The 57,671-nt window shown below is 29.1% G+C and carries 57 protein-coding genes, 1 tRNA gene and 1 other annotated feature; of the genes, 13 read left to right on the forward strand and 45 right to left on the reverse strand.

Annotated features, from left to right (window positions below; genetic code table 11):
• The 13 genes from CHL78_RS10910 to CHL78_RS20990 all read right to left on the reverse strand — a co-directional run.
• The coding region (locus tag CHL78_RS10910; RefSeq protein ID WP_147295815.1) for a phosphatidate cytidylyltransferase at nucleotides 1-551 on the reverse strand (551 nt) is incomplete at its 3' end.
• 11 nt (nucleotides 552-562) lie between these two features.
• Complete coding sequence (locus tag CHL78_RS10915; RefSeq protein ID WP_094366960.1) at nucleotides 563-1,297, reverse strand: isoprenyl transferase; 735 nt, start codon at nucleotides 1,295-1,297, stop codon at nucleotides 563-565.
• A gap of 235 nt (nucleotides 1,298-1,532) precedes the next feature.
• The gene (frr, locus tag CHL78_RS10925; protein ID WP_094366958.1) at nucleotides 1,533-2,087 is read right to left on the reverse strand and encodes a ribosome recycling factor; all 555 of its coding nucleotides are present in this window, start codon (nucleotides 2,085-2,087) and stop codon (nucleotides 1,533-1,535) included.
• A gap of 35 nt (nucleotides 2,088-2,122) precedes the next feature.
• Nucleotides 2,123-2,827, reverse strand: a complete 705-nt coding sequence (gene pyrH / locus CHL78_RS10930; RefSeq protein ID WP_094366957.1) for a UMP kinase — start codon at nucleotides 2,825-2,827, stop codon at nucleotides 2,123-2,125.
• A 69-nt stretch (nucleotides 2,828-2,896) separates the two neighbouring features.
• The gene (gene tsf, locus CHL78_RS10935) at nucleotides 2,897-3,808 is read right to left on the reverse strand and encodes a translation elongation factor Ts (RefSeq protein WP_094366956.1); all 912 of its coding nucleotides are present in this window, start codon (nucleotides 3,806-3,808) and stop codon (nucleotides 2,897-2,899) included.
• A 62-nt stretch (nucleotides 3,809-3,870) separates the two neighbouring features.
• Nucleotides 3,871-4,584 (reverse strand): 30S ribosomal protein S2, encoded by a 714-nt coding sequence (gene rpsB, locus CHL78_RS10940; protein ID WP_094366955.1) that lies wholly within the window; start codon nucleotides 4,582-4,584, stop codon nucleotides 3,871-3,873.
• A gap of 184 nt (nucleotides 4,585-4,768) precedes the next feature.
• Nucleotides 4,769-5,956, reverse strand: coding sequence for a D-alanyl-D-alanine carboxypeptidase family protein (locus tag CHL78_RS10945; protein WP_199534035.1), 1,188 nt, complete (start codon nucleotides 5,954-5,956; stop codon nucleotides 4,769-4,771).
• Between the two features lie 81 nt (nucleotides 5,957-6,037).
• On the reverse strand, nucleotides 6,038-7,096 hold the full coding sequence (locus CHL78_RS10950; RefSeq protein WP_094366953.1) for a potassium channel family protein: 1,059 nt from the start codon (nucleotides 7,094-7,096) through the stop codon (nucleotides 6,038-6,040).
• 149 nt (nucleotides 7,097-7,245) lie between these two features.
• Entirely contained in the window at nucleotides 7,246-8,409 is a 1,164-nt protein-coding gene (locus tag CHL78_RS10955) for an AI-2E family transporter (protein ID WP_094366952.1), read from the reverse strand.
• A 374-nt stretch (nucleotides 8,410-8,783) separates the two neighbouring features.
• Nucleotides 8,784-9,722 (reverse strand): serine/threonine-protein kinase, encoded by a 939-nt coding sequence (locus CHL78_RS10960; protein ID WP_094366951.1) that lies wholly within the window; start codon nucleotides 9,720-9,722, stop codon nucleotides 8,784-8,786.
• Nucleotides 9,723-9,885: 163 nt separating this feature from the next.
• Nucleotides 9,886-11,187 carry a VanW family protein gene (locus tag CHL78_RS10965; protein WP_094366950.1) on the reverse strand — a complete coding sequence of 434 codons (1,302 nt, stop codon included), beginning with the start codon at nucleotides 11,185-11,187 and terminating at the stop codon, nucleotides 9,886-9,888.
• Nucleotides 11,188-11,292: 105 nt separating this feature from the next.
• On the reverse strand, nucleotides 11,293-11,925 hold the full coding sequence (locus CHL78_RS10970) for an endonuclease/exonuclease/phosphatase family protein (RefSeq protein WP_094366949.1): 633 nt from the start codon (nucleotides 11,923-11,925) through the stop codon (nucleotides 11,293-11,295).
• A gap of 92 nt (nucleotides 11,926-12,017) precedes the next feature.
• Entirely contained in the window at nucleotides 12,018-12,179 is a 162-nt protein-coding gene (locus tag CHL78_RS20990; RefSeq protein ID WP_094366948.1) for a hypothetical protein, read from the reverse strand.
• Between the two features lie 368 nt (nucleotides 12,180-12,547).
• On the opposite strand from CHL78_RS20990, the gene CHL78_RS10975 reads away from it, so the two are divergent.
• Nucleotides 12,548-13,273 carry a hypothetical protein gene (locus CHL78_RS10975; RefSeq protein WP_094366947.1) on the forward strand — a complete coding sequence of 242 codons (726 nt, stop codon included), beginning with the start codon at nucleotides 12,548-12,550 and terminating at the stop codon, nucleotides 13,271-13,273.
• 69 nt (nucleotides 13,274-13,342) lie between these two features.
• On the opposite strand, the gene CHL78_RS10980 is transcribed toward CHL78_RS10975, so the two are convergent.
• From CHL78_RS10980 to CHL78_RS11005, 6 genes are all read right to left on the reverse strand, one after another.
• A complete protein-coding gene (locus tag CHL78_RS10980; protein ID WP_094366946.1) occupies nucleotides 13,343-14,278 on the reverse strand; it encodes a hypothetical protein in 936 nt (311 codons plus the stop codon).
• A 264-nt stretch (nucleotides 14,279-14,542) separates the two neighbouring features.
• On the reverse strand, nucleotides 14,543-14,764 hold the full coding sequence (locus tag CHL78_RS10985) for a hypothetical protein (RefSeq protein WP_243446416.1): 222 nt from the start codon (nucleotides 14,762-14,764) through the stop codon (nucleotides 14,543-14,545).
• 105 nt (nucleotides 14,765-14,869) lie between these two features.
• Nucleotides 14,870-15,667, reverse strand: coding sequence for a putative ABC transporter permease (locus CHL78_RS10990; RefSeq protein ID WP_094366945.1), 798 nt, complete (start codon nucleotides 15,665-15,667; stop codon nucleotides 14,870-14,872).
• Between the two features lie 113 nt (nucleotides 15,668-15,780).
• Complete coding sequence (locus tag CHL78_RS10995) at nucleotides 15,781-15,984, reverse strand: hypothetical protein (RefSeq protein ID WP_094366944.1); 204 nt, start codon at nucleotides 15,982-15,984, stop codon at nucleotides 15,781-15,783.
• Nucleotides 15,985-16,066: 82 nt separating this feature from the next.
• On the reverse strand, nucleotides 16,067-17,236 hold the full coding sequence (locus CHL78_RS11000) for an MFS transporter (RefSeq protein WP_094366943.1): 1,170 nt from the start codon (nucleotides 17,234-17,236) through the stop codon (nucleotides 16,067-16,069).
• 25 nt (nucleotides 17,237-17,261) lie between these two features.
• Complete coding sequence (locus CHL78_RS11005; RefSeq protein ID WP_094366942.1) at nucleotides 17,262-18,470, reverse strand: MFS transporter; 1,209 nt, start codon at nucleotides 18,468-18,470, stop codon at nucleotides 17,262-17,264.
• A gap of 379 nt (nucleotides 18,471-18,849) precedes the next feature.
• Between CHL78_RS11005 and CHL78_RS11010 the strand changes: the two genes are divergently transcribed.
• From CHL78_RS11010 to CHL78_RS11025, 4 genes are all read left to right on the forward strand, one after another.
• Entirely contained in the window at nucleotides 18,850-19,128 is a 279-nt protein-coding gene (locus CHL78_RS11010) for a hypothetical protein (RefSeq protein ID WP_094366941.1), read from the forward strand.
• Nucleotides 19,129-19,254: 126 nt separating this feature from the next.
• A complete protein-coding gene (locus tag CHL78_RS11015; protein ID WP_330408618.1) occupies nucleotides 19,255-20,574 on the forward strand; it encodes an FAD-dependent oxidoreductase in 1,320 nt (439 codons plus the stop codon).
• Nucleotides 20,575-20,683: 109 nt separating this feature from the next.
• Nucleotides 20,684-22,564 carry a PAS domain-containing sensor histidine kinase gene (locus CHL78_RS11020; protein WP_158540683.1) on the forward strand — a complete coding sequence of 627 codons (1,881 nt, stop codon included), beginning with the start codon at nucleotides 20,684-20,686 and terminating at the stop codon, nucleotides 22,562-22,564.
• A gap of 105 nt (nucleotides 22,565-22,669) precedes the next feature.
• A complete protein-coding gene (locus CHL78_RS11025; protein WP_094366939.1) occupies nucleotides 22,670-22,861 on the forward strand; it encodes a hypothetical protein in 192 nt (63 codons plus the stop codon).
• Between the two features lie 92 nt (nucleotides 22,862-22,953).
• On the opposite strand, the gene CHL78_RS11030 is transcribed toward CHL78_RS11025, so the two are convergent.
• From CHL78_RS11030 to CHL78_RS11040, 3 genes are all read right to left on the reverse strand, one after another.
• Nucleotides 22,954-23,856, reverse strand: coding sequence for a glycyl-radical enzyme activating protein (locus CHL78_RS11030; protein ID WP_094366938.1), 903 nt, complete (start codon nucleotides 23,854-23,856; stop codon nucleotides 22,954-22,956).
• 15 nt (nucleotides 23,857-23,871) lie between these two features.
• Nucleotides 23,872-26,244 (reverse strand): glycyl radical protein, encoded by a 2,373-nt coding sequence (locus CHL78_RS11035; RefSeq protein ID WP_094366937.1) that lies wholly within the window; start codon nucleotides 26,242-26,244, stop codon nucleotides 23,872-23,874.
• Between the two features lie 177 nt (nucleotides 26,245-26,421).
• Nucleotides 26,422-26,904, reverse strand: a complete 483-nt coding sequence (locus tag CHL78_RS11040; RefSeq protein ID WP_094366936.1) for an LURP-one-related/scramblase family protein — start codon at nucleotides 26,902-26,904, stop codon at nucleotides 26,422-26,424.
• A gap of 132 nt (nucleotides 26,905-27,036) precedes the next feature.
• On the opposite strand from CHL78_RS11040, the gene CHL78_RS11045 reads away from it, so the two are divergent.
• Nucleotides 27,037-27,474 (forward strand): DUF2871 domain-containing protein, encoded by a 438-nt coding sequence (locus tag CHL78_RS11045; protein WP_094366935.1) that lies wholly within the window; start codon nucleotides 27,037-27,039, stop codon nucleotides 27,472-27,474.
• 10 nt (nucleotides 27,475-27,484) lie between these two features.
• Here the strand turns inward: CHL78_RS11045 and CHL78_RS11050 are convergent, their stop codons facing one another.
• The 5 genes from CHL78_RS11050 to CHL78_RS11065 all read right to left on the reverse strand — a co-directional run bounded on the left by CHL78_RS11050 (nucleotide 27,485) and on the right by CHL78_RS11065 (nucleotide 32,037).
• Nucleotides 27,485-28,306: a metalloprotease family protein gene (locus CHL78_RS11050; protein WP_094366934.1), complete on the reverse strand. Its 822-nt coding sequence runs from the start codon at nucleotides 28,304-28,306 to the stop codon at nucleotides 27,485-27,487.
• Between the two features lie 112 nt (nucleotides 28,307-28,418).
• The gene (locus CHL78_RS20765; protein ID WP_158540684.1) at nucleotides 28,419-28,598 is read right to left on the reverse strand and encodes a hypothetical protein; all 180 of its coding nucleotides are present in this window, start codon (nucleotides 28,596-28,598) and stop codon (nucleotides 28,419-28,421) included.
• A gap of 91 nt (nucleotides 28,599-28,689) precedes the next feature.
• Nucleotides 28,690-29,052 carry an HIT family protein gene (locus CHL78_RS11055; protein ID WP_094366933.1) on the reverse strand — a complete coding sequence of 121 codons (363 nt, stop codon included), beginning with the start codon at nucleotides 29,050-29,052 and terminating at the stop codon, nucleotides 28,690-28,692.
• Between the two features lie 143 nt (nucleotides 29,053-29,195).
• Nucleotides 29,196-30,857 carry an NPCBM/NEW2 domain-containing protein gene (locus tag CHL78_RS11060; RefSeq protein WP_116041473.1) on the reverse strand — a complete coding sequence of 554 codons (1,662 nt, stop codon included), beginning with the start codon at nucleotides 30,855-30,857 and terminating at the stop codon, nucleotides 29,196-29,198.
• A 247-nt stretch (nucleotides 30,858-31,104) separates the two neighbouring features.
• Entirely contained in the window at nucleotides 31,105-32,037 is a 933-nt protein-coding gene (locus tag CHL78_RS11065) for a hypothetical protein (protein ID WP_094366932.1), read from the reverse strand.
• Between the two features lie 623 nt (nucleotides 32,038-32,660).
• On the opposite strand from CHL78_RS11065, the gene CHL78_RS11070 reads away from it, so the two are divergent.
• The 3 genes from CHL78_RS11070 to CHL78_RS11080 all read left to right on the forward strand — a co-directional run bounded on the left by CHL78_RS11070 (nucleotide 32,661) and on the right by CHL78_RS11080 (nucleotide 34,395).
• Nucleotides 32,661-32,861, forward strand: coding sequence for a helix-turn-helix domain-containing protein (locus tag CHL78_RS11070; protein ID WP_243446417.1), 201 nt, complete (start codon nucleotides 32,661-32,663; stop codon nucleotides 32,859-32,861).
• A gap of 102 nt (nucleotides 32,862-32,963) precedes the next feature.
• Nucleotides 32,964-34,004 carry an HNH endonuclease gene (locus CHL78_RS11075; RefSeq protein WP_094366930.1) on the forward strand — a complete coding sequence of 347 codons (1,041 nt, stop codon included), beginning with the start codon at nucleotides 32,964-32,966 and terminating at the stop codon, nucleotides 34,002-34,004.
• 82 nt (nucleotides 34,005-34,086) lie between these two features.
• Nucleotides 34,087-34,395 carry a nucleoside triphosphate pyrophosphohydrolase gene (locus CHL78_RS11080; RefSeq protein ID WP_094366929.1) on the forward strand — a complete coding sequence of 103 codons (309 nt, stop codon included), beginning with the start codon at nucleotides 34,087-34,089 and terminating at the stop codon, nucleotides 34,393-34,395.
• A 38-nt stretch (nucleotides 34,396-34,433) separates the two neighbouring features.
• On the opposite strand, the gene CHL78_RS11085 is transcribed toward CHL78_RS11080, so the two are convergent.
• Complete coding sequence (locus CHL78_RS11085; RefSeq protein ID WP_094366928.1) at nucleotides 34,434-35,063, reverse strand: DUF4352 domain-containing protein; 630 nt, start codon at nucleotides 35,061-35,063, stop codon at nucleotides 34,434-34,436.
• Nucleotides 35,064-35,354: 291 nt separating this feature from the next.
• On the opposite strand from CHL78_RS11085, the gene CHL78_RS11090 reads away from it, so the two are divergent.
• Entirely contained in the window at nucleotides 35,355-36,230 is an 876-nt protein-coding gene (locus tag CHL78_RS11090; protein WP_116041475.1) for a DNA-3-methyladenine glycosylase family protein, read from the forward strand.
• A gap of 222 nt (nucleotides 36,231-36,452) precedes the next feature.
• Here CHL78_RS11090 and CHL78_RS11095 read toward each other — a convergent pair whose 3' ends face one another.
• Nucleotides 36,453-37,133, reverse strand: coding sequence for a hypothetical protein (locus CHL78_RS11095; protein ID WP_094365960.1), 681 nt, complete (start codon nucleotides 37,131-37,133; stop codon nucleotides 36,453-36,455).
• 238 nt (nucleotides 37,134-37,371) lie between these two features.
• Between CHL78_RS11095 and CHL78_RS11100 the strand changes: the two genes are divergently transcribed.
• A complete protein-coding gene (locus CHL78_RS11100) occupies nucleotides 37,372-38,058 on the forward strand; it encodes an MBL fold metallo-hydrolase (RefSeq protein WP_094365961.1) in 687 nt (228 codons plus the stop codon).
• Between the two features lie 83 nt (nucleotides 38,059-38,141).
• On the opposite strand, the gene CHL78_RS11105 is transcribed toward CHL78_RS11100, so the two are convergent.
• Together CHL78_RS11105 and CHL78_RS11110 are read right to left on the reverse strand one after the other, a co-directional pair.
• Nucleotides 38,142-39,626, reverse strand: a complete 1,485-nt coding sequence (locus tag CHL78_RS11105) for an ABC transporter permease/substrate-binding protein (RefSeq protein ID WP_094365984.1) — start codon at nucleotides 39,624-39,626, stop codon at nucleotides 38,142-38,144.
• A gap of 25 nt (nucleotides 39,627-39,651) precedes the next feature.
• A complete protein-coding gene (locus CHL78_RS11110) occupies nucleotides 39,652-40,788 on the reverse strand; it encodes a betaine/proline/choline family ABC transporter ATP-binding protein (protein WP_094365962.1) in 1,137 nt (378 codons plus the stop codon).
• Nucleotides 40,789-40,992: 204 nt separating this feature from the next.
• On the opposite strand from CHL78_RS11110, the gene CHL78_RS11115 reads away from it, so the two are divergent.
• Complete coding sequence (locus tag CHL78_RS11115) at nucleotides 40,993-41,466, forward strand: fascin domain-containing protein (RefSeq protein WP_158540685.1); 474 nt, start codon at nucleotides 40,993-40,995, stop codon at nucleotides 41,464-41,466.
• 57 nt (nucleotides 41,467-41,523) lie between these two features.
• Here the strand turns inward: CHL78_RS11115 and CHL78_RS11120 are convergent, their stop codons facing one another.
• The 3 genes from CHL78_RS11120 to CHL78_RS11130 all read right to left on the reverse strand — a co-directional run bounded on the left by CHL78_RS11120 (nucleotide 41,524) and on the right by CHL78_RS11130 (nucleotide 42,671).
• A complete protein-coding gene (locus CHL78_RS11120) occupies nucleotides 41,524-42,015 on the reverse strand; it encodes a GNAT family N-acetyltransferase (RefSeq protein ID WP_094365964.1) in 492 nt (163 codons plus the stop codon).
• A gap of 178 nt (nucleotides 42,016-42,193) precedes the next feature.
• A complete protein-coding gene (locus tag CHL78_RS11125) occupies nucleotides 42,194-42,454 on the reverse strand; it encodes a hypothetical protein (protein WP_094365965.1) in 261 nt (86 codons plus the stop codon).
• A 141-nt stretch (nucleotides 42,455-42,595) separates the two neighbouring features.
• A tRNA-Lys gene (locus tag CHL78_RS11130) sits at nucleotides 42,596-42,671 on the reverse strand.
• Between the two features lie 445 nt (nucleotides 42,672-43,116).
• On the opposite strand from CHL78_RS11130, the gene CHL78_RS11135 reads away from it, so the two are divergent.
• Entirely contained in the window at nucleotides 43,117-43,536 is a 420-nt protein-coding gene (locus tag CHL78_RS11135) for an ImmA/IrrE family metallo-endopeptidase (RefSeq protein ID WP_116041477.1), read from the forward strand.
• 44 nt (nucleotides 43,537-43,580) lie between these two features.
• Here the strand turns inward: CHL78_RS11135 and CHL78_RS11140 are convergent, their stop codons facing one another.
• The 11 genes from CHL78_RS11140 to CHL78_RS11190 all read right to left on the reverse strand — a co-directional run bounded on the left by CHL78_RS11140 (nucleotide 43,581) and on the right by CHL78_RS11190 (nucleotide 57,583).
• Nucleotides 43,581-44,282, reverse strand: a complete 702-nt coding sequence (locus CHL78_RS11140) for a TraX family protein (protein ID WP_094365966.1) — start codon at nucleotides 44,280-44,282, stop codon at nucleotides 43,581-43,583.
• Between the two features lie 158 nt (nucleotides 44,283-44,440).
• Nucleotides 44,441-46,081 carry an ABC transporter substrate-binding protein gene (locus CHL78_RS11145; RefSeq protein ID WP_094365967.1) on the reverse strand — a complete coding sequence of 547 codons (1,641 nt, stop codon included), beginning with the start codon at nucleotides 46,079-46,081 and terminating at the stop codon, nucleotides 44,441-44,443.
• Nucleotides 46,082-46,276: 195 nt separating this feature from the next.
• Nucleotides 46,277-46,996, reverse strand: coding sequence for a gamma-glutamyl-gamma-aminobutyrate hydrolase family protein (locus CHL78_RS11150; protein ID WP_094365968.1), 720 nt, complete (start codon nucleotides 46,994-46,996; stop codon nucleotides 46,277-46,279).
• The gene (locus CHL78_RS11155) at nucleotides 46,993-48,090 is read right to left on the reverse strand and encodes a DmpA family aminopeptidase (RefSeq protein ID WP_094365969.1); all 1,098 of its coding nucleotides are present in this window, start codon (nucleotides 48,088-48,090) and stop codon (nucleotides 46,993-46,995) included. Before CHL78_RS11155 ends, CHL78_RS11150 begins: the two co-directional genes overlap by 4 nt.
• A gap of 22 nt (nucleotides 48,091-48,112) precedes the next feature.
• Complete coding sequence (locus tag CHL78_RS11160) at nucleotides 48,113-49,135, reverse strand: asparaginase (protein ID WP_199534036.1); 1,023 nt, start codon at nucleotides 49,133-49,135, stop codon at nucleotides 48,113-48,115.
• A 212-nt stretch (nucleotides 49,136-49,347) separates the two neighbouring features.
• On the reverse strand, nucleotides 49,348-51,027 hold the full coding sequence (locus tag CHL78_RS11165) for an ABC transporter ATP-binding protein (RefSeq protein ID WP_094365971.1): 1,680 nt from the start codon (nucleotides 51,025-51,027) through the stop codon (nucleotides 49,348-49,350).
• A 170-nt stretch (nucleotides 51,028-51,197) separates the two neighbouring features.
• Nucleotides 51,198-52,229, reverse strand: coding sequence for an ArsR/SmtB family transcription factor (locus CHL78_RS11170; RefSeq protein ID WP_094365972.1), 1,032 nt, complete (start codon nucleotides 52,227-52,229; stop codon nucleotides 51,198-51,200).
• A 122-nt stretch (nucleotides 52,230-52,351) separates the two neighbouring features.
• On the reverse strand, nucleotides 52,352-53,599 hold the full coding sequence (locus tag CHL78_RS11175; protein WP_330408620.1) for a YibE/F family protein: 1,248 nt from the start codon (nucleotides 53,597-53,599) through the stop codon (nucleotides 52,352-52,354).
• Nucleotides 53,600-53,625: 26 nt separating this feature from the next.
• Nucleotides 53,626-55,158: an alkaline phosphatase gene (locus CHL78_RS11180; RefSeq protein WP_094365973.1), complete on the reverse strand. Its 1,533-nt coding sequence runs from the start codon at nucleotides 55,156-55,158 to the stop codon at nucleotides 53,626-53,628.
• Nucleotides 55,159-55,302: 144 nt separating this feature from the next.
• Nucleotides 55,303-56,592, reverse strand: coding sequence for an aspartate--tRNA(Asn) ligase (gene aspS, locus CHL78_RS11185; protein ID WP_094365974.1), 1,290 nt, complete (start codon nucleotides 56,590-56,592; stop codon nucleotides 55,303-55,305).
• A 186-nt stretch (nucleotides 56,593-56,778) separates the two neighbouring features.
• Nucleotides 56,779-57,007: a binding site (T-box leader), on the reverse strand.
• Nucleotides 57,008-57,166: 159 nt separating this feature from the next.
• Nucleotides 57,167-57,583: a flavodoxin gene (locus CHL78_RS11190; protein WP_094365975.1), complete on the reverse strand. Its 417-nt coding sequence runs from the start codon at nucleotides 57,581-57,583 to the stop codon at nucleotides 57,167-57,169.
• Between the last annotated feature and the right edge of the window lie 88 nt (nucleotides 57,584-57,671).

Below are 57,671 nucleotides of genomic sequence, written 5' to 3' on the forward strand. Positions count from 1 at the left end.
AAAATACAACAACATGTACTCCCTAATATCCCGCCAATACTACCCTCTATAGTTTTCTTAGGACTAACTTTTGGTATTAATTTATGTCTGCCAAATAAATATCCACTAAAGTATGCAAATGTATCTGTTGCAAAAGATATTATAAAGATTAACCATACATAGGTATTTCCTAAGTCAAAATCTTTAATAGTAAGAACTACATAGTCAAAAAACATAGCTACATAGAATATTCCTATAAATGTAACTGCAATATCTAAAATATTACTTTTACATCTTAACAATGATGTTATTCCTATTATAAACAGCAGGAAAAATACTAAATATGTATAATCTAAAGGTATATCTAAAATATTCTTTGCAACTATATAAATTACAAATATATATCCTAAACTAAATAATGGTTTTATTTCTTTTGCATTAAAAGCTTTATAAAATTCAGTTAGAGCAATTGAAATTAGTACTAATTCTGCTATATATAGAGGTAGTCCTCCAATTATTAAAAACAATAATAACGGAGCTAGTGCCAATCCAGCAATAATTCTTGTAAGCATAAATAATCTCCTTACTTAAGTCCTCCAAACCTTCTATCTCTATTTTGATATACGTATATCGCCTTTTGTAAGCTATCTGCTTTAAAAGCCGGCCAGTGTATATCAGTGAAGTAAAACTCAGAGTATGCAACTTCCCATAATAAGAAATTGCTTAATCTTTCTTCTCCACTAGTCCTTATGATTAAATCAGGGTCTGGAATAGACTTTGTGCTTAAATAGTTTTTTATAGTATCTTCATCTATGTCTTCTATATCTATTTTACCACTTTTGCAGTCTTTTACTATATCTATTACCGCATTTTTTATATCTTGTCTGCTTCCATAATTAAGGGCTAAATTTAAATTAACACCATCATTATTTTTAGTTAACTCCATAGCAGCATTTAACTCGTCTATACACGATTTTGGTAATTCTTTTATTGAGCCTATAGTGTTAATTTTTACATTATTTCTATGTAATTCTGCTACTTCATTTTTTAGATAAGTAACTAAGAGATTCATAAGTGCATCTACTTCAAGCTTAGGTCTTTTCCAGTTTTCTGTTGAAAAAGCGTATAAAGTCAAGTACTCTACATTTAATCTAGAGCATTCTTTTACTACACCTCTTATAGCTTCAACTCCCGCTTTATGCCCTGCAACTCTTGGTAAAAACTTACTTTTTGCCCATCTTCCATTTCCATCCATTATAATAGCTATATGCTTAGGTATATTGTCTAAATCTATGTCATATGTCAATCTATTCTCCATATTTCGCCTCCAATAATATTTCTGACCCCTTAATTTAAGGAGTCAGAAAAATAAGTCATTATTAATTCAACATTATTGTCTATCTCAGATATTTTGATAACCTTTGGAACAGTAAGTCTGTCCTGGTCTTTTCTATCTTGGATAGTTTTTATACTATAATGAATATTTTTATTATCAAAAAATTCTTTTACATCATTTATATGAAGGCCTAGAAGGTTATAATATTTTTTCAATATTATACCGCCATTATATCTTGCTCTTTAGCAACTAATAATACATCTATTTCTTTTACATATTTATCAGTAGCTTTTTGAACATCATCTTGAGCCTTCTTTAATTCGTCAGCAGTTATTTCGCCTTCTTTTTCCATCTTCTTGAATTTATCGTTAGCGTCTCTTCTTTCGTTTCTTATTCTAACTTTAAATTCTTCAGATACTTTATGAGCTTTTTTAGCTAATTCTTTTCTTCTTTCTTCTGTTAATGCTGGTACAGATATTCTTATAACATTACCATCATTAGTAGGGTTTAATCCTAAATCAGAGTTTCTTATAGCTTTTTCTATTTCAGCCATAGCAGACTTATCCCAAGGAGTTATCATTAAAGTTCTTGGCTCTGGTACAGATATAGCACCTACTTGGTTTACTGGAGTTGGAGTTCCATAGTAGTCTACTCTTACTTTATCTAGCATTTGAGCATTAGCTCTACCTGCTCTTATTGTAGTAAATTCGTATTTTAAGGCTTCTATTGTCTTGTCCATTCTTGCTTTTAATTCATTGTGTACAGTTTTCATGTGTTTTTCCTCCTTTAATTACCCTTGTATTTAATTTATTTTACAGTTGTACCTATTTTTTCACCCATTACAGCTCTTATTATATTCTCTGTAGTAAGTTCAAATACCTTTATCGGTATTCCATTGTCCATACATAAAGATGTAGCTGTTGAGTCCATTACCTTTAGTTCTTTTTGAAGAACTTCCATGTAGCTTAATTCCTCAAATTTCACAGCATCAGCATGTACTTTTGGATCTTTATCATATACAGCATCTACATTTTTAGCTAATAATATTACTTCAGCTTCCATTTCAGCCGCACGAAGCGCTGCTGCAGTATCAGTAGAGAAGTATGGATTTCCTGTTCCCGAACCAAATATTACAACTCTTTCTTTTTCTAAATGTCTAACAGCTTTTCTTCTTATGTAAGGCTCTGCAACTTGTCTCATTTCTATAGCAGTTTGAACTCTAGTTGCAACATCTATATTTTCAAGGGCATCTTGTAAAGCCATTGCATTCATTACAGTAGCTAACATTCCTATATAATCAGCAGTAGTTCTATCCATTCCTTCTGATGTTCTTCCTCTCCAGAAGTTACCACCACCTACTACTACAGCTACTTCAACACCTATTTCTTGTATTCTTTGTATAGCTGTTGCTATTTCATTAACTACATCATTGTTTATACCAAAACCTTTTTCTCCAGCTAAAGCTTCTCCACTAAGTTTTAATAACACTCTTTTATACATTGGCTTATTCATCAAAATCCTCCTACTTGAAATATATCATTTTTTTAAAAAAGAGAACACTTGCGTGTTCTCTTTTGGCTATTACTTAAGTTGCTTTGCAACTTCTTCTGCAAAGTTTTCTTCTGCTTTTTCTATACCTTCACCAACTTCGAATCTTACAACTCTAGCTACTTGTATATCTGATCCAACTTTTTTAGCCATATCTGCAACTAATTGCTTAACAGTTACGTCTGGGTTCTTAACGAAAGGTTGCTCTAATAAACAAACTTCTTTTAATTGTTTTTCTAGTCTACCTTTTATCATTTTTTCAACTATGTTAGCTGGCTTTCCTTCGTTTAATGCTTGTTGAGTTAATATTTCAGTTTCGTGAGCTATGTATTCAGCATCAACTTCGTTTCTTGAAACGTATTTAGGATTCATAGCAGCTACTTGCATTGCTATGTCTTTACCCATAGCTAAAACTTCAGCATCTCTAGCGTCAGTTATCATTTCAACAAGAACTCCTATTCTTCCTCCACCGTGTATGTATCCTGCAACTTGTCCTTCAGTAGTTAACTTTTCGAATCTTCTTACGTCTAACTTCTCTCCTATAGTTGCTATTCTATTGTTTAATACTTCGCTTAAAGCTATTCCTTCTCTGTGGTTTTCAGCTAAGAAAGCTTCTATGTCAGCAGCATCTGTAGCTAAAGCCATTTCAGCAGCATCTTTAACGAAAGTTTTGAAATCTTCGTTTTTAGCAACGAAATCTGTTTCTGAGTTTACTTCTACTAATGAAGCAACAGTGTTGTCAGCGTTCATTTCTATAGCAACTAAACCTTCAGCAGCAACTCTGTCTGCTTTCTTAGCAGCTTTAGATAATCCTTTTTCTCTTAATATATCAACGGCTCTTTCCATGTTTCCTTCAGCTTCAACTAAAGCTTTTTTACAGTCCATCATTCCAGCGCCAGTACCTTCTCTTAATTCTTTTACCATTTGAGCAGTTATGTTAGCCATTTTAAAGTTTCCTCCTATATATTGTTAATGGTAAGGGAGACCCTTACCATTAAGTTTTTTTATTATTCTTGGTCTTCAGCTACTTCTTCTTCAGCACCTTGTCTACCTTCGATTACAGCAGTTGCCATAGCAGCAGTTATTAATTTTACAGCTCTTATAGCATCATCGTTTCCTGGTATAGCTAAATCTAATTGTTCTGGGTCACAGTTAGTATCAACTATCCCTACTACTGGGATTCCTAATCTGTGAGCTTCTTGTATAGCTATGTTTTCTTTTCTTGGGTCTACAACGAATATAGCACCTGGTAATTCAGGCATGTCTTTTATTCCGTTTAAGTATTTTTCTAATTTTTCTTTTTCAGCTCTTAACTTTATAACTTCTTTTTTAGGAAGAACGTTGAATACACCTTCGTTTTCCATTTTTTCTAATTCTCTTAATTTCTTTATTCTAGTTTGGATAGTCTTGTGGTTTGTTAACATTCCACCTAACCATCTTTCGTTTACGTAGTACATTCCACATCTTTCAGCTTCTTCTTTTATAGCATCTTGAGCTTGCTTCTTAGTACCAACGAATAATATTGGCTTTCCAGTTTCAGCTATTTCTTTAGTGAATCTGTAAGCTTCTTCAACTTTCTTAACAGTCTTTTGTAAATCTATGATGTATATTCCGTTTCTCTCAGTGAATATATACTGAGCCATCTTAGGGTTCCATCTTCTTGTTTGATGTCCGAAATGAACACCAGCTTCTAATAATTGTTTCATTGAAATTACTGACATTTTTACCTCCTGGTTTTATACCTCCGGAGTGATCTTCTCTCTAAAAAACCTTTTAGGCACCTTTTAAAGATCCCACTTCCGTGTGTGATTATAGTTTATTTTTTCACCTCTAGTAGTATAACATAGAGATTTATAAAATACAACATTTTTATTTTATTATTAATCTTTCCACTTTTTCCATTATTTAATCTGAAAATATCATTTTTAATCTGTTTTTTAGGGATGCGTTGTCAACATCATTATCGCTTATTATATCTACACTTCCTAATATTTCGCCACTATCAGTGTAATATTTTATAACACCTAACACATCACCTTTTTTTACTGGATAGCTTATTTCTTTTAAAGTCATTTGTGAGTTTAGATGCTCGTCATTTCCTATTACAGTGTATAGTTCATCATTTGTTTTTAAAACTACCTCTAATTCTTCAATACCTTTAATATATTTCTTTCCTATTAAATCATCCTTTTCCATGACCTTTTTAGTATAGAAGTTATTTTTTCCGTAGTTAAGCATAGCTACTGAAGCTGATAATCTTTTATTTTTATGATTAGCTCCTAAGGTTACGCCTATTACCCTACGCTCTCTTTCATTTTTTTCATCTTCCTTTACTGTCATAGAAAAAGCTAAGCAGTACCCAGCATTACCTGTATAACCAGTTTTTATACCATCAACTTCAGGCATCATGCTAAGTAGTGCTGAGTTAGTATTATTTTTGCAAAATCCTCTTTCTGGATAAGAGTAAATTGACATGTCTGTAATTGCTGTTACTTGTTTTTCATAATTATCAAACATGTATTTACCTAATGTTGCTATATCCCTTGCACTAGATATGTTTTCTTTTGGTGGTTTTTTTGCATCACTTAAATCATAGATAGGAAGTCCATTTGGATTTACAAAGCTTGTGTTTGACATCCCTATTTCCTTTGCTTTTTGATTCATAAGTTTTACAAAGTTATCTACATCACCACCAATATGTTTTGCTATTGCTACTGCAGCATCATTTCCTGATACTATCATTAGCCCTTTCATAAGTTCAATCAAAGGTATTTTTTCACCTTCTTTAAGATGGTAGCTTGACCCTCTTACTGAAGCAATAGATTTGTCTATGGTTATTATGTCCTGTGCTTTAACCTTGTTGTTTTCTATAGCTTCTATTGCTAGTAAAAATGTCATCATCTTACTTAAGCTAGCAAGTGGTCGTTTTGTATCTGGGTCTTTCTCAAACAATACTCTATTAGTATCTTGGTCGATAAGTATTGATGATTTTGAAAACTTATCTACATCTTTAGATTTAGCATACGCTGCATTTGGAGTTATTACAGCTAAGATGATAGTTAGTATTAGTATTTTCTTTGCTCCATTTTTCAAAATTGTCACCTTCTTAGATTAATAAGTTTATATTAATTTTTTCCTTTTTAGACAATTTTATATCTAGTAATTATTTACTAACTACCGAATCATACGTTTTATAATTACAGATGCCCATGTTGCAGCCAATGTAACTCCAAAAAAAACTTCTATACATACTAAAATCTTTCCCATTGTATTTATCACTATCATGTCACCATATCCTACCGTTGCAAAAGTAATCATGCTAAAGTACCATAAATTCACATATATATTTATAATTTCACTAATTGAATACTTACTAATATTACTTAAGTTAATTCCAATATAATCACCACTTGAAGTCATTAATCCTGTAAGCATATATAATAAGGCGAAAATACTTATTATAAGAATCGTTATAATCAAAATATTCCAAGGCTTCTCTCCGTATCCTATTGCATATCTTGATAAACTATCATAAAATTTTGCTGATAAATACTCTCTTTTATTCGGGTAATCTGTAATTTTCATTATTTTACTTCCGTAGTTTCTTTCATTATAATAATAGTAACCTATCCTATCGTGATCTCCTATTTTTTGAGCTTGTATTCTTGCAATTTTAAAATTGATTTTACCATATAAATAGTCTTCTTTTTCGTAATGTATATTTGTTAAAATAAATTTACTGTAATTTCTAAAAACTATCCCATCCATCCTAGGTAGATTTTCAACATTATTAACTACTAAATTTTGTCCTTTAAATTTTACTTTTTCAAATATTTTTTTGCCTATATTCTCTTTTACAAATTTAGTTTCTTTAAAACTACAGTTTCTATAAAAGGTCACCCTTTTAAAGGAAACCTTCTCTTCAAATAATGTATAATTAAAATCTGTATCATATTTAAATTCATAATCATTAAATATTGCTTCCTTTATAAATTGCGCCTCAGTAAAACTTAGCCTTTTGTATTTATAATCAATTACATCTTTAGTTACAAATTTCTCATTAAATATAAATCCCCTAAAATCACTTATTTTTTGATTTTTTATTTCATTAATAAATATCTCACTTTCTTCTATATTTTTATTCTCTTTATGGAAAATACAGTATCCCGATTCATCTGCACACCGATTGCACGCTACATTATCGTCAATACTAGATACCCACTTACAAGTCATAATATCCTCCTTGCTTAACAAATCTCTAGGTATTTAGTATTAGTTTTTTATGACCCTTTTATTTATATATATATAGCTTTTAATCTCACAATAGTTATAGTCTATGTACATAAAAAAGCACCTAAACATAAAGTTTAAGTGCTCTTATATTATTTATAATCATCAGTTTCTATTGGCAGTCCTTTTTTTCTAAGCTTATTCTCAACTATTTCTTTTATTATTGAGTAAATTATTGCAAATACAGGAACACCTACTATCATTCCTATAAGACCAAAGAATTTACCTGCTACTAGAAGTGAGAACAGTATCCAAAATGCTGATATACCAATTGAGTCTCCTAATATTTTAGGTCCAATGATATTTCCATCTATCTGTTGTATTACTAATATTATTACTAGGAACCATAAAGCTTGCATTGGCGAAACAAATAGTATTATTATAACCGATGGTATAGCTCCAAAGAATGGTCCAAAGAATGGAATAATATTAGTTATACCTATTATTACAGAAATTAGTAATACATATGGCATCTTAAATATTGTAAGTACAAAGAATGTAAGTACACCTATTATTAGAGAATCTATTATTTTCCCAACTATAAACTTACCAAATGTATCATTACTTCTGTAAGTTAATTCTAACACTTTATCTGCAATTGCTTCAGGTAATGTTGCTCGTGTTATCTTTTTACCTAAAGCATGGAAGTTTTCTTTATCTATTAATAAGTAAATAGATACTATTAATCCTATTACTATATTCCAAACACTAGAAGCTACTACCTTTACTGTGCTACCTAGTATAGGTAATAAATCTGTAGCTATTTTAATAACATAGTTTACAAATTCATTCCATTTATCAATAGCTAAAGCCATATATTGATCATCTACTTTTAATTTATTCATTAAATCATCTAAAAATACAGTTGCATTATTTACATAAGCTGGTATATCATTAGCCAGTCCTGATATACTATCTACAACTTGCGGAAGTACAAACTGTATAAATAGGTATAGTGTTAAAAACACTGTTGCATATGTAAGTAATAATCCTAAACCTCTTTTTTGCTTATGAGAAATTTTCTTAAAGAACTCACCTCTAAATAATTTTTCTTCATAAAATGTCAAAATAAAATTAAAAAGATATGCTAGTACACATCCTATTATTATAGGCTGTAATATTGCTATTACATTGCTTATTTTACTTGTAAATATATCTAAATCCGATGAGATAAGATAAAATATAATACTACAACACACTACTAAAAAAGCATATACCGATATGGTAGTGTACTTTTTATTCCATTCAACTTTCATTTGTTCCTCCTTAAATTCCCTTATATCAAATTATTTTCTATTATTATCTAAATTATGTCCTTACTAAGTTTTTTCTTACATATTTATGTATATTTTTATATGTCACTCAACCTCCCTATATTTGTTAGATTCTAGTATAGCCTATTTTAAGTTAGCTGTAAATAATGTCTATTAATTAATTTGTTATACAATAAAATTGTTTCTTTATGTACTATTTCGATTTCAAACATTTAATATTTTAATATAAATTTCATGCTAATCTTATCCTTTGATTCTAAGATTTTCACATTTTTTATTAAAATATTAAAATTGGTATAGATTATACATAAAAAGCATACTAAATTAATTTAGTATGCTTAAAATTATTTACATATTTATAAATAAGCTGCTGCCATAAAACTAATTAAAGCTATTACAGCGGTTCCTAATAAAAACTTCTTCGGCGATATTATCTTGCCATTTCTTGATTTTTCTTCTATATCATCTATGATTTCTTCTTCTATATCTGCTTTATCATACATTATTTTACTTATATCTATGATAATGTCGGATATATTAGTATATTTATTGGTTCTACTTAAAAGTTTCTTTATAATATTTATAAGTTCTTCGTTTCCGTTTACAGCTTTTACTTCATTCCAATTTACACCCTTATCTATAAACTTTAACATTTCCTTTTCTGTTGCTCCTTTTTCAAATGGAAGCTTTTTAAATATACATTCATATAGTATAATTCCTAATGCAAAAAAATCACTTTCTATATCTGTATAGTTTATATTTAATTGGTGTGGGCATAAATATCTTATATTATTATCTAATCTAAGATTTACTCCATTGTTAGCTTTTGTAACTCCAAAATCAGAAATTTTTATATTGTACCACTTATCTACTATAATATTACTAGGTTTTAAGTCTCCATGATAGAGATTATGAGCATGCGCAACCTCCAACGATCTTAGTATTTGCGTCGCTATACCTATTATTGCCTCTAGGTGAAGGTAATTTCCTGAGATTATTTTATCAAGCCCTATTCCCCCACAGTATTCACTTACTATGTAATATAGAACAGTATCTTCAGTGCAATGTACACCTACTTCTAATATCTTCATTATATAATGTGATTTTATTCCATCTATATTAGTTGATTCATCTATTAAGTTAGATACGAAATCTTCATGTATATTGTTTTCGTGCTCTATTATTTTAATTAATACTTTTGTATTGTCGTATACATCTCTGGCTTTATAAAGCGTATTTAGCTCTATTGAGTCAATTTTAGATAGTATTTCATATCTATTTCCTATTAGTGTCAATTATCTCACCTCCCCTATTATAAAAATAATACATCATCATATCCCTAAGTATAACAATATTTGTATTATTTTTCCATATTTTCCATATTTTTATCAAAATAAGATTAATCCTCTATAAATAAAAAAGCTACACTCAATCAATTCGATTAAATGTAGCTTTATTCTATACCTTTTTATATACACTTTTTGCTATATATTCAGTATCTATAATATTACCATTAGAATCTAAATACTGTCTGTAAGTTTTAGTTGCAGCCAGCCCTCCTTCTGTAAATCTATCAACCTTAATAGATATATTTTTTACATCAGCAGAATTTCCATATACTCTAGAAGTTACCGTTCCATTTCCTATTACATTTTTTATATACACTGGATGGTCATATGGATTTGAAAATCTTAAATCACTGTAACCATCACTTACCATTGCATCTTGTCCCAAAGGAGCATAGTTTGATGCTATAGAATGATTTTGTGTATCTGTAACCTTAAGGCCCGAGAAAAGTACTGCATTATATAATGTTGTTGAAGTTTGACAAACACCACCACCTGGCCCTTGCTCAAGCTTCCCATTAACTATTATTCCAGCATCTTTGTATCCATTTGATTTAGTCCTAAGACCTGTTAAGTTATTGTATGAAAACTCCTCACCAGGCATTAAAAGTATATCACTTGTACTTTTAGCTGATAATGCTATATTTGTCGCTCTTCCTACAGGATTTAATGTATATCTTGTTGTATGTTCAGCTAAAAGTTTGTTTACAGACTGAGCTTGCGCTGTAGTAATGTTTGGTTCTTTTTTATTTACCACAAGATTTAAATCTCCAAAAGATTTCTTTTCTATCATCTCATATATAGCTTCTTTATTAGCAGCTATATCTACTTCTTTCCCAACTACAGCAGGTGTTACACTGATTCCACCTGAAGAGCTTATACTAACTTCAGCATCTGACATAGTTTTATTTATTTCATTAGAAATATTTTCTATAGAAGTACTTAACTTAGCTTCATCATAACTTGATTTTATACTAAACTGCTTCTCATTGTTAATAAGACCTATCACTGCGCCTACATTATTAAAATATGATTCACTCTTAGTATAGTTGTAAGCATTGTCTACAACTTCCTCTACATTATACTCTAACCCTATATCTTCTGGTGAAATAGTAAAACTATTTTCTTCAAATGATAATCCAATATTTTGAGGAGTATATTTACTTGTTACAGCACCAAGAGCTTCTTCTTTAGTCATGCCAGAGATATCAATACCTTCTACAAAGATATTTTTTGATACAGTATCTGTGTATATATAATTTTTGTTAAAATAACTTATAGACGCAAAAGCTATAAGTCCTGCTACTCCTATAGCTACTACTGGACCTAAATACTTAGACCTTTCTGTTTTTTCCTTTGATCTAAACCAACTAGATTTTTTCTTTTCTTGTTCAATAACTAATTCTTTGCTCATTTTCCCCCCACCTCATTCATAAAACTAATTAAATTATAGGGGAACACATATACTTTAACAACATTAGGTCTTAATATGTAACTTTATTGTCACATTTAGATATTTTTAATATATTTTACTTATTACTGGATAATGATCTGACAAATTTATTTTATCTACACTATAATCCTTTATATCTAATCTCTTATCTACAAATATATAATCTATTCTAGCCCATGATTTGCCAAAGGTAGGTACGCAGTTTAGATTTAAAACTACTGATGCATCATTAAACTTACTTATATTAATATTTCTTTCGTTGAAATCTCCACACAATATATTTTTTCCTGTAAGTCTATTTGTATAGTCTAATATTTCATCTATCTGAGTATATCTTTCTTCTTTATCTAATCCTAAATGAGTATTTATGACATTCAATTTTAAATCATCTATTTTTGTTTCAATATTTAAAAATCCTCTTTGTTCTTTTTTACTAGTCAAAAATACATGGCTACTATAATTGATAGGATGCTTTGATAGAGTACACACACCAAATAACATAGCAGGTTTATTTACATTAGTAGCAAATACACCATCGTATTTAAGATCTTTTTTTATTTTTAGAAATTGATGATTTAGTACTTCTTGCAAACAGATTATATCAAAGTCATTTTCCTTAAAATAGTCAATCATTTTTCCAAGCTTTAGCACATTGTTTGCATCCATTCCCTTGTGAATATTGTAAGTTAGTATTTTCATTAAATCCTCTCCAATCAAATAATACCTAGCTCATTCCCTTTTATCTTTGAGCTAGGTATTATTTAAACTATTTATATTAAATTTCAATACGACTAGTGACGTATCTCTTTTTTTATTCTTGTAAACTTCCCTTCACTTACAACAAATACAAATCCCATTTTTTTATATATTTCATCAAGCTGCATTAGCGTTACTTCACCATTTTTTAAGTTGTTTAAAGTTATATCTTGTATTGTTCCTATTGGCATTTTCATTTGTTATCTCTCCTTTTAAATTTTATATATTTAATTCTATTTATAAAGTTTAATAATTATTCCATTTTATCCGTGTTTTTCTAATCAAACATCTGTTCTTTTTGTTAATCTTATTATACCTCAAACACTCGTTCGATTACAATAGTAAAAATAAAAAAGTTTTATATATTTTTTTGTCGCATATTCTGAATTAAAAAAATTTTATATATAGTTTTTTTAATTTTATTTCTTTTAGGATGTATTTTTACTACAATTCTATAATAGGAATTTGTATGTAGTATTTTATAAATATCTCATTTTGTGATATTACAACTTTATATATTTATCGGTTATGAAATGTATAGAAAACAAATATAGGAGGTATTTACATGTTTATAAATCAAGGCATAATTGAAATATTACTTTATGAAGCTAAATATTCAACTGACTACGATATTGAAAAAGTATTTCTTAAAGCCTGTAAAAAAGAAAAACTAAGCTATAAGGACATAGCTACACTTTTGCAAATTGAAGATGAAAAGCATCTAGATAAATTATTTGAAATAGCAGGTAGGGTAAATACTCATCATGCAGGACCAATAGATGTAGATCTTAGAACAACTGCTACCACTACTGATAATTATAGAAATCTAAAAGAAGAAGGAATATGTACTTATATGCTGTTTCAGGAGACCTATCATTTGGAGACCTATCTAAGAAATTATGGCAAGTCTATAACCGATGACTACTATTACCACATTACAGCATTTGATAGAGCCATAGAGGCTGGCTTGGAGGATGTTGGCACCGGCGTATTATTAGGTTTAGCTAACCCTAAGTTTGAAGTATTAGCCCTAACTATGCACAATGAACACATAGAAAACAAATATGGCATAGGATTTAGTAATATCTTATTCCCTAGGCTAAAAATTACTGAACACATGACTTCAGAAGAATATCCAAATATAGTTAATGATACTGCATTCAAAAAAATTATAGCTATAACACGGCTATCCTTGCCTCTAAGCAATCTAATCATGTCTACTAGAGAAACTAATCAACTAAAAAATGACTTTTTGGAATGCGGAGGCTCACAGGTAAGTGCTGATTTTTAGTACTTATGTATTTTTGTAATTTAATATAAAAAGGAGATAACTCAATAATTCGAGTATCTCCTTTATTTTTTATACTTGCACAGTAAGAATATCAATTGTATTATCATCCTTTTCAGTAAACTTAATAGAAAAAGTAATTTTGCAATCCTTATGAGAAATATCTTGAAGTGATGTAGCTACACTTTGAATAACTTTATATACTCTTCCTTCGTCTTGTTGACCTATAGATGCATTTAAATTAATTATTATTTTCTTAGGGAGCCTGCTTCCTCTTCTAAATAACATACTTGAGCCTATCTTATTTTTAATATCTTCTTCTGTATCATTTTCATTTAAACTCGCTATACACATCTGAACATCATTTCCTGTTTCTTCAAATAACCACTTTATATCATCATAATCTAAGTTTACACTACAAGTAGACATTATGTTTTCTAGTAGTAAGTCAATAGTCTTAATTATTATGTTGTAATCATATATTCTATCTTCCTTAGCACTTATTTTGTTAGTGACTTTTTTATTAGATAGATTTATTGCTGGACCAATATTTTTATTAACCTTCTTCATATAAAACTTAGTATCAAGTGTATTTCCTGCTTTACCTTCATATCCAGTTACAATAGGCAGGATTATTATATCATTTTTAAGGGCGTGTTTACCCAACTCTAATGCTATCTGGGTTGATGTAATATCATATATATCCCAAGTAAGAATTACCATTTTTTCTTCTTTTATTAAACTAAAAAGCTCTTCACTTTGACTGTCTATTTCATCTATTAAATTTAAAAATTTATCATTAACTAAACAGTCATATCCATGATAACTACTGAAGTATATTTTTTCATTAGTATTTATTACACTATTATTTGTATCTATTGCTGCTAACTTTATATTATTTTTTTTATCTTCAGATAGTTTATTAATTATGGATATACCTTGAGGGCCTATCCCTATGAATTTAATTTTATTTATGCTTTCAAAATTACCTTCTATGACTTTATTCATAATTAAATTTCCCCCTTTACTAACTTAATTAAAATATATTCATCTTATAGGTTTTACCTGCATAAATTACGTATTTAATATAAAATTACTATATATTCTATTGTATTCACACTACGTGTTAATATCAACCATAAGGAGGTGAACATTCTGAAAATTAAAAATAATACATAATACAGTACATTTTTCTCATAATCTCATCTACTAAACTTATGTATTTTATATAAATTGAGCTATCCAAAATATATTTGGATAGCTCTACATTAATTATTTCTTAATATTTTTCTTTACTGCCTTACCAACATTTTTACCTGTATTTATAGTTTCTTTTGCTATAGAACCTACTCCACCAATAACATCTTTTCCAACTGAACCTACAGTTTTAAAGGCTTCTTTACCAATAGATCCTACGCCATTTATTACTTCCTTGCCTACATCTTCTACAGGTTTAGTGACTTTTTTAATTCCTTTTTCTTTACTATCTCTCATTAAATTACATCTCCTATAAATATACAAGTTAAAAAATAGTAAACTACTATTTGTAATAATATATGCAAGAAAAGTCAAGAAGTTACTTCATTAGACTCAAACCTATTAATTCTTATTTTTCTCTTTTAAAAATTCCTTTAAATATTGAAGTTGCTTTTGTTTTTTCTTTTTATTCATATCAGGAAATGCTTTAATAATCCTATTTACTTGTAAAGCTTTTGCTCTTATATTGCGTATTTTATCTTTAACTTCTTCTATCCTATATTGTATGTAACTATCTTCTTCTCTATATTTATCAAGCTTTGATAATAATTCTTCTTCATTAAATTTATCTAAACATATGTTAAAAGCTTTTAAATCCATAATGATTTCATCAAGCCTATCTAGTTTTACATTTAACTTGTTAAGGGCCATTAAACTAATGATAATATCGACTATTAGCCACCCTATTCCCACTATAGCTAAAGAAAGTAATGTTTTTGTGGAGATATTTTCTACAAAGCTCACAACCTCTGGTTGTATTATTTTCATTAATACTACCGACATAATACCAAATAATATTGAGTTTTTTAAACATATTCTTCCCTTTATATTAAATCTCTTATTTGAATAATCCCACCAAGTAGTATGAAGAGTCTTCTCTAATATATACCCTGTTACATATTCAAGAATTGATGTAAGTACAATAGCACATATAAACAAATATATAATATCTTGAGGCTTGTTTTTAAGCACAAATATTAGCATTGTAGCTCCGAATCCATATATAGGACATATTGGTCCATTTAAAAATCCCCTATTAACTACTTTTTTATTTCCTACAGTGCAATAAATACACTCACTTATCCATCCTAAGAAACTATATATAAAAAAGTATATAATTAGTGATAAGACTGTTCTCATAGTAAATCTCCCCTAGATATATTATGAATACTACAAACTTATTATGATTATTAATTCTTTACTTTCACTAAAAAAGCCATCTATATAAGGTGGCTTTAATATTATAAAAATTATTACTTTTCTTCATCTGAAGCTTCCATGTAGTCTTCTACTTCATGACCACATTCAGGACACTTGTATGTATCAAGTACATATTCAAAATCTTCTCTTACTTCATTTTCAGTTCCTTCATTTAATATTTCAAAATCAGTTCCTTCTTCATGATTTGTTAATTCCATTGTTTCTATTATACATTTTGGGCAATACATTGTAGACATATCTATTCCTCCGTTATTTAAGATGATTTATATATTTTAACACTTTTGATTTAGTTTTACTATATATTATTTAATTAATAAGTTAAGAAGCTACACCAACTTCCATATATTCTCTACTACTTATATACCTATTAAGCAAAACTATTATACCTAATCCCATTAATGAGATTGCTATAGAACACCCAAATATGAAATTCATACCATAACTATCTATCAAGTTTCCATATATTAGCTTCATAATAGCTGATCCCATACCTATGGTAAAGCTATATACAGTTATAGATGTTGAAGCTAGGTTACTTGGTACTACTTTTTTTATAAAATCAAAGGCACATATAGTCATCATTGAAATTGCCATACCATGCAAAGATGCTGCAAGTATAAACACCCATATGTTATTTGTAGTTATATACACTGCCCATCTAAGTAAAAGTGATAAGCTACTTATCGAGATAAGCTTTATATATCCATACTTCTCTAAGAATCCTTTTGACTTCATCATAAAGAAAAGTTCTGGTGTTACCATAAATAATGTAAGCATACCTACAAGATCTTTTCCCGCTCCCATATTCATAAGATGGATACCTTGATACGCTCCTACCCCCTCTGCAAGTGATAATACACAAACACACATAGCTAATATAAGAACAAATCCTTTGTTTTTTATAAGATTGGGTAAGTCTTTTTTTATATTCATTTTATTTTTATTTTCTTCTATATTGGTAGTCTTTAAAAATGGAACAATAAATAAGCAGATACCAAGACTTATTACAAAGCCATAAAATGATATAAAATCACTACCTGTAAATTTAATTATCTGACCAACTGAAAATGCTGCAATTGCAAATCCAGCAGAACCTGCAGCACGTACTGCTCCATAGTTTTTATTGTTTTTATGACAGTAGATTGTACAGATACTATCTGTAAGTGGTAATAATGAACATTTAAAGATGTCAACTAAAGTCATAAGTATAAATACCGCTACAAAACTACTTGCTTTAGAATAAGCTATCATAAATACTATTGCGCAAAACAGATTAATACAGATTATGTTCTTTTGTTTTTTCGTTAAATCACTTATTATACCCCATACTGGAAGCATAAGTATTCCAAGTAATGAAGGTATTGAAACAATAATACCTATTTGAGAAGCTGTAAAGTTTAACGTTTTCTCCAAGTATACAGACAAATATGGATAAAAGGAACCTATCCCTATAAACAGGAATAAGTACTGCATATAAAATTTAGTCATGTATCTTCCCCCTTTATTCTTTTGTTTAATTTTCAACCTGCTTATAACATTTACTCTTAAGCTCTTGTTTGTAAATATTGCTAAACATTATTATTCCTATAATATACAGAACTATTGTTACATAGTATGGAGCGTTATATGATACTTTCTCCATTACAAATCCTCCTATGGATATACCTATTGCCCTACTAACATTTGAAGATAAACTAAGTACACTACTAAGGTTAGTTCTATCTTTCTCATCTACAAGCTCCATGGATAAGTTTTGAGTTAAAGGCATAGCCATATTCATAAGTCCATTTCTCATAAAAAATGATATTGATATTAAGATAAGCCCCTGTGGAAATGCTATTGAAAGTAAAAACGGTATAGATAACATCTGACATATTATTACTGAGCGAATCTTACCAAATCTATTTGACATAAATGGTATTATGCTTCCTCCCAATATACATCCAAACTGAGAAATAGAAAGTATCATACCAACAATACTATCTTCTATACTCATAGAGTATTTTAAGTAAACACTAAAAAATGGCACTACTATTCCTGCGCCAAGCCCTATGATAAAGTTATACACCATAAAATTTACAACCTTCTTGTTTAGAATATTAACATATCCTTTTAGACAAGATTTGAAGTCTCTTGGTTTTAAATCTTTTGGCTCTTTCATAAAAAATATTGGTATAAGTGCTAATATAGATAATAGTGCTGACATAATAAATATGATTGTGATAGCTTGAGTTGATGAGAAGAAATTTCCCATATAAGAAGAAAGCATACCCCCAATAAATGATGCTCCCATCATACCAGTATTTGAGATTATAAAGTTCATACTAAAAGCCGACACTCTTTCATCATCTTTAGTATTTTCAGTTATATACATACCTTCTGCTGTAGCCTTTACACTAAGTCCGAATCCATTTAGCATAGCCATAGCCGTAATAAAGAATATATTTTCAAATAATACTAAACATGCACTCCCTATTGCTATACAAAAAAATCCAAGAGTAAAGCTTCGTTTTCTTCCTATTCTTTCTATAAGATATGCACTTGGTATAGATGCAATTGCCATAGTAAAGGTATTAATAGATAATATACTTCCTACTAAATGTTCTTGATAACCCATTTCTTTTAAATATATTCCTATAAACATGTTAAAGATACCCATTGCAAAGGATGCTAATAGGTTAATTGATAAAAAAAGATAAATATTTTTATTAAATTTAGTCATAACTATCCCCCCCACCTAATAGTATACCATCATTTCATGCTATATTTTATATTTTGGGAATGTATACAAAGCTTCCTTATTGTCTAATTTTATCTATAAAAGGGTTGAGGCCATAATCTATCCTCAAGCAAGATAGACTATAGCCTCATTAGTATTAAAAAATTCTCTTAACAGTTATATTATTATTATATACCATCACTTATACTTTTAAAAAGTATCTTCTTTGTTAAAGCATGCACTAACTCAAATATGTATAGCAAAAATTAATCTAGTGCTTAATCATATATATTTAAATCATTATAATTAATAACTTAAGTACTATAAATGTGAAAGTGCAATATATATAATTATAAATATACTTTTTAGGAGTGATTATTATATGAAGTATTGGGCTTTTAGAGCTGGTCAAATAATCGATATACAGGATATACCAGAACAAGGCATTAAATTTGTTACAATTGCAACTGACCCTGAAAATATCTATACAGCTACAAGATTAATAGCTAGTGATAAAACTTTGGTTATGGATCCTAACCATGAAGAAATTACTCTAGATGATTTAAACGTTGGTGATGATGTTTTTGTTTACCACTCTATGGCTATGACTATGAGTATACCTCCTCAAACACAAGCCTTTGTAATCGAAGTAAGAAACTAATATAAATAATACATCTCTATACTTAAAAACTCCTTAACAGGAGTTTTTATTTTTCTTATATCACCTTTTCGACATTATATCGCATATAATATATAGATTCATCAAATTATTAAGAAGGTGATATGATTGAAAATTATTACTCCAAATAATCCTAAGTATGAGCTAGCAAGACAAGAGTGGAACAGATCAATACAAAAGTTTCCATTAGTTATAGCATATTGCGAGGATTACTATGATGTTAGCAATGCTGTTTGCTGGGCTGTAGAAAATAATGTTGATATTAGAATACGCTCTGGCGGACATAATTACGAAGGTTATTCTACTGGCAATAAGGCTATGGTAATTGATTTAAGCTTGATGAACAAAATAAAAATAGATAGTTGTAATAATACAGTCAAAATTCAAGGTGGTGTAAACTTTGGTAAGCTTTATAATACTTTGGCAACTCAAGGGTATCCATTTCCAGGTGGTACTTGTCCAACAGTAGCTGCTAGTGGCTATTCTCTAGGCGGAGGCTGGGGATATTCATCAAGATATCTGGGGCTTGGATGTGACAGTATTATTGAAGTTGAGATTATCGATTATGAAGGTGATTTATTAGTTGCTAATGACTATATTCATTCTGATTTGTTTTGGGCTTTGAGAGGTGCTGGAGGTGGAAACTTCGGTGTTGTTGTATCCATTACATTTAAGCTTCCTCCTAAGGTTGATAAAGTTACTTTTTTCGAAATAACTTATCCAAACTCCTCACCACAGACTCAAATTGAATTTTTAAATATATGGCAAAAGTGGATTGTAAGTACTGATAGAAAAATTAATATGAATGCTTATTTATACAATTCAGAAAGTGATGGTATATACATCTACGCTAGGGGTATTTATTATGGTATTCCTGATAATGCAAGAGAGCTACTATATCCATTTTTTAATATCTACAGTAGTTATTCAAATATTGAATATTTACCTTTCATAGAAGCAATTAATATAATCGCTGCCTCCTACCCTCCTTATGAAAAATTTAAGACAACTGGAAGATTCTCTACTAGATATTATTCCTGCTTTGAACTAGAAGGCATAGTAGATATTGTAAATCAAAAAAGACCTAAGGGCTCAATACTCACAAGCATTAATGTATATGGCCTAGGTGGTAAAACAAAAGATGTAGGCAAGTTTGACACTGCTTTTTACTATAGAAACGCTAACTATATTTTAGCCATCCAATCTGTATGGGAAGATAATGAATATAAAGAGTATAGTTTAAAATGGGTTGAAGAAAATTTCAAATATTTATACTGTATAACTGAAGGCTCATATATAAATTTCCCTTATCTTGAACTTCCATATTATCAATGCAACTACTTTGGAGAAAATGTTCCTAGACTTAAATGCGTTAAACATAAATATGATCCTTGCAATACATTCAATTTTCCACAAAGTATTAGATAATATTTTATATTTCAATATTTTATTACAAAATGGTGTTGGTCTCCCCCATCACCATTTTTATATGTTAATATTATATAAGGGACAAACATATTACCGAGGGGGATTTATTTTGAAACATCAAAATTACATAAATATTATTGATGCAACTCCAATGCCTTGTATTTGGGGTGAACTTAAAAAAATAGATAGTAAAAAAAATCATGAGTTTAGAATTTTAGGGGCTAATAATTCAACAAGTAATTTATTTAATTTAGATAAAAATAAAATAATTGGAATGGATATTTTGGATTTATTTAAAATAACAAATCCAAAGCACGCTGATTTATCAAAACTAATGAACAAAGAGAGATATTCTATTGATGAATATATTCCTGCTTTGAATTTATATTATAAAATTGAACTGGATATGATAGATAATAATATATTCGTTATATGGCTAGTAAAAAGCTATCAGTTCGATAAATATATGCTAAATTTACTAGATAAATTAGGTTGTATGACATGGGTTAAAGATGTGTCTGGAAGATATATAAAAACCAATATAGCATCTACACTATTCCCAGGCACTTTAAGTAGTGATTTAGTAGGGAAAACTGCTTCAGATTGCTTTATAAAAGAGCAAGCTGCTATTCTTGACAAAGATCATAATAGATTGATTTCTGGAGAAGTTAAATCTATATCAAAATTAATATTTCTTAATGGGATATGTTATGATCATATCTCATTTCCTGTATATGATATAAACAATAAAATCATAGGTACTGTAGGATTTGCCAATGAGGTAGCTGATATTATAAGCTCCAACAAAGATTCACACTCACAAAAGAAACTTATTGAACTAATAGGAGATAATATACCAGACCACATATTTTTTAAAGACGTTAATGGCGTATTTATATATTGCAACGAGTCTTTTGCCAAATATAAAGGACTAAAAAAAACTGATATTGTTGGAAAAGGTGAATTTGAAATTGAATCTAATATGTCACCTTGTAAGCATATCTCTCAAGATATGGAAGTTATAGAATCCAGAACTGAAATAGTATATGAGAATGATATTACCTTAGAAGATGGTAAAAAAATATATATGGAGACTATTAAAGTTCCTTTTATTGATAAAAATGGTATAGTAGGCGGTGTACTTGGTATATCAAGAAATATATCTAGTAGAAGGGAAAGCGAACTAGAACTAGATAGACTCAGAATGGAGTTTTTTGCAAATCTTTCTCATGAATTTAGAACACCACTTAATTTAATATTTAGCTCTATACAACTATTTGACAGGAAACTATCTGATATCACTAATAATGTTAAATGTTTGAACTGCTACAATAACATCTCTTATAAATATCTAAATATTATGAGGCAAAACGGCTTTAGATTGTTAAAGTTAGTAAATAACTTAATCGATTTAACTAGATTAGATGTTGGTAGCCTAGAATACAGTCCAGTAGATTATAACATAGTAGCCTATGTAGAGGATGTATTTGAATCTGTGGTTGATTTTGCAAAGCTAAATAAAATTAAAATGATATTTGATACTACTATTGAAGAAAAAATAATAGCTTTTGATTTGGATAAAATGGAACGTATAATACTAAACCTTCTCTCTAATGCAATTAAGTTTAATAAAGATAATGGACATATATATATATTCATTGACTGTGATGATGATTTTGTAAAGATACAAGTTAAGGACACCGGCGTAGGTATACCTAATGATAAATTAGGCGAAGTATTTGAGAAATTTAGACAAGTGAGCAATAGATTTACAAAAATAAGCGAAGGTAGTGGTATAGGTCTTTCTTTGGTCAAATCTTTGGTAGAGCTTCATAATGGTACTATAGAAGTTGCTAGTGTCTTAAATGAGTATACTATTTTTACAATTAAAATTCCAAATGTAACTCTTAGCAAGCGATCTAAAAACATTGATATTTCAACACCTACTCCAAATATCGAACTTGAATTTTCAGATATATACAATATATAATTTTTATATATTGTATTTTTTTGTTTAAAAACCATTTTATGGTGTATATATATACTAAGCACAAATTTTATATTATTTGCAAACAAAATATGGAGGTATTTAATTATGATAAAAGTATGTTCAACATGTTCAGGACTAAGTGTAGAGGATTTAAAGAAAGCTTTATTAGGTGAAGAAATAGAAGATGGTTGTATATATGAATGTGGATCAGAATTCACAGGATATGTAAACGATGAGTTAGTTACAGCTGATTCAGAAGAAGATTTCGTAGCTAAAGCTAAAGAACTTACAAAGTAGTCTTATAATTTAGAGATATCTAAATTTTAAAGGAGTATAGATAGATTTGATTTTATTCAATCTTCTATACTCCTTATTTAATTTACTGTATATTATTTATAATCTACTATCTTAACTCCTATTGATTTTATAAGATTAGTCAATTCAACTATTCTTACTTTGCTTGGTGCTTCATACTCATAAATATAATCATCAAGACCTAGCATCTTGTACTTATCTATTCCATACTTATGATATGGTAAAAGCTCTATTTGAGGTATCTTTATATTAGTCTTTACAAAGTTTGCTGTAGATTTTATATTTTCAATATCATCATTAATACCTGATATTATAGGTATTCTAACTACTATAGATTTGTTCATTTTACCTATATTTTTAATATTTTCTAAGATTATTTTATTACTTACTCCAGTATAACGCTTATGTTTATTCTCATCCATAACCTTAATATCAACAAAAACATGGTCTACTTTCTCAAAAATATCCTTGCATTTTTCCCAATCAAAATAACCACAAGTCTCAATCGCCATATCTATTCCCTTGTCATAAAAGATATTTACCAATTCTCTTAAAAACCCCTTTTGATAGGTTGGTTCTCCACCTGAAAATGTTACTCCTCCATTTGATTCAAAGAAGAATATCAAATCCTTTTCTACCCTTTTCACCACCTCTTCAATGCTCATAGTATTAGTCATTATGCAAATAGCATTACTAGTGCAGTTTTTAACACATTCTCCACATAAATTACATTTGCTATTTATCTCTTTTCTATCAAATAAATCTTTAATATTTTGAGGGCATAGTTCTATGCATTTCTTACAGTTTTTACATTTATCCTTTGATACACCTAGTTTTACTATACCACTCCATGAATCAGGATTGGAGCACCACTTACACTTTAGTTTACATCCTTCTAAAAATATTGTAGTCCTTATTCCATCACCATCATTAACAGAAAATGGTTGTATTCTTACTACTTTACCTATATTTTTCATATTCTCCCTCATACTTTAAAAGCTACTATATGAGTTTCTGACTATAATAGCATCTTGCATTTCTTTTGATAAGTTTACAAATTGAGTACTGTAACCTGCTACCCTAACTAATAAATCTTTATACTCTTCTGGATGTTCTTGAGCCTTTAGAAGTATTTCATTAGATATAGTGTTAAACTGTACATGAAAAGCTCCTAGCGCAAAATAGGATTTTATCATAGAAGTAAGATTTCTAAGACCTCTTTCACTTTCAAGTAACTCTTGATTAAACCTTAAGTTTAAAAGGGTTCCTCCTGTGTGTACATCATGGTTAATTTTTGCTGCTGACTTCATAGCAGCTAGCGGACTTTCTGTATCAGTACCTGCAAATGGAGATACCCCCTCTGTCAAAGGCTTCATAGATTTTCTTCCACAAGGTGTTGCTCCTATTATCTTTCCAGTTGGAACATAGTTTGAAATGCCCATAAATGCACTATTAAATTTCGACCCAAATATGTCTTTATATTTTCTTATTTCTTTGTAGTAAAAATCTGATATTTCAATAGCTAATTCATCAACATAATTGTTATCATTTCCATACTTTGGTGCATTAATAGCAAGTTTTCTAATACCTTCATATCCATTCCAATTATTATCTAGAGCATCACTAAGCTCTTTTAGTGATACTATTTTTTCTTCAAATACTAGCTTTTTAATAGCTGCAAGAGAGTTTGAAACTACTCCAAGACCAATACCTGTAAGCACTGGTCCAATGTTGTATTTTGCCCCACCCTTACTTAAGTCCAATCCTTTTTCAAAACACCCATCCACACAAATAGATAAAAAGGGTCTTGGTACTATTTCCTTATGTATTTGTTGGGCTACTGTAGTACCTATTACAGAATGTCTAATTAAATATGCCATCTGTTTAAAAAATGCTTCCTTAATCTCTTCAAAACTATCAAAGTCACATATATTTTTTTCATCTAAGCCTATATGCTCACCAGTAAGCCTAGACTTACCTTCATTAATTGCATACTCAAGAGCTGCTCCAAAGTTAATATTTACTGCTGAAGTCCATTGACCTGTTTTTCTAAAATGAGGAACTACACAACCACAATTGCTCCAGTCTCTTGCATCTTCAGGATCATAGCCATCTTGTAGTAACATCTGAGCACCAGCACGGTCATTGTGTATAGCAGGAAATCCAGTTCCTTCTTTTACTAATCTAGCAACTTCCATAACAAAATCATCAGGTGCGCTTTGATGTATCCTTACACTTAGGCCAGGTTGGTGAGTTTTTACATTTTTACTTGCTTTTAAGCATAAATAAGATATTGTATTTGTTGCATCAGTTCCATTTCTCTTTCTACCACCTACTGTAAGGTTTTGAAATTGATTGTATCCTGCAAAGTAATTAGCAGTATTTGCAGATATAGTCCATACCCATTCTGATAGCTTTATCCATAATGCTTCTATTAACTCTAGGGCTTCATCCTCATTAATATTTTCATTGTTAACATCCATCTCATAGTATGGATACATATACTGGTCAAATCTCCCTAAGTTTAGAGCTAATGGGTTTTCTGATATGATTCCTCCTAACTGTACAAACCAAACAAATTGTATTGCCTCATAAAAACTACTTGGTGGATATGCTGGTACTCTTTCACATACTTGAGATATCTTTATTAACTCTTCTCTCCTCTTAGGGTATGTTTCCTTCTCACTCATTTCTTTCGCCATATCTGAGTATCTCTTAGCAAAGTTCATAAGTCCCTCCGCTACTATAGCCTCAGATTTATAAAAATCTATTTTTTCTATATTTTCTGGATCTGAAATATCAAGCTCTCTGATTTTTGCTTCTGCTTCTTCTTTTATTTTTTTATAACCCTTCTTAAATAAAATATCTTGATAATCGGGAGTAACTTCCCCAACAGCTTGTCTCCACTTAGAATCATTGTCTATTATTCCCGTGTCTATTAGAATTTTTCCAGTTTCCTCTGGTACTCTTGCTAAAAATACTTCTTCTAATGACTTACCTTTCCAATAAGGAAACACTTCTTTTCTTACAAAACCTCTTTGCTCATCAGTCATAATATATGGGTCTTGTGTTCTCTTATCAAAATTATCCATTTCCTTCTCTACCCATCTCCAAGAAAACTCTGGTGTTAAGATTCCCGTTCTCCTATGTTTTCCTGCAGTACCTACTAATAGCTCATCTTCAAAAATATTTATTGGAAGGTTATTGCAAGCATCCAAAAATGCTTTAGCTCTTCTAATACATATTGCTTGCCCCTCAGTTTCTTTGTGAGATTCTGTAAAAATTCTAGCTCTCTCATAACAGATTTTTGGTTTAGAATTAATATACTCTATCCTAAATTTCTCTATTCTCTTACTATTCTCCAATCTAACCCCTCCTAACTACTTTACTATTCTTACAATATTATTACTTCGCATAATAATATCACATAGCATATAAAAAAAATAAAAAGGATACTTGTCACTTTCTAATGCAATTCTAATGACAATTTGTTGTCTACTAGCATCTAAAAGTGACTCATATCCTTTACTTGTGTTATTAGTTTAATTAGCCGTTCTTCTCTTCTTATCTATTATATTGTCTATTATTACAACTAAAGCTAAGATAAATGCCTCATCTTCAAAGTCTATATCTACCATATACTTATCAGTTAATGCAAACATCTCTTTATTAGCACTTGCTATTACCCTATTACCTTGATAGATTTTGTAGTTGTAATCAAATATACTCCCCTCAACTTCAAGCTCTCCGTACTTACTATTAACATTAAGTTTTGATTTTAGAAAAGTAAGCTTCTGATCTACTGTAGCTATTACTTTATTATTTTCCATAATCTCGTAATTTGAAAGAAATGTAAGAAGCTTTTCTTTTACTGAGTAAAGTACTCTATTGTCTTTTTGAATATCAAACTGCAAACCAAAAGTTAAAAATTTATTATCTACAAAATATGCGTCTTCCTCATATTGATTCTTTATCCAGAAGTCTTCTTTTATCTTAAAAAATTTTGATTTCATAAAATATCTCATGAATTCTTACCCCCTACTTTTATACCTCGATAGTGATTCTTTGTTACAATTATATCATATATTTGTTAATTTAAGTTTTAAATGCTCCCATTATGTGTATAAATGATTATATAAATATAATGGGAGGTAGTTATGCAAAAATATATTAAATTATCAACTTTCTACTTAGTAGTTGGTCTATTATTGGGTGTTTTTTATAGGGAGTTTACTAAACTAAATGATTTTAGTGGGGTTACTGTATTAAGTGCAGCTCATACTCATACTTTAGTACTTGGATTTATATTCTTTATAATAGTTTTACTACTTGAGAAAAACTTTTCTATATCTGAATCTAAAAATTTCAAAGCCTGGATAGTTATTTACAATGTTGGAGTTTTAGGTTTAATATCTACTTTAGTAGCTAGAGGTGTTTTACAAGTTAACGGAAGTGAATTTGCTGGTCTTAGCCATATAGCAGGTCTATGTCATGCAATCTTAGGAGTAGCTCTTATTTGGTTTGCTGTTATAGTTAATAAGGCGGTTAAAATATACGACTCAAAGCAAGTTGATAAAAATAATGCAAAAGGATAGATTTAATAATCTATCCTCTTTTTATTTTATAAAATAAATATGAAATACACATCGTTAGTAATGCAAATGCTAGGCCTACAAATAATAAACAAGAGACATATACATTGTAAGAAAGTAAGATATCTCCAAGGCTTGAGACATTTAATTTAAATATTAAAGATATAGCTGATACTACTATTGATGTAGTAAATATACATATAAGCCCTGTACTTGAGTTTTTTAGGTCTGCTTTGCTTAAAGACATGTGAGAACTTATTGAGCACATTAGAAATATGAATATCCAAAATCTTATATTAAATAAGTTATCTAATGATAAAAACATACCTAAAAATATAAATATTGCTTCTTTTATCACTACAAATATTCCTTGTATATTATTATTTGATGAATATGTTATGAACTCTTTTATTAGAAGTATAAGCTCTGTGTAGATTTCTGGTAGTAATACCTTCAGGCATAAGCTTAAAAATACTGTTCCAAGTACCATAGGAGCTATACCTATGAAAAAATTACCTATATTTTGATATATGCTTTTTCTATTGTATGTATGGGATACATACCCAAGTGTTCCATCTTCTTTAAATCCTTCTGGAGTAAATAGCTTTACTTCTTGTACTTTGTGAGCAAATATCTTGCACATTATATAATGGCTTAGCTCGTGGATGCTTACTCCTACGATTCCTGTGAGAAGTATCCCTGTTGTACCAAATGTATAGTTTATGTATCTGATATTTTTTCTTTCTATAAGATTATAGACAAGCCCAAATAATATATATGTTCCTATGATTGAAAGTGTTAATAGTATACTAGATGTTATTATTTTTATAAACATAAATTGGTTCTCCCCTGTTTTAGTTATTTACTATAATAACATATGATTATTTTTATTTATATGTTTATTGTAAATAAAAAGCACCAGAAGGTTAGCTTCTGGTGCTAGAGAATTAATTGTATTCGTCAGTATCTATGTTGTTGTCTTCTCTATTCATATACTGGTATTTGTCCTCGTGGCACTGCATTGCAAAAGGGCATATGTCTTGGTTTAGTTTACAGCACATTCTGTAGATATCGTATACTCCATTCATGCCGTATATTTGTGATAGATCTGAGTTTAAACATCTCATTGTGAGCTCACTCCTTTAGTATACTAGGTAAGTTAATGTATAACTTATAGTTAGTATTTACTAGGATGTGAAAATCATGTATGAATATTTTTTAGTATTTCATTCTTTCAGGAATTACTCCTCTTACTCCACCTTGAGGTGCATTTGTGTCTCCCTTGTATCTTGGTATAAGGTGTACATGGACATGCATTACTGTTTGTCCTGAATCTTCTCCGCAGTTTACACCTACATTATAAGCATCTGGATTATACTTATCATCTAGTAATTTTTTACCTTCTTCAACTAAATCAAATATAGCTTCTCTTTCTTCTTTTCTTATATCAAAAAAATCTTTTACATGTCTCTTTGGTATAAATAATAAGTGCCCTTTGTTTACTGGAAATTTATCATATATAGCATATGCTAGTTCATTTTCTAATACATAGTTATTCATCTCACAAAATATACAACTCATAATATCCTCCTTTGTTTGTATAACCATTCGTTATACCATCTTTCGTAAACTCACCTATATAGTTATAAACTACTCTGATGATTTGTAACTTGTTTACTATAAAGGATTATATCAAATATATCTATATTTTGGTTGTTTTGATATTAATTATTAATAAATTTAGCGTCTCCAAGTACTCCCCAATCTCCTGAGTTTCCATTTCCACTATCATTAACAACTATTTTTAATTTTGATTCATTAGTTATATTGAAAGAAATATCTTCTTTAGGAGTATTAAAATTCATAACACCAGTACTTGCAACTAATTTATCATCTAAGTAAAACTCATACTTTACAGAGCTTGAATTTTTAGCACTACTAGTATCATTTTGTAATATTCCTACATAAGTTTCAAATTTCTTATAACCTTTATCTTTTAAATCAACTACTATCTCACCATTAGCATGAATACCTACACCTTTGTCATATGTAATTTTATTATCATCGTTATTTCTTAATATTAATTTATTAACACCATCATGCGCTACATCTCTTCTAACCGTTCCATATGAAGTTGTTGCTTTTTCCCAAGATATATCTGATAAATATTCGACATCTTTATTTGAGCTATTATTAATTGCTAAATAATAATCAGTTAAATCTTTGTATACTATGTTTCCATCTGCTTCGTAAAGTATACTTAATTTACCATCATTAAAAGATAAAGAAGAGTATCCTCCACCACTTGCATTACCATTTTCAGGGTAAGGAACACATAATTCTTTAACACCTTTAGATAAATCATCAAAATCAATCATATAAACAGTTATATTATCTCTAACATATCCACCTACAGTATTTTTAGGTGCTGAGATTAATCCTATTTGATGACCATCTGTAGCAGTAACTTTAATAAATGACCCTTGGCAACCTGATCCATTCCCAGTTGGTATTTTACCATGTAAAGGCTCATAAGTTTGCCATGTAGATCCTAAATCATAAGATATATATGATGCTCTGGAATTACTTCCATCATTTCTAGCACTCATAATCAAAGCTCCATCTAATTCAATTACCATATTTTCAGAAGTTCTTGCATCAGGTACTTTATTTCCCATAGTCCATGTTTCACCATTATCTTTTGAATATATGATTGTTGCATAATAATTATTAGAATTATTTTCTCTTAATGCGATTTGTGCCGGCATTACTATTGTTCCATCAGCCATTGTAATACCAGATCCTACACCACCTAACCATCCAATTGTATTACTTGGTTGATTTTTTATTCTTGCTGTATTTGTAGTTAAATCAACTTTATCAGACCATGTTTGTCCATTATTATCTGAGTAAGCCATTTGAACAGACCAATCACTTCTTAGAGAAGTTGTACTACTTGCCCAGTTACCATCCTTATTCCATGCTCCTGCTATTAATATAATTCTACCTGTATCTGTAACAACAGTTGTTGAATCCATTACACGAGAAAAAGTTTGGTTAATTCGATCATTTTCCATTACTGTTTGATAGTCCCATGTTTGTCCCCCATCAGTACTTCTAGCAGCTCCAATATCAATAAATGCATGATCTGCTGCACCATTATAACGAATATCTGAAAATGCTAACATTGAACCGTCAGATAAAGTTTGCATACTAGGTATTCTAAAGTACTTTGCATTCCATACATTATTAGTTCTGTCAAATACAGTTGTTTGTTGAGGTTGATTATTTGCGTTTAAATCACTTGCAAATACACTATTAATGCTACATACTGATAAAACCCCTGCCATACATAAAATCTTTAAATTTTTAACGATTCTTTTCATACCTCTCCCCTTTTGTATATAAAATATTTTATATCCTTTTACAAAATAGTAATGTATGAAAAACGTTTTCGCAATGTTTTTTTGAAATTTTTTTTTATTTTTTTATACTATACAGTAATAATAGTATATTTTAATTTATATTATACAAAATTTATTATTATTTATGTATTTTTAGCCATATTTTTACACTTCTAGTTGTTACTTAAATAATATTTAATTTAAAAAAGAAAATAATTTTCACAGTTTCCTATACATTTTTTATAAATTCATCATATTCATTTCTTGTAGCAGTAACTTCACTATTTAATTTTTCTTTATTGCTTTTTAGATTTCTCAATATATTTTCTACACTTTTTTCTAGATTACATATATTATCATAAGATTGATTGATATGTTTATCTACCGAAAGATCACTAAATATATTATCAAAGAATATATCAAATGTTTTTGTTGTAGCTGAAAATCCCACTCCACTAATATTTACATCTCTTAGTTCTTTATTAAAAGAACTTGTTAAATTTGAAATTCTAGAAAAATGCATTTGAACTTCATCTATTTTATTGTGTTTAACCATAGAGCTTAATATATCTCCACCAAATATATCAAGTGTACTCCAAGTTTTTGCAGAATTTAATAGTTTTTTAGCTTTTTCTATTTCTTCTATTAGACTATTTCCAACTGATATAGATTCATTTATTTCTTTGATTTCCTTTAGGTAGTTATCTATTTTTTCTTCTAGGTATATTATTTTGTTTTTAGTATTTTCATCTCCGCAGATATTGATTAGCTCTATTTTCTTTTTTAATAAGTTAGCATATTCTACTTCATATTTTGCCAAGCTAGTTAGTGTCTTTGTTGTTTCATTTATGCTAGATTTTATTGAGCTTACTTTAGATTTTGAGCTATCATATTGGATTTTTGCCGTTATGTATTCTTTTTCTTCTTTTTCCATTTTTTCTGCTTTGCTTCCCATTACTGTAGATATTAAGTTTGATAAAGATAGTGTGTTTAGTTTATCTACATCTCTTTTTTCTTTTATAAGGTTATTCTCTAGTTTATTTAATTCTTCTTCACTTTTACATAATTCTTTTTTTAGTTTATTTAGCTTATTTTCTAATACATATTTTTTAGCTACTTCATTTTTTGCATTGTTTATTTGTGTGTTTATTTGTTCTATCATATTTTTCTCCCCCTGATTTTGTTTTAAAACTATACCGAGCTACTTCTTGCTATTTGTTTATGGTATTGTGTTATGTAAATTTATTATTTTAAAATATACCCTTATGTCGTGATTCACGACAGAAGGGTATATAAATATCTGCCTCTTATTATATATTATAATAGTATAATAGTACCTTTTGTCCATTAATAATAAAGTCATATTAAAACTCTATTTATCAGCATTTAACGTATATCTTAAGAATAATACATTTCTTAACTGAAAACTTATCATAATACTATCTCCTTTTCTAATATATATCCATACAAAGATATCACTTATAACTTACATATTTTTATTAACCTCTAAGTCAAACTTCAATATAAGAGTCATTGAAGCTAACTTTGTCATAATTATTTCCCTAAATATGTTCATAATCCCTATGAGTAAAGAATTTATATAAATTTAATACATCTAACCTTAATATTTCAATGTATATTACATTTATTTTTATTTTAAATATATAAAAACACATATTGTGAGTTTACCTCACAATATATTCTTTCCAAATCATTTAGAATACACTCATATATTACTTTGAAGGGATTATCTTTATGAAAAAAAGAAATTGGATAGGTGAAAATTTGAAGAAAGTTCGTATACGTGAAGGTCTTTCACAGGAACAACTTATCGCTCAATTAAATTTACTTGGACTAGATTTAGACCGTACTTCTTTATCGAGAATTGAAAATTATAACAGAGAGGTATATGACTATGAGCTTGTATATCTTTCAAAAGCTTTAAATATTAATATTACTGACTTATATGATGAATTTAATTTATAAAACTAAAATCATTTTTTAATGCCCTGTATAAAGGATTTTTTATAGTCTATTTTATAGAGGCATTTTTATTATTTAACAAAATTTTAAATGCGAGGTGATAATTTGAATAAGTTTATAATAGATCAACCATCTTTAGATTCATACTTTAGAGGTATTGTGTTGTTTGGAAAAAATGCTGCTACATATAAATTTGCTCTAAGTAAATCATTAATAGAATTATCTTCTAAAGGTACTGATTTTATATCATTAGAAGACTTAGCTCTTCCATTTATAAAATATACTAATGAACATGTTTTAAATGGAAATAAACAAATAACTTCTAATTCTAGTAAATACTTTGATGCATTTGAAAAATATAATTCAAATGCTTGTGATATAGATGAAATGATAAAATTAACTATTAGCAATCCATTCCAAAATGTTATAGATAGATTTCATAATGTAAATAGTTCAGAATTAGATAAAAAATTCTATGAAGTAACAACTAAAAATAATACTAAAGGAATTATTTTAACAGATAATCTATTTCTAATAAATGAAAATAGCTCATTAGAGAATTTATTTATTGAGACAGAAGCTAGATGGAAATTAGTAGAAAACGCATGGTCTTTAAATATAAATCCTTCCATGTTAAGTGTTTCTTATGATGAATCAGATAATTCATTATTTATTAATGAAAACAGTTTAGGTAAAAGAATAGATATAACTTCTTGTAGAGATGCATTAAACGGCTATCAAAGAGGTAAATGCTTTTACTGTGGAACTGCGATTAGTGTTGATCCTGGTAGTGATAATTTGTGCGATGTTGATCATTTCATTGCTCATACAGTTCAAAGTCATATACCTGAAGATTTAAATATAAATGGTGTTTGGAATTTAGTTTTAAGTTGTAAAAACTGTAATAGAGGTACAAATGGTAAATTTGCAAGATTACCTGTATCTGATCCATATTTAGAAAAATTATATAACAGAAATGAATATTTTATATTAAGTCACCACCCCCTTAGAGAAACTTTGATAAATCAAACTGGTAAATCTCCTGGATGTAGATTATCATTTATCAAGACTATGTATAGTTTAGGACTTCAATACTTATTAGCAACATGGAATCCTAGTATTATTTATAATAGTAAAAATATATAAACATCTTAGTATATTTTATATACTGATATTATAACTTAATGATATATATAATTTTTTATAGTATTATAATTTGGAGGTAATTATGAAAATTTACGATAAATTAATTAGAGACAGAATCCCTGAAATTATAGAGGTTAGTGGTAAGAAGTGTGAAGTTGAGGTTGTTAGTGATGAAATTGCTCTAGATTATCTTTATATGAAGCTTGAGGAGGAAACTAATGAGTTACTTGAAGATAAGAATTTAGAAGAGATTGCTGATGTTATGGAAGTTTTATTTGCTATTGCTAATAAGTATGGTTACAGCGATGAAGATGTAATTAGTAAGAGAAATGATAAGAAAAAATCTCGCGGAGGATTTAAAGATAATTTAATTTTAAAAAATGTATATTAACCTATAAAATAACCCTTACAATTATTATATTATAAGGGTTATTTTATGTTAAATTTAGTTATAGTCCTATTGTAGTCATTATCATTTTCAAACAACAACTCTAACTCTCCTCTATAATTAATAGGCATTTCAAATGTAATAGTATCAACTATTTTACTATTTGATTCTAAATCTATTGTTTCAATATTCTTTGCATTATTTAAGTAGAAAACATTATATTTATTATTATTTTCATCTGTTAATATAAATTCATTTATATTTATCTTATTGGTACTATTCAGTTTATTTTCTAAGCTTAAATTTATATGTAAAAACATATTTCCTTCACTAGGTTTAATAATATGATTACCTACATCTGTAAATGCACTATCTAAAGCCATATCAACATATTTAACTGATTCAGTTTTTGAAATTATATTCGTATCGAATTTGCCGATTACTGATATAAATATTATTACTACAAAAGCATATAATACATGTTTAACCTTCAAAGTAAACACGTTTTCTTGTTTTTTAGTTCTTCTTCTATGCAACTTTAGTGTATCACTTCTTAATCTTCTCTCCCATTCCGGGGTATTCTTAGTAAATCTGCGTTCCGGAGCTATACGATAATTCCCACCGTTGTACTTTGGTGTACCATCACTCCCAATCTTATAATTTTTATACATAATTACTTTCTCCTTGAAAACTAAGTACTCATAAATTAGTTATATATAAATTATAACTAAGCTTGTACCTATCTTAGTTATAATATAATTACTTTTTTATAATAGCATAATCATTTTGTCGTATTTTGTTAGTATATGTTTTGATTTATACATTTTTTAGTTATTTAATCTAATACTGTTTCTGGCTATCTACTTTTAATTTATATAAATGTATATTATATTAGTCATTAGGTGAATATTTAAGTATTCATTTGCAAAATTAGTAATTATCTCAAATTGGAGGTTTTATAGATGAATATTTACGAAAAAGAAAATATGGTAGTAATTGAAAATATATACGATTTTGACATTAATCAAATTTTTGACAGTGGACAAGGTTTTAGATTTAAAAAACAATCAGACAACTCCTACACAGGAGTAGTAAAAGGAAAAATATTGAACGTATCACAAACAAACAATACGCTTTACTTAAAAAATACAAATATAAATGACTTCAATAACATATGGTATAAATACTTTAGCTTAGACATGAACTACTCAGACATAACAAGCAACATATGCAAAATAGATAATCATCTTAAGTCCGCCGTAGAATTTGGCTCAGGACTAAGAATACTAGACCAAGACGAGTGGGAAATCTTAATCACCTTCATTCTATCATCAAACAATTCTATCCAAATGGTAGAAAACATTATAGACAACCTATCTACTAAACATGGAGACTATCTAGGCGAATATAAAGGTAAAAAGTACTACGCATTCCCTACTCCAGAAAAACTTGCCAGCTTATCTCTAGATGAGCTTAGAGAGTGTAAAACAGGCTTTAGGGATAAATATATTAAATCAGTTGCAGAAGATGTCTTAAGTGGCAAATTTAACTTGTACGAACTTTCAAGTAAAGATACTAACTCTTGTATTAATCAACTTAAAAGTTTAAGCGGTGTAGGTATGAAAGTAGCCGATTGTATAGCCATGTTTTCTATGAGAAAATTAGATGTTTTCCCTGTTGATATTTGGATGAAAAGAGTTATACAGGAGTTCTATTTAGACACAGATATGAGTATCCCTAAGATACGAAACTATGCCATTGAAAAATTCGGTAATCTATCAAGCTTTGTACAGCTTTATTTGTTCTTCTACGCACGTGAACATAATATTGGAAAATAACTAAACACTTAAGTTTTAATTTATAAGCCACTATTTCTATAATCATTGATAAATACTAAGAGAGTGTGTAACTATACTTAAAAGCACTCTCTTTATAGTTAATTTTTATGAATACTTACATAAGATCTTTTTTTATTTTTTATTTTTATTTTTATTTTTATTTTAGTTTTTGTTTTTGTTTTCGTTTTGTCCACGTAACGTCGACGTAACGTCAGACCCTAGTTATTTACTCACTTTTGCCTCAATTATCCTAATCATGTTATCCTTATTTTCTCTAAGCTGTACCAACCTATGACCATTAGCTCCAGATGGATGAGGAAACCCTTTAAGTATCTGTTCATCTTTTAATATCCCCTTATCAACCAACACCTCAAGCACCTCAGTAAAATTTTCATAAACATACTTCATCAAAAACTCACTCTTAACAAGCTTAGGAGTATATCCAGTATAGTTATTCTCCTTTACAAATACAGAATAAGGAATCATAGAAATAGTATGTAGTAAATGATCACTTCCCTCAAACAATTCCTTACAACTATCTAATCCAAGTGACTCATTTAATTTAACCTCATCAAGCATACCTATAATATTCTTTCTAAGGCTCCCACTAAACCTTCCAGCTACCTTACACTTGTATTGTATATCTTCTATACTATCTCCTTCCTCTAAGCTCTTTCTAGCCTGAGAAATAGCTGTACTCATCTGTTGAAACCCAGGAGTTATTCCTACTATAAATACCTTAGCCTTTGGATTTACATACTCATTATGTGGAGCATAGTAAATCTCAATATTGCCTTCCTTTTCAATTAAAAAATCTTCACATAATAATTCTTCTTTAGTATATTTATCTTTAATTGGTAATTTTTTTATCTTATCTATGTACTCATTCAATGTTTTTCTCATTATTTTGCTCCCTTTTGTTTTTTTATAAATTTAATATGTTCTCTATTTTAAGAATACCCTATATAACTTTGAACTAAAACTAATAAAATCATATTTTATTTTTTCATAAAATTATTAATAAAATGCGAACCTAATAACTATCCAATATATAAACTTGTTAAAATTTATTGTAATAAAGTATATAATAAAGTGTATAAAATAACCTATTAATAATTTTTACATATAGAAAGGACAATTTATGAAAATAACATATATCCATCATAGTTGCTTTAGCGTAGAGCTTGATAGCTGTACTTTACTTTTTGACTACTTCAAAGGAAAACTTCCTGAATTTAACAAGGATAAAAAACTATACGTATTTTCAAGTCATTCTCATCATGACCATTTTGACAAAATTATATTTGACCTTGAAAAAACTTATCCAAATATAACTTATATATTATCAGATGATATAAAAAATACTGAGTCAGATAGCACAAGGTTTATAGGAGCAAATGAAAGAATCTTAATAGATAATCTACAAATAAAAACTCTTGAATCTAGCGACCTAGGTGTAGCATTCCTTGTTAAAGTAGATAATAAATCAATTTACCACGCAGGAGACCTAAACTGGTGGCACTGGGAAGGAGAAAATACTCCTGAGCAAAATGAATTTGCCGAAAATAAATATAAGTCTGCAATTGATAAAATCAAAGGAGAAAACATAGACTTAGCTTTCGTTCCACTAGATTCTAGACAAGGTAAACAGTACTATCTTGGATTTGATTACTTTATGAAAAATACTAATACAAAAGCAGCTTTTCCAATGCATTTTTGGAGAACATACTCTCTTGTAAAAATATTAAAAGACTCAGAAAACGCACTATCTTATAGAGATAAAGTGTTTGAAATTAATAAAGAAGGACAATTATTTGAAATAAAATAGTAAATAATAAAAATGCCACCTTAGATTAAAATATATTATTCTAAGGTGGGCATTTTACTTTATATAAGACTAGGCTTGTCTAATTACTTTATTAACTTTGAATCTAATAAAAACTTATGTGCAACCTCTTCAGGAGACTTACCAAGTTCATCTACTTGATAATTAAGTTCTGACATAGTTTCTTCATCAATCTTTCCTGTTAGTATATTGAATACATCCTCTAGTTCTGGATATTTTTCTAAAGTTTCATTGTTTACTAAAGGAACTGCATAATAAGGAACAAAGAATTTTTTATCATCCTCTAAAATTTTAAGATCAAACTTCTTAATAAGACCATCTGTAGAGAAAGCATCTATTACTTGAGCTTCATTTTGCTTAAGTGAAGTATATCTTATTGATCCATCCATTGCCTTTACACTTTTAAAATTCATATCATAATAATCTTTTAGTCCAACTAGCCCATCATCTCTATTTTCAAATTCCAATGAAGGTGATAGTACTAATTTATCACTATGCTCTTTTAAGTCAGATATACTGTTTATATTATATTTATTAGCCACATCTGCCATCATAGAAAGTGTGTAGGTATTATTAAACCCTATTGGGTTTAACACTGATAGATTATATTTATCATTCATATTCTTTTTAACAATATTATAAACCTCATCTACATCCTTTACAGGTTTATTGTTCATTATGTTTACTAATATAGTTCCTGTATAGTCAACATACATGTCTAGCTCATTACTTCTTATTGCATTGAATGCAACTGATGAACCTCCTAGATTTAATTTTCTATCCACATTTAAATCTGTATGATTCTCTACTAAATCTGCATACATATTACCAAGTATTAATTGCTCTGTATAGTTTTTAGATCCTATGGTTATTGTATCCTTCTTATTAGTAAATCCTTGTGATAATCCTGTAAATATAACTACAATCACTACTACAGAACCTATTACCTTAAGTACTGTAGTGTTCTTTTTAGATGAGTTTGGATTTAATCCTTTTGGTGTAACTGCTATTTCTATTTTACTAAATATATAATCTACTGCTAAAGCAAGTAAACACGATGGTATTGCTCCTTGTAAGATCATACTATTGTTAACTGTCTGCACTCCAGAGAATACTAAATATCCTAATCCACCAGCTCCAATAAATGCTGCTAACGTCATAAGACCTACAGCTGTAACTGCCGAAATTCTCACTCCCCCCATTATTACAGGTAATGCAAGAGGTAATTGTATCTTAAATAAAGTCTGATTCTTAGTAAGTCCTATTCCTTTTGCTGATTCAAGTATTACTGGATCAATAGTAGAGATCCCTATATAAGTATTCTTTACAATCGGCAATAATGAGTACACGACTACCATAAATATTGCAGGCTTGCTTCCTATTCCAAGTATTGGAACCAGCAATCCTAGTAAAGCCATCGATGGCACTGCTTGTACTAAGTTTACAAAGGGTAAAATTACTTTTCTAAGAGGTTTTACTCGACATATTACTATTCCAAGAGGTACACCAACTAATATTGCTATTACAATAGCAGATACCGTAAGACCCATATGTTGTATCGATAGTTGTATTATTTTATCCAAGTACACTCACCTCCATTTCTAAGAATTGCTCACTTAGAACTGAAAGTAAACTACTTCTTGTAATTAAACCTGAAAGTTTTTTATCATTGGAAATTACAGGTATATATCCTACCGAGTGTTCATTCATGACTCCCAGTATATCTACTAGATTATCATCATCATTTACATAAAGTAATTCTGTTGACATAATAGATTTCAAGTACTGTCCTTTATTAGCGTTTAATTTCATATCTTTTACAGTAACTATTCCTTCTAATATGTTATTTTTATCTACAACTAGCAAACTATCTACCTTACTAGTTCTCATTATTTCAATACCTTGAATTATTGTTCTTGAAGATTTTACTGATACAGGATTTTGAATCATAATGTCCTTAGCTTTTATAAATTCAGGATTGTTCCAAACTCTATTTAATCCTATAAAGTTTTGTACAAATTCATTGGCTGGATTTCTTAATATATTTTCTGGAGTATCATATTGAGCTATTTTTCCATTGTCCATAATACAGATTTTATCTCCTATTTTTAAAGCTTCATCCATATCATGTGTTACAAATATAATTGTCTTCTTTAATTGATCTTGAAGTGTAAATAGTTCTTCTTGAAGAGATGTTCTTGTAATTGGGTCCAGTGCACTAAATGGCTCATCCATTAGTATTATCTCTGCACCTGTTGCTATAGCTCTCGCTACACCAATTCTTTGTTGTTGTCCTCCACTAAGTTCAGAAGGGTATTTGTCTATATAGTCTTCGTATTTTAGCCCTACCATTTCTAATAGTTCAACCGTTGACTTCTCTATTTCTGTTATTGATTTTTCTTTCTTTAATCTTGGTATTAATTCTATATTTTCTCGTATGGTTAAGTGTGGAAAAAGACCTGTGTTTTGAATTACATATCCGATTTTTCGTCTAAGTTCAATGGTATGTTCTTTAGAAATTGGTTTATTATCAATATAAATTTCTCCTGATGAAGGTTTTATTAGTTTATTTATAAGTTTGAGGGTTGTGGTTTTTCCACATCCACTAGAACCTATTAAAACTACCAAGCTGCCTTTATCTATTTTTAGATTTATGTTATCTAAAATTACTTTGCTTCCGACCTTCTTGGTTACATTTTTTATTTCTATCATATCTATCATCCCCTTAATTTATAAGTATTTTGGAACTTGACTCCGAAGTACTTACAATTTAGTATAGCATACTTTCAAAATAATACAAAATTTCATACATTATTAAAACCAATATAAAATCTCTATTTGTAACACAAGTATACTTATCGTCATAATATAAACTAGATAACTATGTTTATAGAATGTGATAATAAGGGGGCATATATGAACAGAAATAGAAAAATGATGATGGACGAAACATTACCAAAAACACCAGTTTTTCCAGATACTACTCAGATTATGGACGAAAAAATCGATTCGTTAGTAGTTCAAATTAAATCTCTCTATAATAATAAGTATGTAGAGATAGGTCTAGACGAATTTTTTTATGCAATAACAGAAAACCCTATGACAGCTAAGATTTTTAGCCTTATTATATTAGAAGACAACAATGTAATGATAAGACTTCATGGTGCTAGATTTTTAAGAGTTGACCAAAATGGAAACTTAACTGTAGATCTTTTTAACCAAGGTGCTGCAATATTTAAGTTACAAGAAGTAGATGAATCATCCTATGCAATACTAGCTCCTAATGGTAGCTTTATAGGTGTTAGAGATAGTGATTCTAGACTTGTCGCTAACCAATCTAACCCTAATTCTAGTACTGTATTCAAATTTAGAAAGGTGTATCATTATTAGATAAAAAATACTCTAGAGCATGGCTTTAGAGTATTTTTAGTTTATATTATTTAGTTATTAGATCAACTTATCATAACAATAAAAAGGCTTTTCTTTTCCCAGGAAATCCATCTCTCCAACTTTTACAAATCCACACTTTTTAAATAAAGCATCCATCTTTGTATTTATCGAGTATGTATCTGTCTTTATATAGTTAGCCTTGTTTTCAATTGCTAGTTCATCAGCAAATTTTATTAACCTTTGCCCTATTCCTTGCCTTCTACAAGCCGGATTTACTGCCATTCTATGAATCACCATTGATTCTTTATTACTAGACCAATTTATATCATCGTATTCTTTTGGTTGATTAAAATCTACACAAATAAATCCTTTGAACTCTCCATCAACTTCCTCTACATATAAAGTACCTTTTTCAATATCAACTAAAAAATCTTCCTCTATTGGGTATCTTTCATCCCATTGAGTGTTGTTTTCTTGCTTCATCTCTTTAACAGTTAAGTCTATAACTTTCATTATGTTATTTAAGTCACTTGTTTTTGCTTTTCTCATGTCAATATCTCTCCTTCACTTACTCTTTTGCTATGCCAAGTAGTCTACTATATATTAACTTAATTTTCAACTATCATATACTAAACTTCAAGATATCTTTCAATATAGAAATTGACTATAATAAAAAAATCCCTGAGGTTAATATTTATCTCAGGGTTAATATTTTTACTTATTAAATTTACTCAGCATCAAAGTCTACGTGAATCTTTCCTGCTGGTGTGTTTATATCTATGTAAGATAAGTTGAAATTTTCATCCATAACATCTATTTGATATTCAAAGAAAACATCGTCTTCTTTCTTTGACATAAATATATAACTGCCTTCTTCTTTCTCTTCTATCTCATCACATATTTCTTCGTATATTTCTTGTCCGCTTACAGGTCCATTATAACCAGCAGCTGCTATTTTTCCTTCTATTAATGCATATAATTCTTCCATCATGTACCTTCTTTCATATATTAATAAATATTAGTCTATCTTTAAATCCTCTACATTGTCAACTATTATATATCAAAATTTACTAATTTATACCTAATGTTTTAAAATAAAAAAACTCTTAGATTATCTAAGAGTTTCAACTGGTGATCCATCCGCGACTCGAACGCGGGACACCCTGATTAAAAGTCAGGTGCTCTACCGACTGAGCTAATGGATCATATTATTTTTTTGCTGTCCTTCGACTACTTCCTTAGTATATTATAATATTTTATATTTGTCAACGCTTTTTATATTTTTTCTTAAATTTATATTTTAAGTATAATTTTACTAATGTCATTTTTTATATTCTTATAGTATATTCTCTTCCTAATTAATCATTTTTATAAGTAACTTAGTATATTTACCGCAATATAATATTAACTTCAAGAAAATATTTCGCTACATAATTTATTTTAAAGTGTTAATATCAAATTTCATATTTATAACACTACTTATTAATAAAATAACTAATTTTTTTACAAAAACAATACTTTATATATCTAAATATACCTATTTTTACTAAAAATAGCATTATTACGTTGCATTCACAGAATTTATTGCTATAATATAAATTATACGATAGAATTTTTATGAAAAATAATATAATCTAGGAGGCAAACAGGTTGACTAAAGAACAGATAATAGACTTAGCTCTAAGTCTAAGAAATAATTCGACAACTAGCAATCCGTTTAAAATAGGTGAAATGGTAGGTATAAAATTCAGGTTTGTAAAATATAACAAATCTGCAATGACTGCATCTACATTTAGACCTTTTATAGATGTACCTCCAGCAATACATATAAATGCAAATTTCGATGAAAGGTCACAAAAGGTTTTTTGTGCACATGAAATCGGTCATGCCTTACTTCACGATGATTGTTGTACTCACTTTAATGGCGATTCTCTAAAAAATCATCAAGAGTACGAGGCAAACTTATTTGCAGTGGTACTTCTATTTGGTCTAGATGCTTTTGCAGTAGACGTAAAAAGTATGAGCAATTACCATCTTAAACGTATTTTAGACTATAATGTAAGCTATTAAAAAAATCCTTATTAGTGAATTATCACTTATAAGGATTTTAAAATTTATGCTATAATTTTTGCTATTAAGACAACTGCTATTAAGTGCGCTGGATAGAATATATAAAACATCCATTTTGTAAAAGTATTTTTAAGACCTAACTTACCATTATACATTAGTATTAATATTATAGAAAATACCATCATCCACTGATAATCAAATAAAAATAACTGTTCATAAGCTTCAGGCATACCTATTATAGAGAATACTGGTAATAAACTAAATAATACATATATTAAAGCCATTGTCATTTTCTTTTCTCTAAATATATAAAATATCAAAGTCATACCAAGTCCATATAAAGATGCTTCTGTAAATATATATATAAATCCTAATATAACTACGCTAACTATTGCTGGTATCCACATAATCTTCTTCTCACTATACTTGGCATAATCTATAATCATTAATATTAGTATTGATAAAGTAAGTGATAAGAATATATTATTGTGAATTCCAAAAATCATACCTACTCCAATCATTAAAACTCCAAAGATTGCTAGTCTAGATAAATACTTTTTTCTATCTCTAGTATGGAAAAATCCTTCTACTATAAGGTAGAAAAATATAGGAGCTGAAAGCTTACCTAAGTACCCAAACCATATAGGTACATCCACCCCCACAGGTGTCATATATGTATATATATGATCTAGCAACATAGTTATAATTGCTATTATTTTTAATGTAAATGAATCTAATTTTTTCATATGATTCCCCTCTCTATTGTGATATGAGTTTATTTTATTATTTTCTTTTAATTTCCACCATTCAATTATATTACGTTTTTCTATCAATTTTGTAAGGTTTGTAAAATATAATATCTTTATAATTAAAAAAGCTTGAGCATAAGCCCAAACTTTTAATATTATTTATTATTAGATTTTCCACCATTTAACATTAAGAAATAAGTAACACATTCCAAATCAGTTTTTAACTCAGGACTATCTTTATACTTATCTACTTGTTCAGCAGTTAAGTTAACTCTATCTATTTCTCCACCTTCATAAAGGTTCATATCTGAGTTTCCATCCTTAACTACTTTAGTGTATACTGTCTCTAATTTTACAGTATCCTTATCCCAATAATCTTTGTTCTTTACCATGCTATATTGGTCTTCCATTTTCCAAGTACTTAATACAAAAGGTCCATTAAATAATGTATCTTCTATAGTAGTACCAAATGCATCACCTTTTTCCTCAACAAACTTTTGATTCTGTGGTGAGAATATTGGATGGCATACTAATTTATCAAAATAATTAACTGGTCTTACTAAATCTATTTGTAATGTATAATCATCTATTGCTTTTACTCCTACACTATCTTTATCAGTACTTTTACCTAAGTTAAAATCTTGAGCTCCCACTATATCATAAAATACACTAGCATTTTCACAACCAGTATTAGGATCTAGTGTTCTTTTAAATGAAAACTCAAAGTCATTAGCTGTAACTTTTTCACCATTACTCCATTTTGCATCCTTTCTTAAGTGGAAAGTCCATGTCTTACCATTTTCTGATGTTTCCCATTTTGTTGCCATACCTGGCACAGCATTTAAGTCTCCATCCATTCTAACTAGACCTTCCATAACATTTAGAGTTACTTCTCTTGATAAAGTGTCTTTTATTTTTGCTGCATCCAAACTTGTTATATCAGCAGTGTTTGATACTCTAAATACCTTCTCATCCTTATCTACATCTGCCCATTTATAAGAGTATTTTGGACCAAAAGTTGCTATCGCAATTCCTGACACATATTCTTTTTGCAGATAAGATACACCTTTTTGATATATTGGTGATAAATATGCATCTTCTAGTAGTAGTTTCTCTGCTTGAGCATAAGTTTCCCAAGACTCTTCAGTAGTTGCACTATTTTTACCTTTTTCTAATAACTCATTGTATTCTTTACCTTCATAATTTGTTGCTACCCCATACATTTGACCCGTAGCAAAAGTATTTAAATAAGTTAGTGCATCTGGATAGTCTGGACCCCATCCATTGAAACTTATATTAAACTCTCCCTTTGAATGAGCTTGCATAACTTGTTTTGCTGGCATTTGCTTTATAGTTATTTCAAGACCATCTAATATACTTAACTCTGACTGAACATACTCTCCTAGTCTTTTATTCATATCTGTATCATATAAGACCATATCTAATGTAACCTTATCAAAACCTAATTCTTCTTTTGCCTTTGCCCATTCTTCCTTTGCCTTTTCATCATCTTGTTCATAACCCATATTTCCTGCAAAATCTCTATAATCCTTTTGATTCTCATCAAGTGCTAGTCTCTTCGGCACAAAGTAATCAGCTACAGTTGAACCATTGTTTAAGATAACATCAACAAATGTATCCTTGTCAACTGCCATAGCTATAGCTTTCCTAGCACTAAGGTTTTCCATGACTTCATCTGGATTTGCAACAGATCCTGAAGAACTACAACCGACACTAAATATAGCCCCTAATATAAATAGTCCCGATAATATCGATACTCTTTTCTTGAAATGCATAAAACTCCCCCTCTTGGTTTTATATATTCATAATATTATGTAAATTAAGCAGAAAACCCTCTTATTTTCTAAAAAATACATCAGTTGTCTTTTTTCTTATCTTAAATTCATTGAAAAGTACTGGTGTTAAATATTCTTTATCATCAGAACATTCAACACCCTATTTACAATGTATTTTTCCTATAATACATTTAATCACTCACAACTATTTACAAAATATCTAAATAAATTTAGCATCTTATCACAATGATTTACCATACTTTCTGGGTGCCACTGAACTCCTATTACAAAATTACTATCGATCTTTTCAACAGCTTCAATTATACCATCACATGAATAAGCTATAGCCCTTAGTCCATTTCCTAAGTCTTTTATACTTTGATGATGGTAACTATTTACATATACATTTTCCCCTAATATCTCTTTTAGTACACTACTATCATCAACCTTTATACTATGAGTAGCAGAATAAGGCTTTGAATTTTGAACATGTTTTATGTAACTACCATCTATATAGTCTAAATCTTGATACAATGTTCCTCCAAGTACTATATTTAAAACTTGTAATCCTCTACATATTCCAAGTATTGGCTTATTAAGTTCTAAAGCTATTTTTATTGCTATTAAGTTGAATTCATCTAGTGTTGGATTAACAGTACCTAATTTTTCTCTAGGCTCTTCATTATACAATATCGGATCTACATCTACTCCCCCTGATAGTAAGATTCCATCCATTTTACTTATTTGCGCTCTTATGTTTTCTTCATTGGTAGTCACTGGTATTATAATAGGTACTCCATTAGCTTTTTCAACAGCATTGATATACGTATTATTTAAATAACCTCTTTCTTGACCTACAAATCCTTCTTCTTTCATGGTCATTATATTACCTAATATTCCTACGAATGGTTTCATATTTGGCCTCCTAAGTAATTTAATATACTTTCTCTTTTATTATCATCTCTACCTATTGTGTCTTTAGAATGAATCATAGAACTTATTATTGATTCTTCAACTGATTCAACTACAGCTCTAAATACTAAATCTATCTTATTTTCATTAATTACTTTTATATAAATTAAATCTTCCTTTTCATAATGTTTGATTTTATTTGCAGTGGTAAATGCTATACATATATCACCACTACCATTTCCAAGATAAGACCCTGTTCTTCCTAGAGATATTGTTGCTCTTTTTGATATTCTTTTCAACTGTCTCTCACTCAATGGAACATCTGTTGCTATTATTATTATAATTGAGCCTTTTTCTAGCTCTTCATCTATGTTATTGATATTTGTTATCTGCCTATCTGCTACAGATCTATCATTTTTCTCTATACACTTATCTTTAAAGTTTATCTCTTGACCTAAATTTCTACCATTCACAATTAAGTTTTCTTTAAGACCACAGTTTGATAAAACTAGCGCTCCTACAGTATATGCCTTATTATCAAGTTCTATTACTCTTGAAGAAGACCCTATTCCTCCCTTAAGTTGATAACAGCTCATACCTGTTCCAGCTCCAACAGACCCCTCTTCAAATTCACTATCTGCATTTTCTAAGGCTTCAAATACATGATCTTCTTTAATATGTAGCCCTCTTATATCATTTAAATATCCATCATTGCACTCAACTACAGTACAGTTAATTGTTGATGTAGTTTTTCCTATATCTTCATTTTCTTTGAGCATATATTTTATCAGTGCAGTACTTCCAGTACCTACACTTAAAGTATTTGTCATAACTATAGGACTTTCAATATTTCCAAGTTCTTCTATTTGAACAAGACCTATACTTTTCCCAAAACCATTTATAACAGTAGATGATGCCATTACCTTATCTTGAAATAAATTATTTTTATGAGGTAATATAGCAGTTACTCCAGTCTTAATGCTTCCCTCATCTAAAGTAACATGCCCAACCTTTACTCCATCTACGTCAGTTATAAGATTTCGTTTTCCCTTTTTTAGCTTTCCGATATTTATATTGAACTTATCTTCTATTCCCATAACTCTCCCCTTTGTAAGTTACTTATTGTCTATTGTTCTCATAAGCAAGTTTGTTTAGTTTAAAGCTAGATCTTACCTCACCTATCACATCTTTTCTAGCATTTAGTAGCTTAGGATTATAGAAGTTATTTAGCTCTTTTAACTCTTCTTCTGTAATTGAGCCAAGCTGTCTTAGTACCTCCATAGCAACACAATTAGTGGCTTGACCATTGCCATCCTCAACTTTCACTGCAATACCAAGCTTATTTTTTTTATCTCCTATTAAATAAACCCCTTGTGCTCCTGCTTTTCCAAATATTCTATCACCACATACTCTCATCAAATCCGTACAAAATCTATTTCTACCAGCAACCATCTCTGGATACTTCATCATAGAACTAGTTATTTTATCTACAAATACTCCTTTTTCTTCTAACTTAACTGAGTCTGCCATTCTTGCAAATCCATAAGCAAATCTTTCAAGAGGCAATGCATGCACAGGTGCACCACATCCATCTATACCTAACATTATTTTTTCTTTATCATAGTCACATACATAAGAAATATTATCTAATATCCTTTGCTGAACAGGGTGATTTATATCTAAATATGTATCCAAATCTTCTCCCATATTTTTTGCAGAAATAAGCATTCCACTATGCTTTCCTGAGCAATTGTTGTGAGATTGACTAAGCTCAACATTACTTTCTATAAGTTCCTTATAGACATCACTGTTTCCAGGTACATGTATCCCACAATTTAACTTATCAAGACCTATATCAGCCTTACCTAATATCTCTTTTACACATTCTACATGGTACGTTTCTCCTGAATGGGATGCACACATAAAAGATATTTCTCTTTCATTAATATCATAACGTTGTGTAGCTTTAGTTTCTAATACTTGAAGAGCTTGAATTGGCTTAACAGATGACCTAGCATAAGTTATTCTCTCAGGATCACCATAGCTATATAATAATTCTCCCTGTGAATTTACTACGGCTATATGGGCCATATGTGTAGATTCTATCAATGGGCCCCTTGTTACTTCCACAGCTTTATTCATTTTTATTCCCCCTAAAATTAAAACTTTTTATCTTATTTTAATAATATAGTATCACAATTCAGTTTATTTTTCAGAAAATTTGTTAAATACTTAATATATAGTATGTGCTTATAAATATAACAAAAACTAGCTCAATGCTTATATAAAGCATCAAGCTAGTTTTTTTATAAATTTAGTATAGTTAAATGTCTGTTATATTTTTTAGTGTTACTTTATACAGCATAAAACTCATAGAATTTGTCTTTTTTATTTACTAAGTCATTATAGCTTCCTTTTTCAACTATATATCCATCTTCCATATAAATTATTTCATCATATCTCTCTAGTAAATCTCCGCTACTCTTATGAGTGATGGTTATTAAAGTCAAATCATCTATATCTAATAGCTTACTTTCTATATCATAAGCAGTTTGCATATCTATTGCTGAAGTACCCTCATCTAGTACAAGTATTGGTGTTTTTTGAATCAAAGCTCTTGCTATTGCTATTCTTTGCCTTTGACCTCCAGATAAATTACATCCATTTTCTCCTACTAAATAATTTAATTTTTCTTCAGTATTATTAATAAATTTATCTACACCACTTAACCTTAAAGCATCATTTAGTTCTTCATTTGAGAATTTACTATATAGACAAATATTATCCTCAATATTCTTATCAAACATATAAACATTTTGATGTATTATTGATATCATTTTATTTAACTCATCAATATCTAAGTTCTTAATACTATTTCCATCATAGCTTATATCTCCACCAAACTCAAAGTAGTATCCCAGTAACAATTTAATAAGTGTAGATTTACCACATCCACTTTTACCAAGTACAGCATATTTTTTACTTTTAGATATTGTTAAATCTATCCCCTTAAGTATTTGTATACCTTCATCATAGTTAAATGATAAATTCGAGATTTCTATATCATTGTTAAGTGATGGCTTATCTTCTCCTACTAATCCATTATCAACATAATTTGAGAAATTATCAACTCTTTCTAGTACAGGCTTCATACTGCTAATCTTTGGAACATTGCTCATTATCATAATTACGGGTTGAACAAGAGTCCCCGAAAGTTGAACTATAGCAATAAGCATACCTATAGTTAAATTTCCATTTATAACTAAGTACGCTGATAAAAATATTGCTACAAACTGAGTCCCCATTCCTAATGTTTGTGATATTGATTCATTTATAACGAATAGCTTATCAGCAGAAAATTTTGTATCTGCTAAAATATCATTTTCTTCTTCAAACTCTTCAATTATATTGCTCTTAAGTCCATAAGATCTTATAACATCGTACCCTGAAAATATATCTTTTATCTTAGTAGTAAAGATTGATAACCTATTAGATAAAGCAAGTTGTTTCTTTTCAAGCATTTTTCCAAATATAGCTGGTGAAATAAATATTAGTAACATACTAACAAATAATCCAACAGTTACTATCGGACTTATATATATCAATAAAATTACAGTAACTATAAACATAACACTATACTGAAGTATTTGTAATAATGGATTAATATAATTTTCTTCAATAAGCTTTATATCATTTGTAAGTACAGATATATAATCTGCTGTATTTATAGATGTAAAGTCTTTGTAATTACTTTTAAATATCCCCCTAAACACCTTACTTCTAATCATCTTTGTCATATTTCTTATAAATACTTTACTTAAAATATCATATATAGAATATATAACTCCTATTGATATTCCATAAATCATAGAATAAATTAGTATTTTACTAAATCCATCCATATTACCGCTAGTTGCTACGTCAATTGTTTCTTGTATAAATAGCGATAATCCTACAATGGATATAGATGATATTGTGCTAAATATAATTGTAAGTACTAATAGTACCTTATTTTTCTTGATACATTCTTTCATTCAATCTCCTCCTAATTACATTTATATATTAGATATATATTATATTTTTTAGATGTTTATCTAATATATTATTAATATATGATGTTTTTTGATTTTTGTCAAACATATTAGATAACTTTCTAATATGTTTTTTGCAATAAAAAAACTACTCAGTCATACTGAGTAGCTTTTTATAGTAAAGTTCTGTTAAGTTCTTCTATAAATTTTTCAATTCCTGTACTATTTAGAGAATAATATACCTTGCCATTTTTCTTTTCAACTATTACCATATTACTTTCAAGTAATACAGTCATATGATAAGAAACTGTAGCAGGCGTTAGACCTAATCTTTCAGCTATTTCTAAACTATACATTGGTTCAGATTTTAAAAGCGATACTATTTCTAACTTACTTTTATCAGCTAAAGCTTTTAGCTGTAATACTAGCTCTCCTTTATTACCCATGGCTTTTATCTGCTCTTTATAAATAAGTTCATATAATAATCCTATATGATAAGTATTTTTATATTCAAAGAAAGAGTTCATCATAGACAAGGTAGGCACTATAACATAAGAGTCTTGTTCACTATTTTTAATATTATTAAGTAATTCACATTCACCCGAGCCTATATATTTTGTAAAATCAGATATTAATTTAGGCACATACTTTTCAACTACTTTGTAAGCTTCATTATAAGCTTGTCTGTTATTCTCAACTTCAATCACTAATTCTTTGTAATATTTTTTTAAATCCTTTAAGACTACTAGTAATCTCCATTTAATATTTTTACTAAGGTCTAGCTTGTCTATAAATTCTAATATTTTATCAGTAGAATCAATATCTTCATTTGATCCTTCTATCTCAAATACATCATTAATAGCATCTAAAACTTCTCTTTTTAGTTTTTCTTCACTACAATCATCTATGTTAGTCATTATCTCTTCATTTTCTATTATCCCAATAGAAAGTAAAGTGAAAATACCAGCATCTTCTTCATCAAGTAAAAATAACTCATTATTATTTACTTTTTTATATTTATCAAATGCTTTTATATATTTATCAATAATCTTAAAATGTCTTTTTATAAATAATTCACCGTTAATTCCGTGACTATTAAGCTCTTTAATTGATTCATTTACTATCATTTCATAATTTTGACTTACGAAAAGTAAACCAAGTATTTCGCAAATTGGATTTAGTTTATCTTCTATTTTGATATCCATTTTCTTCACTCCTATGTAAGTACTTTAATCTATTATAGCATAATCCATACTATGGTTTTTATGTATAGTAATATTTTTTCCTATATAGAAGTTATTTTATAGATTAATATTTAGTTAAATAACTAATCCACTACTTTATCTTTTAAATTTATTATATCAATCTTTTTTATACTATTAAGTTTATATACATAACTACAAATAATAGCCGTAAGTGGTGAAACTATTACAAGCCCAGTACATCCAACAAATGTATGAAGTATTTCAGATGATATAAACTTAGTATTTAGTATACTTAACAGAGGTGTCCCTTGTGCCATATACACCATCATTACAGCAATAAAACTTCCCATATATGCAAGTAATAGTGTTGTGGTTTGAGAACCAACTATTGATTTACCTATATTAAGCCCTGATATTAATATCTCTTTTCTTGATATATCAGGATTTTTCTCTACTAATTCCTCTATAGCCGCCGATATATCTATTGCTAAATCTAATATTGCTCCCGAACATGATAAATATATTCCCGATTGATATATTAAAGTTAGATCTATATTTTGATATCCTGCATATAATAACGACTCCGACCACTGCATAACTGCCCCATGTATTTTAAATAAATTTCCAAATACTATAGCTAGCACACAAGTTGCTAATGATGCTAGTATTGTTCCAGCTATTGCACAATAAGCTTTTTTAGTAAAACCGGCAACCAAAATCAAAGTAACCGTTGAGATCATAATTCCAATTACAAGAGCTACAACCATCGGGTGATATCCTTTAAGTAACATAGGAACAAATATTTTAAGTATACACAACAATGTAAAGGCAAATGATATAATCGTTCTTACTCCAGTTGATCCTGAAAATATTACTAGTAAAGTTACAAATAATCCAACTAGTAGTATTTCTATATTTAATCTATAATGATCTACCATATTAGCAAATACTAACTCTCCATCGTTAGATTTTTCTAGTAATACAAACGCTGTATCCCCTGCCTTGAACATCTTATCCACTTCAAGCTTTCCGGTCAAAAGATTTACAGCCTCTACTGTTTCCCCCTTAAAGCTTCCATTTAGTATTTCTATTTTACATATTTGATCACCTTGCTTTATCAATCCCGTTTCATAAATAGATGATTCATCGGTGCTTATTACCCTTGCCTTTACACTTTCTGCATTGTTATAAATTTGCTTTTCAAACCCTGTAGGGATCAATAATAAGACTAATATTGCCATAATACAGATAATAGAAAATATAATATTTCTTTTTTCTAAAATTGATTTATTTTTAAAATACGTCTTAATGTCAATCTTTCTTTTTATATGTATTTTTTCATCTACTTTTTTATTTTCTTTAGCCTTCAATTATCTTTCCCCCAGAGTTTCTTAATTTATTTTAATCCACAAACTTCCACTAATTTGTTAAATATATCTGTGTTGTCATATGATCCTGAAAAATTATTAGCACTTGCACCCATTGCATACACTGGTACTGGCACTCCTGTATGAGCATAAGAAGTCCAGCCTATACCTGCCTTGTTATTGATTATATGAGTAAGTGTTACTGACAATGGCTCATACCCTCCATATAATATTTCATTTTCAGTGCCCTCTTCACGATTTTCTGCATCTTTCATAGTCTCTTCAAATGCTTTAACAAGTTTGTTGTATTCATAATCAGAAAGAACTAGATTTGCATTTTCTTCTTTTGATGCATCTGGCTCATCTGCTTTCATAAGCCCAAATTTTTCTTTTATTATTGGTAATAAGTCCTCTATCTTAGCATCTTGTGCTTTAGTAGATTCTTTGTATTCATTTATTAATTCATCAAATGCTACATAAGACATCTTTTGATTAGATAAAATATCAAAGGCAGTATCATATCCAGTTGTTGCTTGTCCGATTGACATTCCTCCTGTTTCATGGTCTCCAGTAACAAGAATAAGAGTCTCTTCTGGATGTTCTTTAGCAAATTCAACAGCTACATCTACAGCTTCATCAAGCGCTATTACATCATTGATATTTGACATAGCATCATTTGCATGCCCTGCCCAGTCAACCTTACCTGACTCAACCATCATAAAGAATCCATCTTCATTATCAAGCACATCTATTCCCTTTGATACAAAGTCTTTTAGCTTTAAATCCCCATCTTTAGCATCTATATTATAATTCATAGCTTGTGAATCTTGAAGTGTTGGACTTACAGCATATACTTTTCCAGATTCGTTATTTAAATTAAGTATTTCATCTTTATCATTAGTTACAGTGTATCCCTTTTCTTTTAGAATTTCTGTTGCATCTTTTCTATTCTCTTCTTCACCAGTTGGCTTTAATAAGCCCCCTCCTCCAAAGTAATCAACTGTACCTTCTGACATTTGAGTAGCTATCTTATAGTAGTCACTTCTTGATTCAGAGTGTGCATAAAATGCTGCTGGTGTTGCATGGTCTAAAGAAACAGAACTTACTACTCCAATCTTATAACCTTCTTTTTTAAGTTTTTCAGTTATACTTTCTGGTGCAGTCTTCTTATCTGCATTTAATCCTATTACTCCACTATGTGTTTTTACTCCACTAGAAATTGCTGTTGCTGTAGATGCTGAGTCCGGTGCAAATGAAGTAGCATCTTGCGTTGTAGCTGATCCTACTACTGGAAACTGTGTAAATCCTAACTTATCAAGCTCAATTTTATCAGGATTTTTTATAGTTCCATTATATACTTGAGCAGCGTTTACTTGAGTATAAGACATTCCATCTCCTATAAATGTAAATATGTATTTAGGCTTTTTTGAGCTAGTTTGCGCTATTTCTGTTTTAGATTCACTCTCTCCTTTAGCTTCATTGCTTGTGCTACACCCTACCATCTGTGATGCCATTATTAATAATGACAATCCTATAACAGCTAATTTCTTTGGTCTTTTCATTGTTTTCCCCCAATTATTTAATAATAAATATAATATCTTTTACAATTATCATTATATTTATATTTTGTTAAACAATTATTATATCCAGGTTAACATATGGTTAATTTTCCCTATATATTTAACCTGGATATAACTTAGTTAAATCTATGGTATCAATCTAGTCCTATCTCTTGTAATAAGAGTTGCTTCTCTTACATTTTTTAATCCTAGCATTTTACTAGTAATTCTTTCAAGTCCAATTGCTAAACCTCCATGCTTTGGTACTCCATATTTAAATACCTCAGTATAGCTTTCATAATTATTAGGATCTAGACCTTTGTATTTTATATTTTCAATTAACGCTTCATACTCGTGTATTCTTTGACCACCTGTTGTAATTTCAATACCTCTAAATAGTAAGTCAAAGCTATGAGTTTCATTTTCTCCACATGGCATAGTATACATTGGTCTTTTCTTTCTTGGATAATTAGTTAAAAATATAAACTCACTTCCTAGCTTTTCCTTAGCATACTTACATATTAGTTTTTCTGCTTCTGGGTCTAAGTCTCCTTCCAATTCGGTCTTGTTGTATTCTTTTTTGAGTATTTCTATTGCTTCGCTTAGCTTCATTCTTGGAATAGAGTTATTGATATTGGGTAGCTCCACATTTAATAAATTTAAATAGTATCTACCTTCATTTTCTATTTTTTGTATTACGAATTTTAACAAATTTTCTTCAATATCCATCAAGTCTTCTTCATTGTCTATAAAGCCAACCTCAAGGTCCATACTTACATACTCATTTAGATGTCTGTTGGTATTATGTTCCTCTGCTCTATATACATGAGCTACTTCAAATACTCTTTCAAATCCAGCTGCAACCATCATTTGTTTATAAAACTGTGGGCTTGTAGCTAGATAAGCTTTATTCTCAAAATATTTAACTTCGAATATGTCACTCCCTCCCTCTGCCCCTTGTGATACTAGCTTAGGCGTAAATATTTCAGTAAATCCTTCATGAGTTAGATATTCTCTAAATCCACTTACTATTAAATTTTGAATTTTAAATATTGAGTTGATTCTTTCATGTCTAAGGCTCAGTACTCGATTATCTAGCATAGTATCTAGATTTATATTTAGTTCTTCTTTGTTAATTTCAATTGGTAATTCTTCTTTGCAACTACTTATTATTTCAATACTCTTTACTTGTACCTCGTAACTATTCAACTTGTTATTACTTTCATTTACCTTACCGATAATAGATACCACTGATTCTAGCTTTACTTCTATTGATTCAATTATTTTATTATCAACCACACATTGTACTAATCCAGCTCTATCTCTAATAATAAAAAAGCTAATTGATTTTAAAGTTCTTATACGATGTATCCATCCTTCTATTTTTACCTCTTCATTTATATAATTACTTAATTTATTTATCATTGTTCTTTTCATAATTATTTCTCCTCTCAAAATTATAATTTTTTATAATTAAAAAATCCCCTCAAGATTAATCCCAAGGGGCGAAAGTTCACGGTACCACCCTTATTGACTTATTCTTAGCTTTTGTCAATGTAAAATAGCCTATAGAATGGGCCCTATTCTAGTGAATCTTTGTAATAAAAAAAGCTTTCACTTCATTATAGAAGTGAAAGCTGTATTCACGGTGCCATTCTACTTGACTAAGCTAAAATAAACTTAAGTCATCTCTTATTACTTAATAACGGAGTAACCCGACTTATCCTACTATCAATTTCAGATAAGCTTCTCTAGGATGTCTTTCAACACTACTTTTCTCATGGAGCTCTCACCATCCTCCACTCGCTTGGGATACTTAGATAATATTTACTATTCCTATCAAAGAATTTTTATTATTAGTTTTATATTATAGTATTAGCTTTATTTCAAAAAGTCAACCTATTTTTATAAAATTTTTTCATTCTAATCTATGCTTCTCAACTCTAACCCATTTATAATGCTCATATCCAAACTTTTTAATTGGATAATATATGATTTTTCTTAGGTATCGCTAGATAGATGACAGCATCTTTCCAAGATCTATACACTCCTCACAGTCTTCACTTGAAGCTTCCTGTATGATTAACCCATCATTAATCAATTGGCATCCTAGTCCTTCCATTCTATCTTTCCAATCTCTCATCCACTGCCCATCTCCCCAGTCATAAGAACCAAATAAGGCTACCTTTTTTCCAGAAACTTTATCTGAAATACTATCTATAAATGGTTCAAACTCACACTCCTCAAGTACCTCAGATCCCATAGCAGGACAACCCAACACGATTATTTCTTCATTATCAAATATATTTGAATTTGCATCGGATACATTGATTATCTCTGCATTCTTTCCACCTTCATTAACCCCTTTTGCAATTAAATCTGCCATCTTTTCTGTGTTACCTGATCCTGACCAATAAACTATTTTCATACTCTTTCCTCCTTGAATTATTAGTATTCTTTCTTTATTGATATTGATTATCATTTTAGATTAATTAAATAGTAAGACTTTTTTTAAT

Source organism: Romboutsia weinsteinii (assembly GCF_002250835.2).
GTDB lineage: Bacteria > Bacillota > Clostridia > Peptostreptococcales > Peptostreptococcaceae > Romboutsia_A > Romboutsia_A weinsteinii.

What these genes read in the sequence shown, in the direction of transcription:
- CHL78_RS10915 (WP_094366960.1), bottom strand. Translation starts at nt 1,297, where the DNA reads ATGGAGAATAGATTGACATATGACATAGATTTAGACAATATACCTAAG.
- frr (WP_094366958.1), bottom strand. Translation starts at nt 2,087, where the DNA reads ATGAAAACTGTACACAATGAATTAAAAGCAAGAATGGACAAGACAATA.
- pyrH (WP_094366957.1), bottom strand. Translation starts at nt 2,827, where the DNA reads ATGAATAAGCCAATGTATAAAAGAGTGTTATTAAAACTTAGTGGAGAA.
- tsf (WP_094366956.1), bottom strand. Translation starts at nt 3,808, where the DNA reads ATGGCTAACATAACTGCTCAAATGGTAAAAGAATTAAGAGAAGGTACT.
- rpsB (WP_094366955.1), bottom strand. Translation starts at nt 4,584, where the DNA reads ATGTCAGTAATTTCAATGAAACAATTATTAGAAGCTGGTGTTCATTTC.
- CHL78_RS10950 (WP_094366953.1), bottom strand. Translation starts at nt 7,096, where the DNA reads ATGACTTGTAAGTGGGTATCTAGTATTGACGATAATGTAGCGTGCAAT.
- CHL78_RS10955 (WP_094366952.1), bottom strand. Translation starts at nt 8,409, where the DNA reads ATGAAAGTTGAATGGAATAAAAAGTACACTACCATATCGGTATATGCT.
- CHL78_RS10965 (WP_094366950.1), bottom strand. Translation starts at nt 11,187, where the DNA reads ATGAGCAAAGAATTAGTTATTGAACAAGAAAAGAAAAAATCTAGTTGG.
- CHL78_RS10970 (WP_094366949.1), bottom strand. Translation starts at nt 11,925, where the DNA reads ATGAAAATACTAACTTACAATATTCACAAGGGAATGGATGCAAACAAT.
- CHL78_RS20990 (WP_094366948.1), bottom strand. Translation starts at nt 12,179, where the DNA reads ATGAAAATGCCAATAGGAACAATACAAGATATAACTTTAAACAACTTA.
- CHL78_RS10975 (WP_094366947.1), top strand. Translation starts at nt 12,548, where the DNA reads ATGTTTATAAATCAAGGCATAATTGAAATATTACTTTATGAAGCTAAA.
- CHL78_RS10980 (WP_094366946.1), bottom strand. Translation starts at nt 14,278, where the DNA reads ATGAATAAAGTCATAGAAGGTAATTTTGAAAGCATAAATAAAATTAAA.
- CHL78_RS10985 (WP_243446416.1), bottom strand. Translation starts at nt 14,764, where the DNA reads ATGAGAGATAGTAAAGAAAAAGGAATTAAAAAAGTCACTAAACCTGTA.
- CHL78_RS10990 (WP_094366945.1), bottom strand. Translation starts at nt 15,667, where the DNA reads ATGAGAACAGTCTTATCACTAATTATATACTTTTTTATATATAGTTTC.
- CHL78_RS10995 (WP_094366944.1), bottom strand. Translation starts at nt 15,984, where the DNA reads ATGTCTACAATGTATTGCCCAAAATGTATAATAGAAACAATGGAATTA.
- CHL78_RS11000 (WP_094366943.1), bottom strand. Translation starts at nt 17,236, where the DNA reads ATGACTAAATTTTATATGCAGTACTTATTCCTGTTTATAGGGATAGGT.
- CHL78_RS11005 (WP_094366942.1), bottom strand. Translation starts at nt 18,470, where the DNA reads ATGACTAAATTTAATAAAAATATTTATCTTTTTTTATCAATTAACCTA.
- CHL78_RS11010 (WP_094366941.1), top strand. Translation starts at nt 18,850, where the DNA reads ATGAAGTATTGGGCTTTTAGAGCTGGTCAAATAATCGATATACAGGAT.
- CHL78_RS11025 (WP_094366939.1), top strand. Translation starts at nt 22,670, where the DNA reads ATGATAAAAGTATGTTCAACATGTTCAGGACTAAGTGTAGAGGATTTA.
- CHL78_RS11030 (WP_094366938.1), bottom strand. Translation starts at nt 23,856, where the DNA reads ATGAAAAATATAGGTAAAGTAGTAAGAATACAACCATTTTCTGTTAAT.
- CHL78_RS11040 (WP_094366936.1), bottom strand. Translation starts at nt 26,904, where the DNA reads ATGAGATATTTTATGAAATCAAAATTTTTTAAGATAAAAGAAGACTTC.
- CHL78_RS11045 (WP_094366935.1), top strand. Translation starts at nt 27,037, where the DNA reads ATGCAAAAATATATTAAATTATCAACTTTCTACTTAGTAGTTGGTCTA.
- CHL78_RS11050 (WP_094366934.1), bottom strand. Translation starts at nt 28,306, where the DNA reads ATGTTTATAAAAATAATAACATCTAGTATACTATTAACACTTTCAATC.
- CHL78_RS20765 (WP_158540684.1), bottom strand. Translation starts at nt 28,598, where the DNA reads ATGAGATGTTTAAACTCAGATCTATCACAAATATACGGCATGAATGGA.
- CHL78_RS11055 (WP_094366933.1), bottom strand. Translation starts at nt 29,052, where the DNA reads ATGAGTTGTATATTTTGTGAGATGAATAACTATGTATTAGAAAATGAA.
- CHL78_RS11060 (WP_116041473.1), bottom strand. Translation starts at nt 30,857, where the DNA reads ATGAAAAGAATCGTTAAAAATTTAAAGATTTTATGTATGGCAGGGGTT.
- CHL78_RS11065 (WP_094366932.1), bottom strand. Translation starts at nt 32,037, where the DNA reads ATGATAGAACAAATAAACACACAAATAAACAATGCAAAAAATGAAGTA.
- CHL78_RS11080 (WP_094366929.1), top strand. Translation starts at nt 34,087, where the DNA reads ATGAAAATTTACGATAAATTAATTAGAGACAGAATCCCTGAAATTATA.
- CHL78_RS11085 (WP_094366928.1), bottom strand. Translation starts at nt 35,063, where the DNA reads ATGTATAAAAATTATAAGATTGGGAGTGATGGTACACCAAAGTACAAC.
- CHL78_RS11090 (WP_116041475.1), top strand. Translation starts at nt 35,355, where the DNA reads ATGAATATTTACGAAAAAGAAAATATGGTAGTAATTGAAAATATATAC.
- CHL78_RS11095 (WP_094365960.1), bottom strand. Translation starts at nt 37,133, where the DNA reads ATGAGAAAAACATTGAATGAGTACATAGATAAGATAAAAAAATTACCA.
- CHL78_RS11100 (WP_094365961.1), top strand. Translation starts at nt 37,372, where the DNA reads ATGAAAATAACATATATCCATCATAGTTGCTTTAGCGTAGAGCTTGAT.
- CHL78_RS11105 (WP_094365984.1), bottom strand. Translation starts at nt 39,626, where the DNA reads ATGGGTCTTACGGTATCTGCTATTGTAATAGCAATATTAGTTGGTGTA.
- CHL78_RS11110 (WP_094365962.1), bottom strand. Translation starts at nt 40,788, where the DNA reads ATGATAGAAATAAAAAATGTAACCAAGAAGGTCGGAAGCAAAGTAATT.
- CHL78_RS11115 (WP_158540685.1), top strand. Translation starts at nt 40,993, where the DNA reads ATGAACAGAAATAGAAAAATGATGATGGACGAAACATTACCAAAAACA.
- CHL78_RS11120 (WP_094365964.1), bottom strand. Translation starts at nt 42,015, where the DNA reads ATGAGAAAAGCAAAAACAAGTGACTTAAATAACATAATGAAAGTTATA.
- CHL78_RS11125 (WP_094365965.1), bottom strand. Translation starts at nt 42,454, where the DNA reads ATGGAAGAATTATATGCATTAATAGAAGGAAAAATAGCAGCTGCTGGT.
- CHL78_RS11140 (WP_094365966.1), bottom strand. Translation starts at nt 44,282, where the DNA reads ATGAAAAAATTAGATTCATTTACATTAAAAATAATAGCAATTATAACT.
- CHL78_RS11145 (WP_094365967.1), bottom strand. Translation starts at nt 46,081, where the DNA reads ATGCATTTCAAGAAAAGAGTATCGATATTATCGGGACTATTTATATTA.
- CHL78_RS11150 (WP_094365968.1), bottom strand. Translation starts at nt 46,996, where the DNA reads ATGAAACCATTCGTAGGAATATTAGGTAATATAATGACCATGAAAGAA.
- CHL78_RS11155 (WP_094365969.1), bottom strand. Translation starts at nt 48,090, where the DNA reads ATGGGAATAGAAGATAAGTTCAATATAAATATCGGAAAGCTAAAAAAG.
- CHL78_RS11160 (WP_199534036.1), bottom strand. Translation starts at nt 49,135, where the DNA reads ATGAATAAAGCTGTGGAAGTAACAAGGGGCCCATTGATAGAATCTACA.
- CHL78_RS11165 (WP_094365971.1), bottom strand. Translation starts at nt 51,027, where the DNA reads ATGAAAGAATGTATCAAGAAAAATAAGGTACTATTAGTACTTACAATT.
- CHL78_RS11170 (WP_094365972.1), bottom strand. Translation starts at nt 52,229, where the DNA reads ATGGATATCAAAATAGAAGATAAACTAAATCCAATTTGCGAAATACTT.
- CHL78_RS11180 (WP_094365973.1), bottom strand. Translation starts at nt 55,158, where the DNA reads ATGAAAAGACCAAAGAAATTAGCTGTTATAGGATTGTCATTATTAATA.
- aspS (WP_094365974.1), bottom strand. Translation starts at nt 56,592, where the DNA reads ATGAAAAGAACAATGATAAATAAATTAAGTAATTATATAAATGAAGAG.
- CHL78_RS11190 (WP_094365975.1), bottom strand. Translation starts at nt 57,583, where the DNA reads ATGAAAATAGTTTATTGGTCAGGATCAGGTAACACAGAAAAGATGGCA.